The organism is Moraxella bovoculi 237, assembly GCF_000696305.2.
Classification (GTDB): domain Bacteria; phylum Pseudomonadota; class Gammaproteobacteria; order Pseudomonadales; family Moraxellaceae; genus Moraxella; species Moraxella bovoculi.
Genome location: NZ_AOMT01000011.1, coordinates 1 through 48,273, shown reverse-complemented (window position 1 = coordinate 48,273; position 48,273 = coordinate 1). Strand labels below are relative to the sequence as shown.

Genomic DNA, 48,273 nt, shown 5'->3' with positions numbered 1-48,273 from the left:
TCATTGAGAACGCTTTTTTTATTTGACTTAATTTAAGCCTTTAGACCTAGCACATCCTGCATGTCGTACAGTCCAGCAGGCTGACTGCTTGCCCATACGGCAGCACGGACAGCACCAGCTGCAAAGGTCATGCGGCTCATCGCCTTATGGGTGATCTCGATGATCTCGCCATCCATGATAAATCCAACCGTATGCTCGCCCACGATCTCGCCACCACGAATCGCATGCATGCCGATTTCGCCTGCGGTGCGCTTAGATTCACCTTGTCTTCCGTGTACGAGCGCTGTTTTTAGGCTTTGATTGCGGGCATCGGCGACAGATTTTGCCATCATAAGGGCGGTGCCTGATGGCGCATCAATCTTGTGCTTGTGGTGATGCTCGATGATCTCAACATCCGCATCCATACCAAGCACCTTGGCGGTGGTAGCAAGAAGATTTAGGCTCAAATTCACGCCAGTGGAGAAGTTGCCCGCATAGACGATCGGGATGAATTGACTGGCTTCTTTTAGCTTGGCTTCTTGATCTTCGGATAAGCCTGTTACACCCATCACCAGCGCAACTTTATTGATGACGCATTGCGCCAGCACTTCATCAAGCGCTTCTGGTAGACTAAAATCAATCAGCGCACCCAATTCTGCGACATCTAACGTCGATAATGCGATGCCATTTTTGTCAGAGCCGATAAATTCGCCTGCATCCACACCGATAAGGCTCGAGACACTACGCACGAATGCGCCTTTGAGGGTGGTATGTGGATTATCCAGCGTGGCTTGTAATAGCATTCTACCCATGCGACCTGATGCGCCCATGATACCGATGTTGATGCTGCTCATGATGATCCCTTATTACCAATTAAAAGTTTGTGAATTCACTTTGATTATACCCAAAAATTTCACAAATGAAAATGCAAAAAGCACGGCAATGATTTACCGTGCTTGTTTTGGGCGTGTTTGATTAATCAAAAAGGTCTTTTACGTCGTCTTTGATTTTGTCAAAAAAGCCTTTTTTCTTGGCAGAGGCTTGATTGTCTTTACCAAGGCTGGCTTGGAATCGACGCAGTAGCTCTTTTTGTTCGTGGGTCAGGTTGGTTGGTGTCTCAACGATGATGCGGCAGATCAGATCGCCTTGCATTCCGCCACGAACCGTGGTTACGCCTTTGCCACGCACGCGCAGCAGTTTGCCATTTTGAGTACCTTCAGAGACTTTAATCTTGAGGCGACCATCCAAAGTAGGCACTTCAACTTCATCGCCAATGGCAGCGGTGGCGATATCCACAGGAACATCCATGTGTAGATCGGCACCGTTACGTGTGAAGATCTCGTGCGGTTTGACATGGATTTCTACATACAGATCGCCATTTGGCATGCCTGCATCACCCGCTTCGCCTTTGCCTGATAGGCGCACGCGGTCGCCATCGTCCACACCGGCAGGGATGGAGACTTCTAGGGTTTGAGATTTTTGTTGTTTGCCTTCGCCGTGGCAGTCTGGGCAAGGGTTTTTGATGGTCTTGCCAGTGCCATGACAGTCTGGGCAAGTCTGCTGCATGACAAAGAAGCCTTGCTGCATGCGAACCTGACCTTGCCCATGACAAGTGCTACAGGTGGTGATGTCAGCGTCTGACTTCGCGCCTTTGCCGTTACAGGTGCTACAGCTGACTGATGAGCTAAATTGAATCTCTTTTTTGCAGCCTTTGACAGCCTCTTCTAGGCTTAGGCTTAGGCGATAAAGTAAGTCGGAACCCTTGCTGGCACGAGCGCGTGATGAGCGAGATCCACCAAAGAAGTCGCCAAATCCGCCACCAGAACCGCCGCCGAATGCCTGACCAAAGATGTCACCAAAGATATCGCCAAAGTCGCCATGGAAGCCACCAGCGCCGCCGAATCCGCCATTATTCATGCCTTGTTCAAAAGCATCATGCCCCATGCGATCATAGCTGGCGCGTTTTTGGGCGTCGGAGAGCACCTCATAAGCCATTGTCGCTTCTTTGAATTTCTCTTCAGCGCTTGGGTCGTCTGGATTTTTGTCAGGGTGGTACTTCATCGCCAAACGGCGGTAGGCTTTTTTGATTTCTTTTTCGTCAGCCGACTTGTCCACACCCAAAACGGTATAAAAATCTCTGCTCATATTAATTCCACAGTGTCAAAATAGTTTTGCCTTTTATGGTGGTTTTGCCTTATTTATCAAGTTAAAAGCGCCGAAAAATCGCAAATTTTTCTAAGGCTTTCACCAATTTATGGCAAAATAATGCATTCATTGTCATTTTGGATTTGTTTATGAAAACTGCCCTAAAAATAAGCCTTTTTCTGCTCGTTATTGTCTTGATCATCGCAGGCGTGTCACCGTATTATCGACTTTATCAGCTCAATCAGGCTTATGAGAGAGGTGATTATCTGCCCATTGTGCAGGCGGTGGATTTTGATACTCTGCGCAGCAATCTAAAGACACAGCTTTATACCAATGCGGATAACCTTGCTCAAGAAGTGCCAAAAGAGCTTGAATTTCTAGGAATTAATCAAGAAAAACTTAACAATATAGATAAGACTATGATCGATGGTAGTATTGACAATGTCATTACATACGATAATGCCATTCGTCTAAGCAAGGGCGAGATACAAGCAACTGATGCCAGCATTGCTGATTTGGTCGTATTGGGCGATGCGTGGCAGTCATTGGATGATAGCGAGCCAAACCAAGCGACAGATGTCGATCAGAATAATGATAAAAATCATCAGCTTGGCTACCGCGGCATCAACTGCTTTTCTGTAAAGACAAGCGTGCAAGGCAAGGATGTCGATGTTCGACTGTCTCGGCATGGGCTGACGCAGTGGAAGATAGATAATGTTATCCTACCTTAATGGCAAGTATGAATGGACGGTAAACCTTGAGTAATTTACCGCCCATTTTTTCTATTTAATATTTAGAAATTCTAAAAATTCTTCGCCATTAAAATCACCTTGGAACAGCTCGCCTTGATCGTTGAAGATGGCAGGTGTGGCAAATATCGCCAAAGACTGTGCGGCGAGCTGGTTGTGGGTAAGGTTATTCTCGTCGCCTTGGCAGGTTGCTCTGATGCGGATGCCACGCATGGCTGCAGAGAGTAGAGAGGCGCGTTTGGTATTGTCGCTTTCGCACCAAATTTGTCGCATCGGTTCTGGTGATTCATCATAGACAGGGTAGCCGATCGCCTTAATGGTGATTCCTTTATTATTGAACTCATTGATTTTACTATGGAAAATCTTGCAATACGGACAGTTGATGTCGGTGGCAATATAGACCACAGCGCGCTCGGTGCCTTTGGCGGGGTAGATGGCTAAGGTTTCTTGATCGAGCTGGCCTAGGGCATGGCGATTCTTGGCGTATTCAAAGTCAGTGTCTAGACCTGCAAACAGACCATCTTCGATGACTGAAATCTCCCCATTGATGAAATAACGTCCATCACTGCTCACCAAAAATGGCGTTCCACTGGCAGAAACGCCCCACAGCAAGCCATCAACATTCGTGTGGTAGAAGGCGGCTTGTTGATCGATGTTTTTTAGAACTGTCATGTTGGCAAGCAGATCAGCCTTATGAGCATTCGTGATGGGTGTGCCGGCTTTGGCCTTTGGGTGGTTGCCTGTGGCTGCTTTTGGGCTTGGATTGGGCTCGATGTTGCCTTGAATGACATAGTTTAGGTCATGTGTGATGAGTAGGGGCTCTTGACCTTGCCCAAGGCTAAGCAGCAACAAGGAGCTGATCGGGCTCGGCTGTATGCTCTCAACAGGAATGCTAAGACCAGCGCCGTTAAGGGTGGCGCGAATCTGCGCTTCGTTAATGTTGGCGTGCGCCGTACCCAAAGATAGAATAACGGCTAGACTTAAAGATTTTAGTAAAGTTTTCATATTTTTGGTTCTTTAAAATTAAATGATAGCAATCTTAAAATTGCTCGATTTCATCAGCTGTTAAGAATCGGCTCTCACCCATCTCAAGCCCATCAAGTGTAATGCTACCAATACTGGCTCGGTGGAGCTCTACGACTTTATTGCCAAAATAACCCATCATGCGCTTGACCTGATGGTATTTACCTTCGGTTAGTATCAGCACAGCATGAGTCTCATCGATGAATGATAGCTCAGCAGGGCGCGTCTTTTCAGTATCGCCTTCTAACAATATCCCGTTGGCAACTTGTTTGATTGCGTGGGCTTGTTCGTCTGCGTTCATCGAATTGGCTAGAGTGATTTCGTAGCGCTTGGGTTGATGGCGCTTGGGGCTGGTCACACGATGCAGCCATGCGCCATCATCGGACAGCAGCAACGCACCTGTGGTATCTACGTCCAGTCGTCCTGCGATGCGAAGGCTGCCAATCTCTGGCACAGCGATGAGATCGGTGACGATGGGGTATTCTTTGGCTTTTAGAGTGCATTCAAAGCCATCTGGCTTATATAGTAGGATGTAACGATTCCCCTCTGCCACGCTTAAAGGCTCTCCCGCCCACAGTACTTCATCATCGGCTTGTATGTGTACGCTACCGTCTTTGATGATCTCATTATTGACGGTGATTTCGCCTGCATGCAGGACTTTTTTGGCTTCTTTACGAGACAGTTCAGTGGCTTTGCTTAGGAATTTATCTAATCTCATGTGTTGTCTTCATTTAAAAATCATGGCGTTTAGTGTATCATATTTGGCTTATTATATGAAAAAATTTCACATGAGCTACCATACCCTAGCCGCGCCATGCGATGCGGCTTATGAAATCAAAAAAAGCGAATTTCTTGCTTTTGCCTATCCGATCAACATCAAAGAAGACGTGATGTTTCACGTGGAACAATTAAAATCACGCTATCCAGACGCGCGCCATCACTGTACGGCCTACATCATTGGCGATCCACATAATACCACGCGCGCAGGCTTTGATGATGATGGCGAGCCCAATGGCACCGCAGGCAGAACGATTCTAAATGTCTTACAGCACAAGGGCATTGGCAATGCGTTGGTGGTTGTAGTTCGTTATTTTGGCGGGATTAAGCTTGGGGCAGGTGGTCTGACCCGCGCCTATGCGACAGCCACGCAGATGGTCGTGGATAAGATGGATTTGGTGGAATTTATCCCAAAATCTGTGGTGAAAGTGAGCACGGACTTTGCTAACGAAGCCCAAATACGCTATCTGGTGGGACAGGCGAGCGGTGAGATATTATCAGCAGAATACTCTGATAATGTGACGATGTCGGTGCAGCTAGACAGTGAGAAGGTTCAGGCATTTAGCGAGAGTCTAGGCATCTATGGAGAGATGAGCGAATAAACACAAACGATAAAGCCCTAACATCAGTTAGGGCTTACCGTATGGGGGTTTTGCTACTTGCGCTATCCTTAAATTCTATCCATAATATCAGCGTTCATCCATGTTGGCATATCCATTCGCCGTATTCCTTGCTGATGGGTGTATTATGCCAAGTTCTAGCAGGGATGAAAATACGCCAACCTCTCAAATGTGTGTAAGACATTGACTACAAACTTGTACCTATCCCACATCTATGTAAAAATATTATTCCAAATAAGAATAAAGAAACCTCTATGCCCGATTCATGACAGTGTTAAAATACCCCAAAGATTAACCAACCCGAGGTTCTTATGAATTTTACCAAGCACAGCACCACCGCATTGGCATTAGGTGTGATGTTAGCACTCACAGGCTGCGGTAATAAATCCGCCACAGACACCGCCACCAAAACAGACAAAACCACGCTCACCATTAACAATGGCGCTGAGATCAGCTCCTTAGATCCGCATAAGACAGGCGGTGTACCGGAGTCGGGTGTGGCGCGTCAGCAGTTCGTGGGGCTCACGACAACCGATGCTGATGGTAAGCTCATCGCAGGCATTGCTGAGAGCTGGGAGACTAGTGATAATATCACGTGGATCTTCAAGCTGCGTGATGCGAAATGGTCAAATGGCGACGCCGTCACTACCCAAGACTTTGTTTATAGTTTTCAGCGTATGGTGAATCCAGAGACTGCTGCCAACTTCGCCAACTTCGTGGCAGATGCTAAGTTCTTGAATGCTGGCGATATCATCGAGGGTAAGCGTAAGCCTGCAGAGCTGGGTGTCAGAGCGTTGGATGACAAGACCTTACAAATCACGCTGTCTGAGGCGGTGCCATATTTACCGCAGATGCTTGCTTATACCGCAATGCGTCCTGTTCCCCAAAAAGTCGTAGAAGCGCTTGGCGATGCTTGGGCAAAACCTGAGAACATTGTGGTTAATGGCCCGTACATCATCAAAAATTGGCGCGTGGGCGAGAGAATGAATTTCGTTAAAAACCCTCATTATTATGATGCGGATAATGTCGCCATTGAGAATTTGGTGCTGTTACCGATCGACAGCGGCCCTACGGATTATGCGCGTTATCAGGCGGGCGAGATTGATGTGACTTATACCGATGTGCCAAGCGACATTCTGACATCTGTCAAGGGTGATGACGTGAAGACGTCGCCATCGTTCTGTTCGTATTATTATGAGATGAACGTGAATAAGCCGCCATTTAACGATGTTCGTGTTCGTCGTGCCATGACCTTGGCGCTAGACCGTGAGACCATCGCCGAGAAAGTCGCCGCCCGTGGCGAGACGCCTTCTTATCAGATGACCCCAACGGTGGTGTCGAATAACCCAAATTACACCCCAGAGTGGCAAAAACTTGATAAGGAAGCGCGCATCGCAGAAGCCAAGCGTCTGTTAAATGAAGCAGGCTATAATGAGCAAAACCCGCTAAAATTCGACCTGCTGTATAACACCAGTGAGAACCATAAAAAAGTCGCCGTCGCAGCACAGTCTTTATGGCAAGAGGCGTTAGGCTTTGCCAAAATTACCCTTGTCAATCAAGAATGGAAAGCATATCTGGCCAGCCGCCGTAATCACGAACATCAGATGGCGCGTGCGGCATGGTGCGGTGATTATGACGATCCCGCAGCGTTCTTAAACGTCATGCGTACAGAGGGTTCGGGTAACTATGGCGATTATTCTAGCCAAGAATATGACAACCTATTAAAGACGTCTTTGAACAAGTCAGACGATGCTGAGCGTGCCAAGGTATACCATCAGTTAGAGGCGATCTTGGACAAAGATGTACCGAACGTTTGGGTGTATTATCAAGTGAATGCTCGCGTGGTTAAGCCTTACGTGGCAGGCTATTCGACTAACGACGCCTTGGGCAATTGGCAAGCCAAATATTGGTCGATTAAATAATCGAACGATTCATAAAAAAGACTTGGTGTGCGCCAAGTCTTTTTTTTACCCGTCAGAGTAGAACTATTGACCTCAATATAAAAAGACCGCAATTAATGCGGTCTTTTTAGGTGGGAGGGTTGTTACTACTTAACTACTTGTTGCATCATCCTTAACTTCTATCCATAAGCCACAGCATTCATCCATGCTAGCGCATCCATTTGCCGTCTTCCTTGCTGCTTGGGTGTATTATGCCAAGTTCTAGCAGGGATGAAAATACGCCAACTTCTTAAAATACTGTAAGTTTTAGCTTACATGCTATAGCGAACGCACAACGTCAGCGAACAGCTCGTAGGAGTATTTTTGTTTGGCTTTGTCATGAATGTAGCTGACTGCCATTAGCTCATCTGCTTGAATGCGTGATTGCAGCTTTTCGATTTGTTCTTTGGCAGTGGCAGGCGAACCAATAATGCTGCACGCCATCATGCTTTTTGCCATGTTTAGAATGCGAGGTGGCACATGACTTTCGATGTCCGCAACAGGTGGCTTCATGCCGGAGCGATCGCCCGTTACTACATTCAAGAAGAACTGAAGACTTGTCGTGGAGAGCAGTTCGGCTTCATCATCACTGTCTGCGATGATGGCGTTGATGCCTGCGATGACCTGCGGGGCGTCGAGCACGGCAGATGGCTTAAAGTAGTTGCGATAAATGTCCAACGCCTGAGTCAAGAATCTCGGTGCAAAGTGAGAGGCGAATGCATAAGGTAAGCCCAATTCCGCCGCCAAATAGGCGCTCTCGGTGCTTGAGCCTAGGATATAAAGCGGCACATTAAGCCCCTTGGCAGGGTAGGCGCGAACCTTTTTGCCCTGATCATCATCGCCAAAATAAAATTGAAGCTCCTTAATGTCGTTAGCAAAGCTCATCGCGAAGTCATCTTGATGGCGACGAATCGCACGCGCGGTCTGAGGATCTGTACCCGGTGCACGACCAAGCCCTAGATCGATACGGTTCGGGTATAGGCTTGCCAGCGTGCCGTATTGCTCTGCGACGATGAATGGCGAATGGTTGGGTAGCATGACGCCGCCCGAGCCAACTCGGATCGTGTTTGTTTTATCAAGCACGCGCTGAATCAGCAGGCTGGTCGCTGAGCTTGCAAGATAGGGCATGTTGTGATGTTCGGCGATCCAGTAGCGTGAATAGCCTAGCTTCTCAGCGCGCTGCGCCAGATCAACCAAGTCGTCCACGGCGTCGGTAAAGGTCTCACCATCGCGAAATGGCGCTAGGTTTAGGATGGATACGTCAGTCATAATGGTTCTCTTATTTGTAAAATTTATAAATATCTATCAATATAGATATGATTGATAAAGGTTTTTTTCAAGGAAATATAAGCTTTGGGTAAATTTGGCTTGGCGATACTTTTGTTAATTTAGCTCATGTGTGATTTGGTGGATAAAATCACGCACGCCTTGAGCGCGATATCGATAGTAGGTCCATTTGCCTAGTCGTTTGCTCTCTATCAGCCCCGCATTCTGTAGATTGGCCAAATAGCTTGAGATGACCGACTGGGCCAGTCCTGACTTATCAGCGATCATGCCTACACAGATGCCGCCATCAAAACCTGTCTCAGCGCAGCGCAGTGCATCAGTACCGAAATGGATCGCAGGGTCTTTTAACCACAATAGAATCTGGTAACGGCAGTCGTTGCCAAGCACCTTAAAAATCTCAGTTGATTTCATATATAAAATAACCAAATCTAAACTTACATATCATTATATCTGTAATTTTAGATATGTCAAGTTATTAGCATCAGATAAGTTCGAGACTAAGCAGACAATCATGCTACAATGCACATCCATCCTTAGCCATGACAATTAAACCCAGCCATGTCAGATTTTGTTCCGCCGATGATTGCTGGCGTATCACCAAGCACGATTTATCTTGAGAAATTAGTCAGTCCGCCTGTCGATTTATTTACTTTTTTATGCCAAAAATTCCCCCATGTGGGCATTCTAGAATGGCGCAGACGCTTTGAGGATGGGTTGGTATTTTGGGAGAATGGCGAGACTACCACCATAGATGCGCCTTATGTACATGGGCGTTCGGTGTACTATTATCGATTTTTGGAGGATGAGGTTGTTGTGCCTTTTGCTCATGAGGTGCTTTATGAGAACGACAGATTCATGGTGGTGGACAAGCCGCATTTTTTGGCGGTGACGCCAGGCGGTGAGTACGTTCGTCAGACGCTGCTCACTCGGCTAAAGCAGCAGACCAATAATCCTGACCTCTCGCCCATTCATCGGTTGGATCGTGAGACGGCAGGGTTGATTCTGATCAGTAAAGATGTAAAGACTCGCGGCATCTATCAGTCGCTGTTCTCAGATAATGCCATTCATAAAATTTATCACGCCATCGCACCCTGCAATGCCGATATGACATTTCCTATGGATGTTCACTTACATCTAACGCGCGGCGAGCCATTTTATACGATGCGTGTCGATGTCAATACGCCGCCGAACTCGCACACACTCGTTCATCAGCTGGAGACCCAAGGCGACTGGGCAAAGTATGAGCTGCACCCCACGACAGGCAAGCTGCATCAGCTACGAGTACATCTAAACCATCTGGGCATGCCCATCAAGAACGACCCCTATTATCCGCAGGTTAAGCACAAAGCGCGTGGCGAGTTCGATGCACCGCTACAGCTGCTCGCCAAATCGCTGTCATTCATCGATCCTGTCACGGGCGAGCAGATTGATTTTCATTCAAGGCGAAAGCTTGATTTTTGATAGCGTGTGCCAGCTTTCGCGAATTGACAAATCAGGGCGAGAATGCTATTTTTGGTGAGATTATATCCGTTAAAGCCAATCGTTAGGCTTATCATCATTGAACAAGGAGTAAAAAATGAGCGAATTTGTAACCTGTGACCTGTTGGATGATAATGCGGATAAAGACATTCAGGTGGTCAGCCCAAGCATGGATGGGAAGTTTTTCCGTAGTTTTGGCGGCAAAAAAGCATTCGGCGGGCAGGCAGTTACGGTCAAGTGCTTCGAGGATAATTCACGTGTCAAAGAGCTACTTGCGACCGATGGTGATGGCAAGGTGCTTGTCGTAGATGGCGGTGCCTCGATGCGCTGTGCGCTGCTTGGTGACATGATCGCTGAGAGCGCGGTCAAATATGGTTGGGCAGGCGTGATCGTCTATGGCTGTGTGCGTGATGTCGATGCGTTGACCGAGCTGGATTTGGGTGTGCATGCGCTGGGCTGCATTCCCCAAAAATCCACCCGCAAAGGCATCGGTGAGACAGGCGTGATGCTAAATTTTGGCGGGGTTAGCATCAAAGATGGCGCATACGTCTATGCTGATAATAATGGCATCTTGGTATCAGATACTGCTTTGATCTGAATGCAGCTGCTATATAAAAGCGTCCTTGGCGGGCGTTTTTTTGTGCTGATATGACTGTTGGTTTGGCTTAGGGCAACTATTTTACATGAATTGAATGCGAGAAATCGACTATAATTAATGCAGCTTTTATGGTCTTAAAACTTACTCATATGTAAAGACTTTGCTTCCAATATTGCAAAAATGCTAGATTTATGGGCGATAAAAGTGGTATAGTAGAACAATTTTTAATTAAATTTTAAGCATTATCAATCATTATTTAACAATTTAGGAGTCTGTATGCGCTCGTTGGTGAATGCATACCTTAAAGCCGGATTGGTGCCGATGATCATCGCGGCGCTGATTTTAGGTGCGATTGTGGGCGCGCTGTTGCCGTCTGTAGGTATTTCTGTTGGTATTTTGGGTGCGATTTTTGTGGGCGCGCTAAAAGCAGTTGCCCCGATTTTGGTGTTTGTGCTGGTGATTGCGGCGGTGACGTCTTATCGTGGCGGTGGCGATCTTCGCATCAAGCCAGTTTTTATTCTATATCTATTTGGCACCTTTGCCGCGGCACTGACGGCCGTGGTGGCGAGCTTTACTTCCCCAACGGAGCTTGTACTGGTGGCAGCAGATAACATCGAACAGACACCGCCACAGGACCTAAAAGAAGTGCTGACCACGCTGCTCATGAATCTGGTGGCGAACCCTGTTAAGTCATTGGCAGAAGCCAATTACATGGGCATCTTGACGTGGGCGGTGCTAATTGGTCTGGCGCTTCGCCATGTGAGTGAGACCACACGCCAAGTCGCAACAGACCTAAGTGCTGCCATCACCAACGTGGTGAAGTGGGTGATTGCCTTTGCACCGATTGGTATCTTTGGTCTGGTGGCGGCGACCGTCGCTGAGACTGGTCTGGATGCACTTCTGGGCTACGGTCATCTACTAATGGTGTTGGTGGGCTGTATGCTGTTCATCGCGCTCGTGGTGAATCCTATTATCGTGCTTGCAGTTACTCGTAAAAACCCATACCCACTGGTATTGGCCTGTCTGCGTGAGTCGGGCGTGACGGCGTTCTTTACGCGTTCATCAGCAGCGAACATTCCTGTGAACATGAACCTTGCGCGTAAGCTGGGTCTGAATGAAGAGACTTATTCGATGACCATTCCGCTGGGCGCGACGATTAACATGGCGGGTGCGGCGATCACCATTAACGTGTTGACCCTGGCAGCGGCGCATACGTTGGGTCTGGATGTATCGTTCGGTTCGGCGTTATTGCTTGCCATCATTGGTAGCTTGGCAGCGTGTGGTGCATCAGGCGTGGCAGGCGGTTCGTTGCTACTGATTCCGATGGCGTGTAGCTTGTTCAGCATTCCTAATGACATCGCCATGCAGGTGGTGGCGATCGGCTTCATCATCGGTGTCGTACAAGATTCGGCGGAGACCGCGCTAAACTCATCAACTGACGTGCTATTTACCGCAGCAGTCGATCCAAAATACGCCTACAAGGGCTAATCTAAAAACCATCAAAAACCGATTTCTTAGGAAGTCGGTTTTTTATTGGCTGACGGTATTTGGTTGAATAATAAATACTTTGAAGTTCGATGTTATCTATTTGGTAGCTTCAATCAAATCATTGATATTTTTTAACTTTTTGCATATTCTCAATCTACAAACAGTAGAAATTAGTGGTGTCGTTAGACGGCTAAAATTATAACACAACACATCATAAAATGATATTTTTATCATATATCATATTCTCATAAAAAATATTGACGAGACAAATCGCCTTTCATAAAATCAACTGTACCAAAACAGCACCTAGCCACCACCAAACGGAGATTTTTATGTTGTTTCAAGACTTTACTCATCTATACCCCTTATCAAAAACCGTGCGTTTTGAATTAAAGCCCATTGACAGGACATTAGAACATATCCATGCCAAAAACTTTTTGAGCCAAGATGAGACCATGGCGGACATGCACCAAAAGGTGAAGGTGATACTCGACGATTATCATCGTGATTTTATCGCTGATATGATGGGCGAAGTTAAGCTAACTAAGCTGGCAGAATTTTATGATGTGTATTTAAAATTTAGAAAAAATCCCAAAGACGATGAATTGCAAAAACAGCTAAAGGACTTGCAAGCAGTTTTAAGAAAAGAGATTGTGAAGCCCATCGGTAATGGCGGAAAATACAAGGCGGGTTATGACCGCTTATTTGGGGCAAAGCTCTTTAAGGACGGCAAAGAGCTTGGTGATTTGGCGAAATTTGTCATCGCCCAAGAGGGTGAGTCATCGCCAAAGCTTGCTCACCTTGCCCATTTTGAGAAGTTTAGCACTTACTTTACTGGTTTTCATGATAACCGCAAAAACATGTACAGCGATGAGGATAAACACACCGCCATTGCCTATCGTCTGATACATGAAAACCTGCCACGTTTTATTGACAACCTACAAATACTGACAACCATCAAACAAAAGCACTCGGCGTTGTATGACCAGATTATAAATGAGCTGACTGCGAGTGGCTTGGATGTGTCGCTGGCAAGTCATCTGGACGGCTATCACAAGCTTTTAACCCAAGAGGGTATCACGGCTTATAATACCCTGCTTGGCGGTATCAGTGGCGAGGCAGGTTCTCCCAAGATACAAGGTATCAATGAGCTTATCAATAGTCATCACAACCAACATTGCCACAAATCCGAACGTATCGCCAAATTACGCCCCCTACACAAACAAATCCTAAGCGACGGCATGAGTGTGTCATTTTTGCCAAGCAAATTTGCCGATGATAGCGAGATGTGCCAAGCGGTCAATGAATTTTACCGCCATTATGCTGATGTTTTTGCCAAGGTGCAAAGCTTGTTTGATGGGTTTGATGACCATCAAAAGGACGGCATTTATGTTGAGCATAAAAATTTAAATGAGCTATCCAAGCAGGCATTTGGTGATTTTGCCTTGTTGGGTCGGGTGCTGGACGGCTATTATGTGGATGTGGTGAATCCAGAGTTTAATGAAAGATTTGCCAAAGCCAAAACCGACAATGCCAAAGCAAAACTGACAAAAGAAAAAGACAAATTCATCAAAGGCGTGCATTCTTTGGCAAGCCTTGAGCAGGCGATAGAGCATTATACTGCTAGGCATGATGATGAGTCTGTGCAGGCGGGCAAACTTGGACAGTATTTCAAACACGGTCTGGCAGGCGTGGATAATCCAATCCAAAAAATACACAACAACCACAGCACCATTAAGGGTTTTTTGGAGCGTGAACGTCCAGCAGGCGAGCGAGCATTGCCCAAAATTAAGTCAGGCAAAAACCCTGAAATGACGCAGTTAAGACAGCTAAAAGAGCTGCTAGACAACGCCCTAAACGTGGCGCATTTTGCCAAGTTATTAACGACCAAAACCACGCTAGACAACCAAGACGGCAATTTTTATGGTGAGTTTGGGGTGTTGTATGATGAGCTTGCCAAGATTCCCACGCTTTATAACAAAGTGCGTGATTATCTGTCGCAAAAGCCATTTAGCACCGAAAAATATAAATTAAACTTTGGCAATCCGACATTATTAAACGGGTGGGATTTGAATAAAGAAAAAGATAATTTTGGGGTTATCTTACAAAAAGACGGCTGTTATTATTTGGCGTTATTGGATAAAGCTCATAAAAAAGTATTTGATAATGCTCCAAATACAGGCAAAAGTATTTATCAAAAAATGATTTATAAGTATCTAGAGGTAAGAAAACAATTTCCCAAGGTGTTTTTTTCCAAAGAGGCTATTGCTATTAACTATCACCCTTCAAAAGAATTGGTGGAAATCAAGGATAAAGGCAGGCAACGTTCTGATGATGAAAGGTTAAAATTATATAGATTTATTCTTGAATGTTTAAAAATACATCCGAAATATGATAAAAAATTTGAGGGGGCTATTGGTGATATTCAGTTGTTTAAAAAGGATAAAAAAGGTAGAGAGGTTCCCATATCAGAGAAAGATTTGTTTGATAAGATAAATGGGATATTTAGTAGTAAACCAAAGTTAGAAATGGAAGATTTTTTTATTGGGGAATTCAAGCGATACAATCCAAGTCAGGATCTTGTAGATCAGTATAATATCTATAAAAAAATAGATTCGAATGACAATAGGAAAAAAGAAAATTTTTATAATAACCACCCAAAATTCAAGAAAGACCTAGTGCGTTATTATTACGAATCTATGTGCAAGCACGAAGAGTGGGAAGAATCGTTTGAATTTTCTAAAAAATTGCAAGATATTGGTTGTTATGTTGATGTAAATGAATTATTTACAGAGATTGAAACTCGTAGACTGAATTATAAAATCAGTTTTTGTAATATCAACGCCGATTATATTGACGAGTTGGTTGAACAAGGTCAGTTGTATTTATTCCAGATTTATAATAAAGATTTCTCGCCCAAGGCTCACGGTAAGCCCAATTTACATACTTTGTATTTTAAGGCGTTGTTTAGCGAAGATAACCTTGCCGATCCAATTTATAAATTAAATGGCGAGGCACAGATATTTTATCGTAAGGCGTCTTTGGATATGAATGAAACCACCATTCATCGTGCAGGCGAGGTATTAGAAAATAAAAATCCTGATAATCCAAAAAAGCGTCAATTTGTCTATGACATCATCAAAGATAAACGCTATACCCAAGATAAGTTTATGCTACATGTGCCTATTACCATGAATTTTGGTGTGCAGGGCATGACGATTAAAGAATTTAATAAAAAAGTTAATCAAAGCATACAACAATATGATGAGGTGAATGTCATAGGCATAGACCGTGGAGAGCGACATTTGCTATATCTGACCGTGATTAATAGCAAAGGTGAAATCTTAGAACAGTGTAGTCTCAATGACATCACTACCGCATCGGCAAATGGTACACAAATGACCACGCCTTATCATAAGATACTGGACAAGAGAGAAATAGAACGCCTAAATGCTCGTGTCGGTTGGGGTGAGATTGAGACCATAAAAGAGCTAAAATCGGGCTATCTAAGCCATGTGGTACATCAAATCAGCCAGCTTATGCTTAAATATAATGCCATTGTGGTGTTAGAGGATTTAAATTTTGGGTTTAAGCGCGGTCGCTTTAAGGTGGAAAAACAAATTTACCAAAACTTTGAAAACGCCTTAATCAAAAAGCTAAACCATTTGGTATTAAAAGATAAGGCAGATGATGAGATTGGCTCATACAAAAATGCCCTGCAACTGACCAATAATTTTACTGATCTAAAAAGCATTGGCAAACAAACAGGCTTTTTATTCTATGTGCCTGCATGGAATACCAGTAAAATAGACCCTGAAACGGGCTTTGTGGATTTGTTAAAACCGCGTTATGAAAATATCGCTCAGTCGCAAGCGTTTTTTGGTAAATTTGATAAGATTTGTTATAACGCAGATAAGGATTATTTTGAATTTCATATTGATTATGCCAAATTTACTGACAAAGCCAAAAACTCTCGCCAAATATGGACGATTTGCTCGCATGGCGATAAACGTTATGTGTATGACAAAACCGCCAATCAAAATAAAGGAGCGGCAAAGGGTATTAATGTTAATGATGAATTAAAATCGCTATTTGCTCGTCATCACATCAATGAAAAACAGCCAAATCTGGTTATGGATATTTGCCAAAATAACGACAAAGAATTTCATAAATCGCTGATGTATCTATTAAAGACATTGCTTGCATTACGATATAGTAACGCCAGTAGCGATGAAGATTTTATTTTATCGCCTGTGGCAAATGATGAGGGTGTGTTTTTTAATTCGGCATTGGCGGATGACACACAGCCACAAAATGCGGACGCCAATGGGGCATATCATATCGCATTAAAGGGCTTATGGCTATTAAATGAATTAAAAAACAGTGATGATTTGAATAAAGTCAAACTTGCCATTGACAATCAAACATGGCTAAACTTCGCTCAAAACCGCTAATCGCTAAAAGCTCAGTTTCGGCTGGGCTTTTTATTTGGGAGATGACATGGAATATCATACATTAAACATCAGTCAATTAAATGATTTTATTTTTTGTCCCTATTCTATTTATCTACATAACGTCTATCAGGCATTGGACGATGATACATATCATGATACGCCACAAGTCAAAGGCAAAATCGCTCATAAGGGCGTGGATAATGGCACATACAGCACCAAAAAGACTGTTATCACTGCCATGGCGGTGCATTCGGATAAATATGGCTTGACAGGTAAAATTGACCAATATTTTGCCGATAGCAAAAAACTCATCGAACGCAAACGCACGATTAAAACGATTTATGATGGTTATAAATTGCAGCTTTATGCCCAGTATTTTTGTTTGATAGAAATGGGGTTTGAAGTGGATTATTTGGGTTTTTATTCGATGACGGATAATAAAAGCCACGCCTTGGCTTTGCCTGATGACAAGATTATTGATTGGTTTGAAAATCATTTGTATAAGATACGCCATTATAATCCCATGACTGATGATATTTACATTAATGCCAATAAATGCACTCATTGTATTTATCAGCCTTTGTGTGATAAGACGGACTAAATAAGGAGAATCTATGCTGAGCATTTCGGACATCAAAGAAAAACAGATGATATTATTAAATAACTTGGAGGGCGGCTATCATCTTTGTATCTCGCAAGGCAATATCATCATCAAAAACAAAGACAGCGATGAGACATTAACCAAAATCACCCGCCATAAAGCCATGGCTTTGATGATTATTGGGTATTGTACGCTGACCAATGTGTTGATTGAATTTTGTCAAAAATATGGCATTGCCTTGATTTTATTAAATTCAAGATTAAGACCGATTTTATTTGTCAGCTCTTTTGGTGAGGCAAATTATCTATTAAGACAAAAGCAATATGCCATTGGCGATAATCAAGCCTTAAATTTTGCCAAACATTTCATAGAACAAAAAGCCAATAATTCCATCACTTTATTAAAAGGCATTCGTAAAAAAGACGATGAATTACGCCAAATGATAGAGACATTGGCTGATTATCAAAGGCAGATTGGTCAAACCAAACGTTTCGATGAATTAATGGGCATAGAGGGCAATATTGCCAAAAGTTATTTTAAATATCATTTTGGGCAATTAAAACATACTTCTTGGCAAGGCAGAAAACCACGCCTGAAAATAGACTCTGTTAATGTTGTTCTGGATATGGGTTATACGCTATTATTTAATTATATAGAGATAAATTTGAGATTATTTGGTTTTGATGTTTACAAAGGCATGCTTCATCAGCTTTGGTATAAAAGAAAATCTCTGGTATGTGATTTGGTTGAACCATTTCGCTGTATCGTGGATAAGCAGGTATTAACATCATTTAATCTTGGGCAATTTAAAACAGAGCATTTTAATCAAATAAAAATGCAATACCAATTAAAACCCGAACATCAGCGAACGTATAATGCCATTTTAATGCAGGCAATCATCGCCCATAAAGTGCCAATATTTGTGTATATCAGGGATTTTTATCGTGCCTATATGAAATATGCTGATAAAGATATGGCGTTTGATGAATTGGTTTTGATGTTGCCAAGCTTTGACATACAAGCAAATGGAGAAGATGTATGATAATCGTCAGTTATGATATCAGTGATAATAAAGTGCGTGGACGATTTGCCAAATTTTTAATGCAATATGGCGATAGATTGCAATATTCGGTGTACGAAATCCAAAACAGCGAACGCATTTTAAATATCATCACCGAAAAAATAAAAGCAGAATTTGAGCCTTTATTTACAGGGGCGGACAGTGTCATTATCTTTCGATTTACAGAACGTGAAGTATTAAGGTTTGGTCATGCCAAACATCGTAATGAGGATTTGTTGATTTTATAAAAAGTCTTGGAAAAAATGATGAGGTTTGTTATAATAAGAGTGCTAAAGCACGCTCAAATATTTACTTTGCAAACCTCAGTCTTAATGCGTGATTTATCATGTTTTGTCGGTAAAAATGATTATTTTTTGTGCAAAAAACCTGCTAATCTCTCAAAAAATCATTAAAAATACCCCAAAACGGGTCTAACGACCTTTTAAATTTCTACTGTTTGTAGATGCCCACGCTTCGCGCGTGGCGATTAATGTCTAACGACCTTTTAAATTTCTACTGTTTGTAGATGTTTAAAACGTTCAGAAACCGCCTTATTGTCTAACGACCTTTTAAATTTCTACTGTTTGTAGATATTAGGGGGGATAGGGTCTAGTTCACCGTCTAACGACCTTTTAAATTTCTACTGTTTGTAGATAAAGATTTAATTTCATAAGCATCCCGAAGTCTAACGACCTTTTAAATTTCTACTGTTTGTAGATAAATCAGTCATCTGGATTACCTCCACTTGTCTAACGACCTTTTAAATTTCTACTGTTTGTAGATTTTTACATTTGCGCTGTGCTACAATGGGTCTAACGACCTTTTAAATTTCTACTGTTTGTAGATTGAAATTAGTAGCTTTTAGACTGCTAAGTCTAACGACCTTTTAAATTTCTACTGTTTGTAGATGGAAAAGCAGTAATAATCTCTGATGCTGTGTCTAACGACCTTTTAAATTTCTACTGTTTGTAGATAGGCATTGCGCCTCCTGTTTAATAAAAGTCTAACGACCTTTTAAATTTCTACTGTTTGTAGATTACCGCCTTACGCTTGCATATAGATAAGTCTAACGACCTTTTAAATTTCTACTGTTTGTAGATGTAGTGGCACTGTCTTTTAAGCCCAAAGTCTAACGACCTTTTAAATTTCTACTGTTTGTAGATATTGCCTCCCCAACTCACGAAAACCCCTTATGTCTAACGACCTTTTAAATTTCTACTGTTTGTAGATAACGACAAACCCCCACAATGTGCGTTGTCTAACGACCTTTTAAATTTCTACTGTTTGTAGATGCTCGCCTTCGCCCACCCACGCCGATGTAGTCTAACGACCTTTTAAATTTCTACTGTTTGTAGATTTCATCTGATCAAGCTCAAGCCCATCGTCTAACGACCTTTTAAATTTCTACTGTTTGTAGATCAACGCTGTGGTTCTATGTGGTGCTGTGTCTAACGACCTTTTAAATTTCTACTGTTCTTCTAAGGTATGAGAATTTAAATGGCTGCGAAGATCAAAAGGCATTATTTCATTAAAATCCCAAAATCACAGATTTATTTTTCTAAAACACTTGTATCTTACGAATTATGATTTATAATATTAACTTATACATATATTACTAGGATTTATAATCGTGAGTACTACGCTGCGCCAGTTGCGCGCTTTTGTGTTGGTAGCTGAGCAGAACAGCTTCACCAAGGCCGCTGAGACATTATGCCTGACGCAATCGGCCTTAAGCGGTCTGATCAAGGAGCTTGAGCAGAATTTAGACGTTAAGCTGTTCGACCGCACCACACGAAAATTGCACCTATCCGATGCGGGCATGCGCTTATTGCCGCAGGCGCGCCGTGTGCTCAATGAGATGTCCGTGCTTAATGAAAAGGTCTCCAACCTAAAGTCCTTGCACCAAGGACACATTCGTCTGGCGGTCTCACAGCAGCTATCCGCATCGACGATGCCTAAGTTCATCGCTAAGTTCTGTGAGCTGCATCCGCACATTCAGGTCACGCTAACTGACTGCTCTGTGGATGATGTGGTGGAGCACATTGAGAATCTCGAGGCGGATCTGGGTGTGGCGCCTGAGCGTGTGCATTCTGATGACCTAAAGACCGATACACTATTTCGTTCACCGTTTTATCTAGTACTACCTAGCACGCACCCCTTCGCCAAAAAAGACGTGGTGCGCTGGGCGGATCTGTTGAACGAACGCCTGATTACCCTGAACGGACCTTTTATTAAGTCTTTGCAAAATGAGCTGCCTGCGAACATCTCGAACCGTATTTTCCACCCTGATTTTGAGATTAATTTCTTATCGACCGCGCTTGGCATGGTGCGCATGGGTCTGGGCGTGACGGTGTGTCTGCTGTATGCGGCAGAATGGGTAGAGCAGAACGGCTTGGTCATGCGCCCGATCGCAGAGCCTGTGGTGGAGCGTAATTTTTTACTTTATACCCACAAGAATCGTTCGCTGTCGCCTGCTGCGGTGGCATTTAAAGAATTTTTGATTGAGAATGCGCACGAATTTTTGGTGAGCAACCCAAAATAGATCGCATTTGACATATTTATCTGCACAAGGTGCGGATTTTCGGCTATACTGTCTTTGTTTTTAACGGCCTTTACTAACCTAAGGAAAATTGCCATGTTTAATCATGTTGAACACTATGCGGGCGACCCGATTTTAGGGTTGATGGATAAATTTGCGAACGACCCACGCACCGACATTAAGGTAAACTTGGGTGTGGGCGTGTACTACACCGAGGATGGAAGATTGCCTGTGCTTGAGTGTGTAAAAACGGCTGAAGCTCAGATCGCCAACCCACCACGCCCACGTGGTTACCTGCCGATGGATGGTCTGGCTGGCTACAAAAAAGCATGCCAAGATCTTTTGTTCAGCAAAGACAGCCAGATCGTCAAAGATGGACGTGTCGCCACCATCGCAACTTTAGGAGGCTCTGGTGCACTAAAAGTGGGTGCAGACTTCATTCATGAATGGTTCCCAAATGCCAAATGCTACGTGTCAAACCCAACATGGGCGAACCACATCGGTATCTTTGAAGGTGCTGGCATCGAAGTGGCAAAATACCCATATTATGATGCCCAGACGATCGGTGTAAAATTCGATGAAATGTGCGAATTCTTCAAAGGTCTGAACGAAAATGACGTGGTGCTACTGCACCCATGCTGCCACAACCCAACCGGTGTGGATCTGACCAATGATCAATGGGATGTGGTGCTTGATATTGTTAAAGACAAAAAACTCATCGCGTTCATGGACATCGCCTATCAAGGCTTTGGCGAAGGCATGGAAGGCGACGTGTACGCCATCCGCCGCGCTGTGGACATGGGCTTGCCGATCTTTGTATCAAACTCATTCTCAAAAAACCTATCGCTATACGGTGAGCGCGTTGGCGGTCTGTCGGTGGTTGCACCATCAAAAGAAGAAGCCGACCGCGTACAAGGTCAATTAAAATTCACCGTACGCCGCATCTATTCAAGCCCACCATCACACGGCAACAATGTCGTGGACATCGTGATGAACGATGAAGCGTTGTTCGAGCAGTGGGTTGGCGAAGTGTATGAGATGCGTGACCGTATCCGTGAAATGCGCCAAAAACTACAAGACACCCTAACCGCCAAGCTGCCAGAGCGTGACTTTAGCTACTTCACCAAGCAACGCGGCATGTTCAGCTTCACCGGTCTGACCGCTGAGCAAGTCGTGCGTCTGCGTGATGAATTCGCGGTGTACATGGTTGAAAATGGCCGCATGTGTATCGCTGGCCTGAACAACAAGAACGTTGAATATGTTGCCAATGCAATGGCGGAAGTTCTAAAATAAGTCTAAATTAGCTCAACAAAAAGCCGCTTATGATTAAGCGGTTTTTTATCGCTCATCGTTAATTTGCCATAGTGGCAATCAGCGATTAGCTTATTATCAAAATAAAGAAAACGCCCACATCATAAGGGCGTTTTCTTTGGATGGTTTATTGATTTTCTTGAGATTTTAGGAATTGTACCAGCATTGGTACAGGGCGACCTGTTGCGCCTTTATTTGCACCACTAAGCGATGCAGTGCCTGCGATGTCAAGGTGTGCCCATGCTTGACCTTCTTTGATGAAGTGCTGCAAGAAGCATGCTGCAGTGATAGAGCCGCCCTCGCGTCCACCGATGTTCTGCAGGTCGGCGAAGTTTGATTTTAGTTGGCTTGCGTATTCATCATCAAGCGGCATCTGCCACAGTAGGTCGCCTGTATTTTCGCCAGCTGATTCTAGGGCGAATAGCGTATCTTCATCGTTACTGTACACGGCTGAACGCACGCTACCTAGAGCGATGACGCACGCGCCTGTTAGGGTTGCTGCATCCACGATGGTGCGCGGCTTGTAGTTATCCTGAACATAGCACAAAGCGTCGCACAGCACCAAGCGACCTTCGGCATCGGTATTTAGGATCTCGACGCTCGTGCCGTCCATCGCATTTACGATGTCGCCTGGGCGGGTGGCTTTGCCTGATGGCATGTTCTCTGCGCAGGCGAGCACTGTTACTAGATCAATCTCAAGGCCTGCTTCGCATACTGCTTTAGTAGTGCCCAACATGGCAGCAGCGCCACCCATGTCGAACTTCATCTCGTCCATGCCAGCGCCAGGTTTTAGTGAGATGCCACCTGTATCGAAAGTAATGCCTTTACCGACCAAAGCGATCGGGTTGTCCAGCTTGGCTTTTTTGCTGCCTTTTTTGTTCTTGCCGTAGTATTCGATGACCACCAATTGACCTTCTGCGTCGGAGCCTTGGGATACTGACATAAAGCAGCCCATGCCCAGCTTGGTCATTTCTTTTTCGCCTAGGATGGTTACTTTGACTTTATCGCCGTATTCTTTGGCAAGCTTTTTGGCTTCTTTGGCAAGCGCCACTGGATTTAGATTGTTTGGTGCCTCATTTACCAAATCACGGGCGAAGCTTTGACCTGCGAATGTGGCTTTGGTCAGATCAAGTGCTGCCTGATAGTCGTCTTGGCTGTCTTTGTTGTTGATGAAGCTTAGGAAAGCCAATTTGTCGGCATCTGCTCTTTTGGCGAAATAACGATCGAAGCGATAACTGGCTGCCAATAAAGACAGCACAAATTGTGAGAAGTGTTTTTGGCAAATCACATCGCCCCAAACGATGGCGGCTGATTTATGGTTTTTGATGGTTTTGTAGGTTGCCGCGCCAAGCTTTTGGATGTTTTTGGCAAGTTTTTCTGATTTGCCTGCGCCAATGATAGTGATGCCTACGCCATCATCTGATAAGGCGTAATCGCTCACCACGTCACACAGCTCACCCTTGAACCCTGATTTTTTGATAAGGTTTTCTGCGCGGGCGGTGTGTTCGCTTTGGGTGTTGCCAAGAAGTTTGCCTTCATTGTTGGCGAAGAATACCAGCTGTGGTAGTGGGTTGGATTTGGTGGCTTTTTTTAGGGTAAGTTCTGAATGAACCGATAATTGAATTGACATGATCTTTCCTTGTGGGTTTTGTTGATGAATAAATAATGGTGTAAGCGGGTTACAACAAGATTAGTTTAGCATATTTGCCATGCTTAATATATAGTGCGCAATGACAAAAAACAAGCCAAAACTACCAAAATCGCCTAAACATTTTGTTTAAAAATTCATTTAAAAGAAGCTCAAAATCCTCGCATCATCGCTAATCTTCGCCATGTTTTTTTGATATAATGAGAGGTTAATTTTCCTGGTTTTGGATGACGTCTTGATTTTACGCCGCTATATGATACGCGAGGTTGCTACGACCACAGCCCTGGTACTTGGGTTCTTGGTGGTGATGCTGCTTGGCGGGCGTTTGATTCGCTATTTTGGCATGGCGGCAGAGGGTGGGCTGGATGTGGGCGTGCTATTTACGCTCATCGGATATAACCTGCCTTATTTTTTGGAGCTGATTTTTCCGCTGTCGTTTTTTATTGGGCTGATGCTTGTTTTTGGTCGGCTGTATGCTGATCATGAGATGGCGGCACTAAACGCCAGCGGCATCAGTCGGGGGCGCGTGTCGCGGCTGCTCATACCGCTTGTGTTGGTGGCTTTTTTGGCTCAAGGATTCATCACGCTTGTCGCCAAACCATGGGGTGTGGCGAAGGCAGCGAACATCTGGCAAGAGCAATCAGTCCTTGAGATCTTTGACATCATCACCCCAAGAAAATTCATCAGCAGTGGCGAATATCACCTCTATGTCGGTGAGATTGGCGAGAATCGTGAGTATCTACAGGACGTCATCGTCATCCAAATGGCAAAAAACCCTGACCCTAGAAACGCCGCCAGCATGAGTGACATCGCTCATCAAGATGACCAAGCGGACAATGCCCAAAAAGCACAAGAAATCGCCACCAGAATCCCCCAAGAACTCATCTTTGAAAAAGACACCATCATCTTTGCCAAGTCTGCAACCCAAGTGGACAGTGATGATGGGATGATACGACTTGACCTACATCAAGGACGGCGCTATGAAGTTGATGCCACCAGTAAGAAATACAGCCAGATTGGATTTGAGCGATATCGCATCAGTCTGGCAGCCAGCAGTAACGAAGACCTAAAACCCTTAAAGATCGAAGGTTGGCGGACTCAAGATTTGTTTGCAAACATGAATACGCCCAATCAAACTCCAAGTTCCCAAGAGATTCATGCTGAGCTTGGTTATCGATTCAGCTTGCCATGGCTGATCTTGATTGCAACGATTTTGGCAGCGCCACTGGCTCAGGTGAAGCCGCGCCAAGGCAGATGGTTAAAGCTTATTCCAGCGTTATTTATCTTCGTGGCGAATGTGCTGATTTTGATTTCCCTGAAGGAAAGCATCGCTAAGGGTAAGGTTGGAGATTGGGCGTATCCTGTGGTTCTTGCGGCGCTGTTTGCGGTGGCGATATACATCAATTATCATGAACGCATGATGGCAAAACTGCGTCTAAATCGTCAAGGAGGCGCGGCATGAAGTCACATATTTTAGCCAAATATGTCATCCGAGCGGCATTCTTGGCGATGCTTGGTGCGGTGCTTGGGTTGTGGTTGTTGCAGCTGATTTTTGCTTATTTAAATGAGCTTGAGGATCTAAACGATACTTATACGGTGATGGATGCGCTCAAATTCATCCTGTATCGTTCGCCGTATTTCTTAGTGCAGTTCATTCCAACCGGCGCGCTGCTTGGTGCGGTTGTGGGCTTGGGGCTATTGGCGGGCAACAGCGAGCTTGTGAGTATGCAGGCGTCGGGCGTGAGCAAATATCGCATCATCAGCTGGGCGATGATCCCTGCCAGCGTGTTCGTGGTGTTATCACTGGCAGTGAATCAATACGTACTACCCATCACCAACCAAAAAGCTGAAGCCATTAATACGCGCACCCCTGAGACCAAGCTCGTGTCCGTGAATGGCTACTGGTCGGTGAATGAGCATGATGGTGGGCAAGACATCGTCCATATCAGCTATGCCGACAGCGATGGGGTGCTTGGCGAGACCAAGCGTTATACGCTAGATCAAAGTAGCAACCTAACAGGGGCGATGCGCGCATCGTCAGGCGTGTATGATGCCAAGAGCAGTGATGATCGCTATTCGTGGCAGCTGTCAGACATCGATGTGGTAAATATTAATGCATCAGGCGTAATCCGCACCCATGAGAATGCCAAGATTCTGACACTACCCATTGCACCCACTGATGTGCATTTATTGACCCGTGAGCCTGAGGACATGTCGCTGACTGACCTGTATGCCCATGGTCAGCTCATGGATCATCAAGGTTCATCATCAGCACGTCACGAGTTAAAATTTTGGCAAAAGCTGCTATCACCTTTTGCGGTGCTGTCCTTGGTATTGGTGGCATCGTCATTCGTATTTGGATCGCTGCGCTCCCAAGGTCTAGGGCTTCGCATTGTGTTGGCGTTATTGACAGGGCTTTTGTTTAGTTATCTGACTGATCTGACTGGCTTTATTGCCTTGGCTGCTAATTGGTCGCCATTTGTCATGGCGATGTTACCCATCATCATCAGTGCGCTGGCAGGCGTCTATCTACTACAAAAACGGCAATAATAGAATAAATAAAAAGCAGGTAATAACCTGCTTTTTTTATGTGAAGCTGATTAATTAGCTCTCCGCACCGTCTGGAACGAACACATAGCCCACGCCCCATACGGTTTGGATGTAGCGTGCTTGAGATGGGTTATCTTCAATCAGGCGGCGCAGGCGAGAGACCTGCACATCAATCGAGCGCTCCATCGCACCCCATTCACGACCGCGGGCCAGATTCATGAGCTTGTCGCGAGTTAGCGGCTCTCTTGGGTGCTGTACTAATGCTTTTAACACGCTAAATTCACCCGTGGTTAGCGTGACGACATTACCATCGCGTTTCAAGGTGCGCGTTGATAGATCAAGTGTCCAAGGGCCAAATTCAACCACTTCTATCTGCTGTGATGGAGCGCCTGGAAGCTCACGGTTTTGGCGGCGTAGGACTGCTTTAATACGAGCCAACAACTCTTTTGGGTTAAATGGCTTAGGCAGATAGTCATCCGCTCCCGCTTCTAGGCCTGCGATGCGGTCAGCATCAGAACCTTTGGCGGTCAGCATGATGATAGGAATGTCAGAATTTTCGGTGCGTAGGCGCTTACAGATGCTGATACCATCTTCATCAGGCAGCATTAAATCAAGCACGATCAAAGAGAAGATCTCGCGCGCAATCAGCTTATCCATCTGCTTGCCATCATGCGCTACTCGCACGACGAAGCCATCATCTTCTAGAAATCTTTGTAATAAGGTGCGCAGACGTACGTCATCGTCCACAACCAAAATGCGATGGGCAATATTTTCGTTAGTTTCTGTCATGGTTTATCCTTAGGTGATTACCACTGATTATTATTGTTAGTGTACAACATTGCACAAAAAAATGTAACAAATTTTTGGCTACTTTGCAAAATTTTTCAACCTCTCATCCTTATCATACCATGCCCGCGCCATGAATAAAGCAAAATTTGCAAACGATAACAAATTTTAACTCAATTTCGCCGTTTGGATGAATTTTGCGGTTTTTATGGCTTGGCGACTATGGTAAAATGATAACTATTTTAAGTTCCCATTTTGGATTTTTAAAGAACAAGCCTATGACAGACATCGTCCAGACCCCGATCGATCATGCCGCCATCTATGACAAACTTGCCAAAGAGCACGGTGTAAAGCCAAGTCAAGTGGCGGCATTTGCTGAGCTATTTGGTGAGGGTGCGAGCGTGCCATTCATCGCCCGTTACCGTAAGGAGCAGACAGGCGGTCTGGATGATGCCTTGCTGCGCGCATTGGAAAAAGGCCTGGTGCTACAGCGTGATTTGGCAGCCAGACGCATTAAGATTATTGAGCTTTTGACCGCTCAGAATGCACTGACTGATGAGCTCGTTACTCGCATTGAGGCAGCGAATACTAAGCTTGAATTAGAAGAGATCTATCAGCCTTATCGTCCACGTCGTCGTTCGGTGGCTGCCCGCGCCAGACTGGCAGGACTTGAACCTATCGCACAAGACATCCTGGCGGGTGCAGCACCTAGCGAGGCTTTGGCAGGATTTAGCTGCCCTGAGACTCTGACTGATGAGACCGGCGAGACCTTTGAAGCTGACTTTAAAGACTTTGATAAGCAGCTAGCAGGCGTGCAGGCGATTATCTTAGATACTTGGGCGCAGTCTTTGGATCTGCTTGATGAAGTGCGACTTGGCTTTAATAAGGCGGCCAGCATTCGCTCGGAGCTTGTCGGTGAAGAAAAGCGAGAGGCAGGCGAGAAATTTAAAGATTATTTTGAGCACAGCGAACCATTTGCCAAGCTATCGAACCATCGTCTGCTTGCCATGCTGCGCGGTCGTCAGCAGAATGTGCTGGTGCTACACGTTGATGGCGAAGATGAGCCATTTGTCCAAAAAATCAAAAGCCACTTCGGTGTTGATCAGTCAGCGGTCAACGGCGAATTTTTGGCAGATACGGTCGATAAGCTTTGGCGTGCCAAGTGGCGCAGCCAAATCGAGCACCGCCTATTAACCGAGCGCCGTGTGGCCGCAGAGACCGATGCGATTGGTGTGTTCGCCGAGAATCTAAAGCATCTACTGATGACAGCACCAGCAGGGCGTAAGGTGATTTTGGGCGTGGATCCAGGCATCCGTCACGGTGTGAAGATGGCGGTGATCGATGCCACAGGCGATGTGCTCGCCACCGACACAGCTTATCCATTCGAGCCTTACAATAAAGTCGATGAAGCGCGCAAGATGATCGCAGGTCTGATCAGATCGCATGACGTGGAGCTGGTCGCCATTGGCAACGGCACCGCAAGCCGCGAGAGCGAAAGTTTGGTAAAATCTATCATCGATGATGACAAACTGTCCGCCAAAGCGTTGGTCATCTCTGAGGCAGGTGCGTCTGTATATTCGGCAAGCGAGATTGCAAGCAATGAGCTGCCTAATCTTGATGTGTCCGTTCGCGGCGCCGTATCGATCGCTCGCCGTCTTCAAGATCCGCTGTCTGAGTTGGTAAAAGTTGAGCCAAAGGCGATCGGTGTTGGGCAATATCAGCATGATGTTAACCAAACCGAACTAGAATCTAGCCTCGATAAGGTAACCGAGGACTGCGTGAACGCTGTGGGCGTGGACGTGAACACAGCAAGTCCTGCCATTTTGGCGCACATCGCAGGTCTAAATAAAAATGTTGCACAGCAGATTGTTGATTATCGTCGTACCAATGGCGCCTTCAAAAACCGTGAAGAGCTAAAAGCCGTACCGCGCCTGGGTGTGAAGACCTTTGAGCAGGCGGCAGGTTTCTTGCGCATCAAGGATGGCACGGAGCCATTGGATGCTACTGGCGTCCACCCAGAGAGTTATGGACTGGTGTATGAGATTTTACGTAAAGCGGATAAATCATTAACAGACGTACTAGGTAATGAGGCGGTCGCTAAATCGCTCAATGACAGCGCTGATAATTTTAGCCAACTTGCAACCGTCGTCGCTGAGCTTGCCAAGCCTGCACACGATCCACGCGGAGAATTTAAGACGGCGAAGTTCCGCGATGATGTCAATTCTATCAAGGATCTGACGGTGGGCATGGTGCTAGAAGGTGTGGTGACGAACGTGACTGCCTTTGGCTGCTTTGTCGATGTTGGCGTACATCAAGATGGTTTGGTTCACATCTCAGAGCTTTCCGATGGCTTCGTGGACAATCCTGCGGCTGTCGTTAAGCCTCAGGACATCGTCTGGGTGCGAGTAATCTCAGTTGATGAGGCTCGTGGCCGTATAGGTTTTAGTATGAAATCAGAAGCTGCCAAGGCGGACAAAAAAGCCGATAAGTCAAAAGAAAAAGAAGATCGCAAACCTCGCACATCAGACAAAAAAGTGGATAAGACCAAAGATCGGCGCAGCGAGCGTCGCCGTTCTGATAAATCAGACAAACCAAAAGCTCAAGACAATAAAGTCGGCAGTCTAGGCGCATTATTAAAGCAAGCAGGTCTATAACTGATAAGATAAAACCACAATAAGCCATCAGACGATTCTGGTGGCTTATTTTATAGGTCTTTAAAATTGATACTGGTGCCAGCTGCAAGCGGGCTTAACCAGAGTAGATATTTGGTGTCGCCGACCTGAATTGACAAATCAAAAAAAATCCCCCGAATTTCGGAGGATTTTTAGTAGATGGAAGATTATTTACGATCTTCGATCTTAACGAATTCACGGTGCTTCTCACCAGTGTAACGCTGACGAGGACGACCGATTTTGAATGCTTCTGAGTGCATTTCAGTCCAGTGTGCGATCCAGCCAGCAGTACGCGCTAGTGCGAAGATTACTGTGAACATAGACGTTGGGATGCCGATGGCTTTTAGGATGATGCCAGAGTAGAAGTCTACGTTTGGATATAGCTTACGATCGATGAAGTATTGATCAGACAGAGCGATTTTCTCTAGTTCCATCGCCAGTTGTAGCTTAGGATCGTTCACGCCTAGTGCGCCCAATACCTCGTCACAAGTTTCTTTCATCACTTTGGCACGTGGGTCAAAGTTCTTATAAACACGGTGACCAAAGCCCATTAGCTTAGCTTCTTTAGTCTTAACTTTTTCCATGAATGGCGCAACGTTTTCGATTGAGCCAATTTCATCTAGCATGGTAAGAACTGCTTCGTTCGCACCGCCGTGTGATGGTCCCCATAGAGCAGCGATACCTGATGCGATACACGCATATGGGTTAGCGCCGGTAGAACCAGCAAGACGCACGGTAGAAGTTGATGCGTTTTGTTCGTGGTCGGCGTGTAGAGTGAATATTTTGTCCATTGCTTTAACTAGCACAGGATTTGGCTTGTAATCTACATCGCCTGGGGTTGCGAACATCATGTATAGGAAGTTTTCAGCATAGCTGAAGTCTTTACGTGGATACAGGAACGGTTCGCCGATTGAGTATTTATAGCTCATCGCTGCCAAAGTTGGAACTTTAGCGATCAAGTCTACCGCAGTGTCATCACGGTGTGCTGCATCAGAGATGTCTAGGTGGTTGTGATAGAATGCAGATAGCGCACCAACCACACCGATCATGATTGCCATTGGGTGAGCGTCACGACGGAAGCCTTCGAAGAACTTACGCAGTTGATCGTGTACCGCCATGCGGTCATTGATGCGTGCGTAGAATTTTTCTTTTTGTTCAGTGGTCGGTAGGTCGCCGTATAGTAGCGCGTAGCAGACTTCTAGGTAGTCAGCGTTGCCTGCCAAATCATCGATGGCATAACCACGATGTAGTAGCTCGCCTTTGTCGCCGTCGATATAAGTTAGTGCTGATTCAACAGGTGCAGTTGCCATGAAGCCTGGATCATAAGTCCAAAATCCTGCTTTAGCCACGGCGCTCACGTCCAAAACTGGGCGACCAAGCGTGCTTTCTAGCACTGGCATTTCGTATTCTGTGCCGTCAACGACGAGTTTTACATTTGACATAATAGACCTCTTTTGGGTTGGTTGCGTCCTTGAACTGTATTCATACCGTGGGTGATTGACTATTTTCCTTCACAGACTGACCGGTCCTACAAATACAGAATATCAGACGGGCGTCATCGCATCTATGTTAAGCCTTTAAGCATGGACGCGACATCCTTGTTTAGCTTTATAAAGGTGCACAAACTTAAACAGCGCACACGATTTGGTTGCGATGATAATACAAAAACTTTCACCAACTTACAAGCCTAAATCAAGAAATATTTATCAAAAAATCATTTTAGCGTGATTTGATAAATAAGATTAAGCCGTCAGCGAAAACAGTTGTGCATTAAAACGCAACTATGATTGTAGGGATAATTCACGAACTTGACAAGCTATTTTGGGCTGATGACATTATTTGTAACAATATAAATGCGTACTTTGATAATTTGATAAGTTAAGGATTTGTATAAATATAAGTTTGTTGCTTTTATAACCATGATTTTGTTTAAGTTGAGCTTTGTGCATGTTTTACCCTGATATTGCGATTATTTTTTATTGGTTACAAAAAATTGCCCCTATTTTTACATAAAATGGGGAAATTTATTTGTAAAATTCTCCTAAGCGTTTTATAATTCCAATATTTACCAAACCGCTTTTATAAATGATAATCACTTGCACTGCAAGGCTTTGGGCGATATTGGCTGTTCTTATTTACCCAAACTAAAGAAACTCGTCTATAAAAGTTTATTTTTTGATGGTGTTCGCTGTGTTAGAGTGTCAAAAAATCTCAAAACGCAGATTTGTTTTGCTTTATTAAATACAATCATTAAAAAGTTTAATGGTAAAATCGAACTTTTTAGGGATTTAATAACCCAAAGTAAATGTGCGCCAGGGCAATTGACATACCCTTCAGCCAGCTCTCCTTGCCCTTTTCGGCGTAAATTAGATAAGGATGCCCGCTGTGAAAAGCAACCGACCGATTAACTTACCTCTAAGCCAAGTGATTGCGGTGAACTCAAAGTCGCCAATTGCCATGGCTTCTATTTTGCACCGTGTTTCTGGCATTGTGCTATTTTTACTTGTTCCTGTGATGTTGTGCATTCTGCAGACGTCACTGTCATCACCTGAAGGCTTTGCTTCTGTGTTTGACAATGTATTGCTTCGTTTCGTGGCTTGGATTTTTGTGGCGGCGACAGCATACCACTTCGTGATGGGTATCAAGCACTTGCTTGCTGACCTTGGCATGAATGAAGAATTTAAGTCTGGTAAGACTGCTGCTGTTATTAGCTTTGTGATTGCGGCGATCTTGATTGTGGCTTCGTTTGTATGGGTGATGTTCTAATGGCTAGAAATAATTCAGGTGTTAAAAGCGCAACAGGTCTTACCGGTTCAGGTTCGCGCGATTGGATTTTGCAGCGTATCAGCGCAGTAGTTTTGGCAGTTTATGCTGTTGTTGTGATCGGATTTTTCTTGTTCAATCAAGTAGATTACAACGCGTGGCATGGTTTTATGATGAGCCTGCCAATGAAGCTGTTTAGTCTTGTGGCGATTTTGTCATTGGTGTTTCATGCGTGGGTTGGTATGTGGACAGTATTTACCGACTATGTTAAATCATCAGGTCTGCGCATCGTACTGCAAGCGGCGGTTATCGTCGCTGTTTTGGTGTATCTGTTCTGGGGTGTGATGATTTTTTGGTAATTTACCATTCATCAACGTTTGACAAATTCATAAAATTCTAGGATTTAACATGGCATCAGCACAAGATAATACAATTAATAACATCCCCACGCTAAACTTTGACGCTGTCATCGTCGGTGGCGGTGGCTCTGGTATGCGTGCATCTTTGCAGCTTGTAGAAGGCGGCATGAAGGTGGCGGTACTGACTAAAGTTTTCCCAACTCGTTCGCACACTGTTGCTGCTCAAGGCGGTATTGGTGCATCTTTGGGTAACATGAGTAATGACAACTGGCACTTCCACTTCTATGACACCGTAAAAGGTTCTGACTGGTTGGGTGACCAAGACGCAATCGAATATATGTGCCGCGAGGCACCAAAGGTTGTATATGAGCTAGAGCACATGGGTATGCCATTCGACCGTAATGCAGACGGTACAATCTATCAGCGTCCATTCGGCGGTCACAGTGCTAACTACGGCGAAAAAGCTGTTCCACGTGCCTGTGCTGCAGCTGACCGTACAGGTCACGCGCTGCTGCACACACTATACCAAAAAAACCTTGAGAAAGGCACCCAATTCTTCGTTGAGTGGATCGCTCTTGACCTGATCAAAGATGCTGACGGTAACATCAATGGTGTGGTTGCGCTAGATCAAGAAACAGGCAACATCTCTGTATTCCAAGCTCAAACTACCGTACTAGCGACAGGTGGTGCAGGTCGTATCTTCCGCGCTTCTACCAATGCCTACATTAACACAGGTGATGGTCTGGGCATGGTTGTGCGTGCAGGCATCCCGCTACAAGATATGGAATTCTGGCAATTCCACCCAACAGGTGTGGCAGGCGCTGGCGTACTATTGACTGAAGGCTGTCGTGGTGAAGGTGCAATCCTTCGTAATAAGCACGGCGAAGCGTTCATGGAGCGTTATGCCCCAACTCTAAAAGACCTTGCGCCGCGTGACTTCGTATCACGTTCTATGGACCAAGAGATCAAAGAAGGTCGCGGCTGTGGTCCCAATGGCGACTACATTGTGATGGACATGACCCACTTAGGTCACGCCGAGATCATGAAGCGCCTGCCTTCTGTATTTGAGATCAGTCATAACTTTGCGAACGTTGACATCACCAAAGAGCCTGTTCCTGTTGTACCTACCATTCACTACATGATGGGCGGCATCCCAACCAACATCCACGGACAAGTAACTGTACCTGTTCTAGATGGTAACGTTGATGAACAAGGCCTATACACTGAAGGTCGCGTGATCAAAGGTCTGTATGCGATCGGTGAGTGTGCGTGTGTGTCTGTACACGGTGCGAACCGTCTAGGTACGAACTCACTACTTGACTTGGTGGTATTTGGCCGCGCAGCAGGTCAGCACATCCTTGATGAATTCGCGAAGTCTGACCGCGGTTACAAGCCGCTAGATCCACGCGTACTTGACTACACTCAAGGTCGTCTTGATAAGCTACAAAACTCAACCGAAGGCTACAATGCCCAAGAAGTTGCTGATGAGATCCGTTCTATCATGCAATCACACGCAGGCGTATTCCGTACCCAAGCGTTGATGGACGAAGGCGTAGAGAGAATTTTAGCTCTGGCACCAAAAGTTGAGCAAATCCACCTAAAAGACAAATCAGCTGTCTTCAACACCTCACGTATCGAAGCGCTAGAAGTGGCGAACTTGTATGAAGTTGCTAAGGCGACCATGCTATCAGCTGCTCTACGTCACGAGTGCCGTGGTGCGCACAGCGTACTAGATTATGAGCGTCCTGCTGATGACGACTATGCACCGCTGGGACGTAATGACCACGAATGGATGAAGCACACGCTTTGGTACTCTGAAGGTAACCGTGTGATTTATAAGCCAGTTCGCAAGAAGCCTCTAACTGTGGATTACTGTGAGCCACGCGTTCGTACGTTCTAATTTTTAACAATTAACAAAACGCTTGGGCAAAAGCCAAACTGCCAGACGCCCAAGCCAATTGCGGAGAAAGACAATGAGTCGAGGCAAGCGCATTGTAGAGATTTATCGCTACGACCCAGACAAAGACAACGCCCCATACATGCAGACTTACGAAATCGAACTTCTAGATTCTGATCGTATGCTTCTTGATGTTCTGCTACGTCTTAAAAAAATCGACGAGACCCTAACTTTCCGTCGCAGCTGCCGTGAGGGCATCTGTGGTTCTGATGGTATGAACATCAACGGTAAGAACGGTCTTGCATGTCTGATCAACATGAACACCTTACCAAATAAAATCGTCGTACGTCCACTACCTGGGCTACCAGTGATTAAAGATTTGGTGGTAGATATGAACCAATTCTACGCTCAGTATGAAAAAGTTCATCCGTTCTTGATCAACGATCAACCTGCACCACCAAAAGAGCGTTTACAATCACCAGAAGATCGTGAGAAACTAAACGGTCTATATGAATGTATTCTATGTGCATGCTGCTCAACCTCATGCCCATCATTCTGGTGGAATCCTGATAAGTTCCTGGGTCCATCGGCACTACTGAATGGCTATCGTTTCATCATTGACAGCCGTGACAGCGACACCCAAGCTCGTTTGGCACGTCTGGATGACCCATTTAGCCTGTTCCGTTGCCGTGGCATTATGAACTGTGTGTCTGTATGTCCTAAGGGTCTAAACCCAACTAAGGCAATCGGACACATCCGTAACATGCTGCTTGATGTGGCGGGCTGATCATCATTTGCCCAAAAGCCCTGCCATTTGGTGGGGTTTTTTGTTGCTGATAAAGTTATTGATGGCAAGAGGTGTAAAATGTACATTTGTCCAAACAACCTTGATAAATCAAAAAACAACTATAATACCACGCAAGTCAGCACAATCGTACTCTATCAAGTCTTGCTGACGGATAAGGCTTGTATTTTTATGTTAAGGAAAATCTCATGAAAAAAATTCTCAATCCTTGCACTGACTGCAACCACTGCCATTACTCCTGCTTTTGCAGAAGTAAACTCTTATGCCACACCAAGCGTTACACAATCTACCGTTTCACTTGATGTTATGGATACATCAGCCACCACTTCACAAGCGGATTTGTCTTTTGCGTTTGATGATGTAGAAAACTTACAAACTGTTGCCATGACAGATAAGTAGATGGCAGAGATGGAGGGGGCTTTTATACCCATTATTTTGAATGTGGGAGGTCGTTTTGTTACAAATCAACTAGCTAAACATTATATTAGTAATGCTGGTTTGGTTTATGGTACATATACTTGGGGTAAAAGCCAAGGTAATAGTAATAAAGGTAAGTAGTTGTACTGCTTGTTTGTTGAGTAGCTTGGTAAGACTTAATCTGCTTATTTGTTTAAAACAGGCAGGTTAAGTTTAATTATTTTTTCTTTGCATCATAGTTAATATAATTGGATTATTATGAATTTTATAAAAAAACAATTAAGTTGTGATAAAAATTGTATAAACAACTTAGAGCATCAGTCTAGATGTATTGATTGTGAAAAAAAGTTACAGATATTGGGATATTTTCTGTTAAGTTTGTTGATTGTGATTGTCTTGGTTGGTGCTTACTGGCAAAATACGGTTGTATCTTTATTTGGTTTTATAGCGATTTTATTGTATAAATTATTTTCTTATCAAATTGAGCGTTTATTTTATAGTTTGGTTGTTAAAAAGTTATCAAAAGATAAAAATCAAACAAACTAAATAAAAATTATAAAAAACACCTGACATATACAACTGTGTTTTTTGCTATCGTACACAATAACTACACTAAATATACTACATTAGTGTAGTTATTGACTATCAGTGCCATACTGATAGCTTTTCCTAATGTTAATAAAGAAAAGTTTTATGAAAAAAACTATCAATCCTAGCACTAAGTGCTACTATTATTAGCGCCCGTGTTTTTGCAGAAACAACTGTTTGTCTATACCAAGTACTGCCCTAAGTGTAGAATTATCTAGTCAAACGACTCAAGCAACCGACCTATCGTTTGCTTTTGAGGATATCCAAAACTTACAAGCAGTCGCAATGACTGATAGCGAGATGCAGGAGACGGAGGGGGCGGTTGCTCCTATCTATGCACTTGGTGTTTTGCAATGAATACAGGTAGGTTTATTGCAACACGCTATGTTTCTAGAAGTATTGCTGTAAATGCGGCACGCAAAGGTTGTAATCTCATGTGTTAGGTACATCACAACAGGCGAAAAGTTTGGCAAATTAGGCGTACGGCAAAAGCAATGTTACTCGACATGGACCGAGTGGACATCGAAAACATGTTGATTATTCTCATTATCAACCGACAATACGAAAAATAAATGGCATGGAAAATAAAGGACATATTTTTTTATGGCAATCAATATCGTAGATGATTTTGAATGGTTATTTATTGATGGTATTTTTGAGGCATAAAATGTTTTTTGAGATACAACCTTTTGAGAGTATGGAAAAGCACTCTTTTCGTCTGGCCAATCATTACCTATCAAAAGATGTAAAAAATAACAGTCTTACTGGCTGGGCTTGGGAATTGAGTGATTGTCAGACCATCATTGATGGAGAATTGCTTAATGATAGCCTGCCCAAAAAACAGCTCAAAGATATCTATAAGGACATACAAAGAGGAAAGATTATTGCCAAATACCAAAGATGTCTAAATCAAGATGGGGAATTATTTTTGCATGATGTTTTTGATAAGGTTGGTAGTTTTACATTTTCTATTTATGAGGAAGATAGCAGACCGTCTAATATTGCCAAAAAGATAAGCATAAAAGACTTAAGAGCGGGTTTTGTCATAGATACTGGTGTTGTCTTATTGGTGGCATAGGATGGGCAAGGTCCACTCTGCTTAATTGGTCAAAGCATATTATTTATGGAAATCCAAAATGAAAGTTAATAATTTATTATCTATTGTGCTTATTTTTCCACTCATCGCCCACGCCGACCTACCCCTCACAATAGAAGATATCTTGGCGGATAAAAGTCGCTGAACAATAAATACAGAAATAAAAGCAATGAATTTTAACCAGTAAAAAATCACAAGAAGTGTTTGACAAAGCAAAAGAATACTATAGTATCATTCAAATCAGAACAACTGTACTTTAACAAGCCTTGCTGATGGCTGGGACTTGTAATTTAAGGAAAAATATTGTGAAAAAATTTTCAATCCTAGCACTAAGTGCTACTATTATCACCGCCCCTGCTTTTGCAGAGACGACTGTTTATCAAGCCATACTAAGCACCACACCAAGTGTAGAATTATCTACTCAACCAACCCAGGAAGCCGATTTATCGTTTGCTTTTGATGATATAGAAAATTTGCAAGCCACCGATATGACACTTGCAGAGATGCAGGAGACGGAAGGAGCGGTTGCTCCATTGGTGGCAATAGGGGTGATTCATGGTGGGCGTTTTATAGCACAAAGATGGGTAACGCAGAGAGTTGCTGGTGCTGCTCTATCAAAAGGTGCGAATATCTACACGAGAAACTCTCAACAAGCCAAAGCAATTGCAAATCAAGCATGGGGACGGCAAAATATTATTCGGCATGGAAAAAAAGGAGCTGCACTCTAATTATTCGCATTACCAGCATACAAACCAAAAATACAGAGGTCATGCTTTTTTATGGAAAACGACATAGATAAATTAAGATAAAGAAGATGTTTTTTGAAATTGCCTGTGCAAGGTCTAATAATAAACATTGCCTTTTAAGGGAAGCAAGATTTTTTTTACAATGTGAAAAAAATAATCATCTTTATTATAGAAAAACGGTCAATAATGAAGATGGTATAATACAGAAATGTTTTATTATTGAAGACATGATTGTTACGCACTCATCGAATCCAAAACTTTTTAACAACTGCATAAAAATGGACTTAAGAAATAAATGTATTTATCCATCGATGTTTTTGTTATCAAACAGTATTATCAATATATTAAAAAAATTACAAGAAGATAAAACTTTTTTATCTTTTTCCTACTCTGAAGATTTTGCAAATATGCAAACTCATAAAATAGGCATGATAAATGAAAAAGCTATTTTTGTAGAGTTCAATAATTTATATATCGTTTGCGCATGAGCAAACTGGATGTCAACTTTGATATTGTAATCTGCCTAAATCATCAGCGACTATGCAGCTTGGAGCGATAAGTTGATTCACCAAGAAATGATTGATATCATGGATTGGTTTAAAAGTACAAGCGTAGTATCAAACCTCTTGACAAAGCAAAAGAATTACTAATATCATGCAAGTCAGCACAACTGTACTCTAACACCAAGTCTTGCTGACGGTTGAGACTTGTAATTTAAAGAAAAATATTATGAAAAAATTGTCAATCCTAGCAATTACTGATACTATCGCCACCGCCCCTGCATTTGCAGAAATAACTGTTTATCAAACTATACCAAGCACCACACCAAGCGTAGAGTTATCTACCCAATTTAATGAAGCAACCGATTTATCGTTTGCTTTTGATGACACCCAAAACTTACAAGCTGTTGCTATGACTGATAAGGAGATGGCAGAGACGGAAGGAGCATGGGTTCCTTATGCGGTTGGAGGGGCAATAGGCGGTATTAGCTATATATCGGGCTGTGCTTATACAAAGTGCACTGCGGCAGGTCTAGGTAAGTCTGTTGTTGGAGGTGCGTTGGTGCCTGTGCGTGGTGCTCAAGCCATATATGGCGCATCTAAAGTAGCATTTGCTGGGGGTACAATTAATGGTGTTGGAAACCGCAAAGGCTGGTGGTAACTTTGTTGAAGGGTAAAATCCTAAAGAAAGTTAGAAATTTGGTTAAGCACTTAACCAAATTTCACGCTTTTTTAGTTGTCTTAATTTTATTTTCTTATCGCCCCTGCGATGATGTTTTGGCTTCGAGTTTTTTATTGTCAATATTGTTTGTGTTTTTAATCGGCTCTTTTTTTATAAATGACTATTTTAAAAGCCCTATGTTTTTTACCATTCAGACGGAAAATTATATTGAAGATTTTCTACTGAATTATTCTTTGTTAATCGCTATTATCTTAACTCCGCTTGTTAGATTGGTAGTCTTTAATGATAATAATGTATTGTGCTAATCTTTTAGAATTTGATTCAAAGGTAGTGGTCCAAAAAGTATGCTGAACTAGGTTTTTCGTTGACCCTGAGCCTATCGAAGGGTAGGACAACCGTTAGGTTTCCCAAGCTCACCACGAACGGTTTTCCTTGTAGCATACTTTTTGGACCAGAGCTGAAAAGTAATTGTTTGTTATCTTATTTTAAACATATTGCCATATTTTTTATAAGATTATTGATTGACTTGTTAAGCTTAAATTAATTTTAGGATGTAGTCATGATTATTAAAATCAAACTGCTTAATGGTCATGTTGCAGACACATCGTTTTTGTAAATGGTCATTACTTGGCAAAAGACAAAAAAACAATGCTTTTGTTTGCATTGCTACGGATTTGCTAAAACATGAACTAAAATCCATTTTTGGCGATGTGCTTAATTTGACTTGGCATAAAGCGATAAAAGAAATAAAAAAAGGTACTGCATATTCTGAATATGCATTAAAGCAAGAAAGTGCGGCTTTGTTAAAAGATATCCATAGGTATTATGGAGCTTTTGAACTGACTTTTTTTGAAGAAAGCCCAAAAGATGCTTATTCATCAATCAAAAGAATTAAACATTGGGAATATTGATACCAATTATCCCATAAAGATAAATAGTGTAATTAGGATAGTTTGAGATGATATTATGAGATTGAAACTTTTATTGCTAACTTTAACCATATTGCCACTCATCACCCACGCCGACCTACCTCTTACGGTTGATGACATTTTGGCGGATAAAAACCGCTTTAAATTGGATACCGAACTTAGCTATTTTAATCAACAAAAAACATCGGCGGTGGCACAAGGCTTTAACAGCGTAGACTTAGGCGGTGGACGAACGGTTTATCTGCCCAATATTGGCGAGAGCAATACCAATACCGATAGCCTAATTGCATCTTTTGGAATGCGTTATGGTGTGAGTGATAGACTAGAAATGGGTATTAAGGCTAACGGTGTCTATCGCAATGACCGTCATCAAAATGGTGCGGATTTATCAAAGTCAAGCGATACAAGCCTAAATGATGTGAGCCTAGCCACCCAATACCAAATCATCAAAAACCATAAAACCTTGCCAGATGGCTTGATGTTTGGCGAATTATCGCTTTATGACAACACACAAGGGCTAAAAAGCAGAAGTGGTGCATCAGCACTCATTGGATTTTACCACTTATACGGTCAATGACCCCATCGTACTTAGTCTGACGGGGACTTATCAATATCAGGCAAATCGTGAGACCAATGCAAGTAATCGTGTGGATTTGGGCGATACAGCGATGTTAAACGGTATGGTAGGTTTTGCGGTCAATCCTGATATTACGCTGACAGGCGGTGTGAGTGTTCGCCACAAATGGGCGGACAAAAACGACTTTGGTAACATAGAAAACAACCAAACACAAACCTCTTTAAATCTTGGTTTGGCTTATGCACTAAGTGCAAGAAGTAACTTGACTGCCAATGTTCGCACACCAATTTCAGGAGCTAGCGGTAGTACGGTATCGGTCGGATTGACCACCAAGATTGGGGAGTTGCCACCGCCTTTATCTCAAAAATACCGCCAAGCCCAAAAACAAAATGCCAAATAAGGCTTTAATGGCTAAGATTGTAATCGTAATGAAAAAAGCTCTTTTATTTATAGTTGCTTTTAGCATAAATTTGGCTTATGCAGATTGGCATACACCCAAAACACTTAGCACAAAGACCGCTTACACCGATATTAAAAATAGCAAAGTTGCCAAGCAAGATGTGGACTATTCTTGTGGTGCATCATCGCTTTCTACCATTTTAACTTACTTTTATCAAACGCCTAAAACAGAACAGCAGATTTTGGACGATATGGCATTAGATGATGTGATGTCATCGTTTTTGGATTTGGCAAAGGTCAGTGAAAAATATGGTTTTACTTCTCGTGGTGTAATGATGGATTATGACACACTTACCAAGCTTAAAATTCCTGCCATTGTTTATGTCAATCACAAACGAAGCGACCATTTTAGTGTGGTGCGTGCCATTGATGAGTACAATGTCTATTTGGCGGATAGTAGCTGGGGCAATCGCACACTCACACGCCGTCAGTTTGAAAAGATGTGGCTTACCACCGACAATCAAAGTAAGGGTAAGGTTTTGTTAATCTTACCCACCACCGACACCCAAAAAAATCTTGCCGGTACCACTTTTACTGCTATCGTTGATACCCAAAAACTACTCAAACAAACCCCTGCGTTATTTTGGCGGTTCTTGTAACTTGGGCTGATTTTTGATGTTTTTGGTATTTTTAGAGTTTGTCATTACGCTTGTATTAGTATTTAAACCTAGCAAAATTTTTTTTGCTATACCGCAGTTTTTGGACAAGTTTTCTAAAAAATTTCCCTTATTCACATTTTAAAACTCTTTGCAACTTGTTATGTTTTGCCAAATGGCGTAAACTATGCACAGTATGGTATTTTTTTATAAATTCGACAGTTTGATTGGCTTTTTAAGTGATGATTTAAAAAACCAATCAAGAAAACACCATTGACTGAGAGTGTTAAATTATGACAAAAAGTAGCAAAGATACGGTGGCCTATCAAAGCACCGAACTCACCGCAGATGGTGCAGCGTATGTTGAGGCGTTGTACGAGGACTATTTGGCGGATAAGGCAAGTGTGAGCATCGAGTGGCAAAAATACTTTGCCGATTATGAGCAAGCAGGCGATGCCCCGCACAACGCGATCAAAGAGCAGTTCTTGCTACTTGCCCGCAACCAAACAAACGCCCGTCCTGGTCAAGCCCAAGGCGGCAGCACTGACTGCGACCCTAAACAAATGGCAGTTCAGCAGTTGATCTCTGCTTATCGTCGTCGTGGTCATCGCAAAGCTCAGCTTGACCCATTGGCACTACAGCAGCGTGCACCTGTTGAAGATTTGACCTTGGCTTATCATGGTCTGTCTGAAGCAGATCTTGACACGACTTTCCCAACCAGCGATCTTGCCATCGGTAAATCTGAAGCAACCCTACGCGAGATTATTGAGATTCTAGAGCGTGTGTATTGTGGCAGTATTGGCTATGAATACATGCATGTATTCACAGCGACCGAGAAACGTTGGTTCGAAAATTATATCGAATCAAACCACGGCCATATCCGCTTCGATAAAGACAAAAAACTAGAAATCTTTGACCGTCTAACCGCTGCCGAAGGTCTGGAAAAATACCTTGCGCGTAAATATACCGGCGTGAAGCGCTTCGGTCTAGAAGGGGGCGAGAGCTTCATTCCTGCTGTGCACGAGATGATTCAGCGTGTTGGCGGCTATGGCGCCAAAGAAGTCGTTATTGGCATGGCACACCGCGGTCGTCTGAACCTACTTGTGAACATCATGGGTAAGAACCCGTCTGTACTGTTTGATGAATTTGACGGTAAGATCCAGCCTACCGTTGGTTCTGGTGACGTAAAATACCACAACGGTTTTAGCTCGAACGTCGTTACCAAGGGTGGTGAGCTGCACTTGGCATTGGCGTATAACCCATCGCATCTAGAGATCGTCTCTCCGGTGATGCTGGGCTCAGTGCGTGCGCGTCAAGCTCGTCGTTCTGAAGGATACGGCTATGACATCGATAACAGCACGGTGATGCCAATTGTGGTGCACGGTGATGCTGCGTTTGCCGGTCAAGGTGTTAACCAAGAAACTTTCCAAATGTCACAAACTCGTGCCTACAAGACAGGCGGTACGCTGCATGTTGTGATTAATAACCAAGTTGGCTTCACCACATCACGCCCAGAAGACGCGCGTTCTACTGAGTACTGTACTGACGTAGCGAAGATGGTTCACGCACCTGTTATCCATGTTAATGGTGACGATCCTGAAGCGGTGGTATTTGCCTCTCAGCTATTGGTAGATTATCGCCAAGAATTCGGTCGTGACATCGTGCTTGACATCGTCTGCTATCGCCGTAACGGCCACAACGAATCAGACGAGCCGTCAGCCACTCAGCCATTGATGTATCAAATTATCAAAAAACTACCAACCACTCGCACCAGATATGCTGAGCAGTTGACAAAAGAAAACGTACTGACCAAAGAAGAGTCAGCACAAATCGAAGATAACTACCGCGTGGCACTTGACAACGGTCAAGACGTGGCCCAAGGTCTGGCGACAGAACCTGATACCAGCCTATTCGTTGACTGGACGCCTTATGTGGGTCACAAGCTAGAAGACGACTGGGAAACTGGCGTTGACATCGAGAAGCTAAAATCTTATGGTCAAGCCATGGCAAAAGTGCCAGAAGGCTTTGAACTACAGCGTCAGGTCGCCAAAGTTCTAGCACAACGTCTTGCCATGCAGACGGGCGAAGAGCCACTAAACTGGGGCGCTGCTGAGACATTGGCATATGCATCTTTGGTTGATGAAGGTCTGCTTGTACGTATCACAGGTGAAGACGTGGGTCGTGGTACATTCTCGCACCGTCATTCTGAACTTTATAACCAAAAAGACGGCAGCATGTACATCCCGCTCCAGCACATCCGCGAAGGTCAAGCACGTTTTGCTACCTATAACTCGCTACTGTCAGAAGAAGCAGTACTTGCCTTTGAATACGGCTATGCGACCACAGTGCCAAATGCACTGATCGTATGGGAAGCGCAGTTTGGCGATTTTGCTAACGGTGCTCAGGTTGTGATTGACCAGTTCATCGCAAGTGGTGAGACTAAGTGGCAGCGTCTGGCTGGCTTGACCATGCTATTGCCGCACGGCTTTGAAGGTCAAGGCCCTGAGCACTCATCAGCACGTCTAGAGCGTTATTTGCAACTGTGTGCTGAAGACAACATGCAAGTGATTACACCGACCACACCAGCACAGATCTTCCATGCGCTACGCCGTCAGGTTATCCGCCCTGCGCGTAAGCCATTGATCGTAATGTCACCTAAGTCATTGCTTCGTCACCCGCTTGCGACATCGACGCTTGATGAGCTTGCAAATGGTAAGTTTGAAACTGTACTGCCAGAGATCGATGCATTGGACAACAGCAAAGTAACTCGCCTTGTGCTATGTGGTGGCAAGGTATACTACGAGCTTCTGGATCAGCGCCGTAAACTGGGTCTAGATCACGTGGCGATCGTACGTATCGAGCAGCTATATCCGCTACCAGAAGCGCGCATCTTATCAGAGTTCGCGAAGTATCCAAGCCTAGCTGATGTCGTGTGGGCGCAAGAAGAGCCACTAAACCAAGGTGCTTGGTACTATCTATTGCCTGAGATGTATCGCATCATGGCGACTCAGTCAGCCAACTTGGCAACGCCTGCAACACGTCCTGCAGCGGCAGCACCTGCGACCGGCTCTCCGAAGATCCACAATGCTCAGCAGCAAGCCCTAATCGCTGATGCGCTAGGCGTGACAGTAGAACAATTGCAATAATTCATCAGCCAAACTGACCAAAGGTAGTCGGTTTGGCATTATTTATGATTTTTATATTAAAATTTGACATAAACGTAGGAGTTTATCATGGCTGAAATTAAAGCCCCAGTATTCCCAGAATCGGTACAAGATGGCACCATCGTAGAATGGCACGTTGCCGAAGGCGAGCAAGTATCACGTGACCAACTGCTTGCAGAAATCGAGACCGATAAAGTTGTTCTAGAAGTTGTTGCACCTGATGATGGCGTTGTAACCAGCATCGTAAAAGGCGTAGATGACACCGTACTATCTGCTGAAGTTATCGCGCAATTCGAAGCGGGTGCAACTGCTGAACCCAAAGCAGGTAATGCAGAAGAACTGTCAAAAGAAGAAGCTGATAAAGGCACCACCATTGATCCTGCAAGCGTTGCTGCACCAGTACAGCCAAAAGGCGCTGAAGGTGACTTTAAAGATCAAAGCCCAGCCGTTCGTAAAGCTGCCAAAGAAACTGGCGTAAACCCTGCTGATGTAGAAGGCAGTGGCCGTGGCGGTCGTGTGACTAAGTCTGACATGATTAACCCAACGCTAAAAACCACTTCTGGTAGCGTTATCGCGACAGCTGTTGGTGAGCGTGCTGAGACTCGCGTACCGATGACTCGTCTACGTAAGCGTATCGCTGAGCGTCTATTGTCTGCTACTCAAGAAACCGCAATGCTAACTACGTTCAATGAAGTGAACATGAAACCGTTGATGGACTTGCGTGCCAAATACAAAGACCAATTTGAAAAACGTCACGGCGTCAAATTGGGCTTCATGTCGCTGTTCGTTAAAGCAGCTACCGAAGCATTGAAGCGTTTCCCTGCGGTTAATGCGTCTATTGATGGCGATGACATTGTGTATCACGGCTACTATGACGTGGGCGTGGCGGTGTCAAGCGACCGTGGTCTGGTTGTACCTGTTCTACGTGACACTGACAGCATGGGTCTTGCCGACATCGAAGGCGGCATCCGTGACTATGCGGTTAAAGCGCGCGAAGGTAAATTGGCAATCGAAGAGATGACCGGTGGTACATTCACCATCACTAACGGTGGTGTGTTCGGTTCACTATTATCTACGCCAATCATCAACCCACCACAAACTGCCATTCTAGGCATGCACGCCATCAACGAACGCCCAATGGCGGTAAATGGCGAAGTGGTTATCTTACCAATGATGTACCTAGCTCTATCTTATGACCACCGTCTGATCGATGGTAAAGATGCGGTTCAATTCTTGGTAGCCATCAAAGAGTTGATTGAAGACCCAGCGCGTCTAATCCTAGATCTATAATAAAAACAATGCCTATCGCAAGGTAGGCATCTTTCATTAAAAAAGAGAGAATAATCATGAAAAATTCATACGACTTAGTTGTAATTGGTGGTGGACCTGGTGGCTATGAAGCTGCCATCCGCGCTGCTCAGCTCGGCTTTAGCACCGCTTGTATCGAAAAACGCATCCACAAAGGCGAACCTGCACTTGGTGGTACTTGCCTAAACGTGGGCTGCATCCCATCAAAAGCACTGCTTGACAGCTCGCACCGCTATGAGGCGACCCGCCACGAACTTGCCGAACACGGTATTACCACAGGTGATGTGGCGATCGACGTCGCTAAGATGCTAGAGCGCAAGGACAGCATCGTGAAAGGCTTGACCGCAGGTGTGGCAGGTCTATTAAAAGGCAATGGTGTGGACTGGCTACAAGGCGTGGGTACACTACTTGATGGTAAAGCTGCTGAAAAGCAAGTGAAATTCACTGCTCATGACGGCACTGAAACAACCATCACTGCTAAGTACGTTATCCTAGCGGCAGGCTCCGTGCCAATCGAAATCCCAGTTGCCAAGACTGACGGTGAGTACATCGTAGACTCAACTGGCGCGCTAGAGTTCAAAGAAGCACCAAAACGTCTTGGTGTGATTGGTGCTGGCGTGATTGGTCTTGAGCTTGGTTCAGTATGGCGTCGCTTGGGTTCTGAGGTGGTGGTATATGAAGCCATGCCAGAATTCCTAGCGGTCGCTGACAAAGACATCTCAAAAGAAGCCGCTAAGCTACTTAAGAAACAAGGTCTAGACATCCGTGTAGACACCAAAGTTACCAATGCTGAAGTAGTCAATGGCGAAGTAGTAGTTACTACTGACGTTAAAGGCGAGACTAAGACTGAGACTTTTGATAAGCTCATCGTCTGCGTGGGTCGCCGTGCATACAGCGAAGCACTACTGGCTGATGGCTGTGGCATTGAGCTGACCGAACGAGGTTTGGTGGCGGTTGATGATCAGTGCAAAACCAACCTAGATGGTGTGTATGCCATCGGTGATTTGGTGCGTGGACCGATGCTGGCTCATAAAGCGATGGAAGAGGGCATGATGGCGGTAGAACGCATTCATGGCGAAAAAGCCCAAGTAAACTACGATACCATCATCAGTGTGATTTATACGCATCCTGAGATTGCGTGGGTGGGCTTGACCGAAGAGCAAGCAAAAGCCCGTGGGCATGAAGTTAAAACTGGCTCGTTCAGCTTAGCTGCTAACGGTCGTGCGTTGGCACAAGGTGAGGGTCAAGGTCTCATTAAGGTCGTGGCAGATGCCAAGACTGATCGCCTACTAGGCATGCACATGGTGGGTGTGGGTGCAGGCGACATCGTTCATCAAGGCATGATTGCGCTTGAGTTTGTGTCTAGCGTTGAAGATTTGCAGCTGATGACCTTTGCACACCCAACCGTATCTGAAGCAGTGCATGAAGCGGCACTGTCTGCAGATGGTCGTGCGATTCACGCCATCCAACGCAAAAAACGCTGATTGACTTTCTCAATAAAAAACACCCATCATAGGGTGTTTTTTATGGCAATGTTTTAAGATGCTCAAATCGCTGGACGAAGTTTTGATTTCACTGCCAATCCCAAACGCATTTTAATAGGGTCTAAAAGGTAGTTTGGTATGTTATTTTGAGTTGGTTTGGGTACCAAAGTGCGTGAAATTAGATTTGATATAAAAAA

General features: G+C 44.3%; 41 protein-coding genes and 1 CRISPR repeat array. Of the genes, 32 read left to right on the top strand and 9 right to left on the bottom strand.

The window, feature by feature from the left end:
- Positions 1 to 32: 32 nt before the first annotated feature.
- On the bottom strand, positions 33 to 833 hold the full coding sequence (gene dapB, locus MBO_RS03420) for a 4-hydroxy-tetrahydrodipicolinate reductase (protein ID WP_036363708.1): 801 nt from the start codon (positions 831 to 833) through the stop codon (positions 33 to 35).
- A 121-nt stretch (positions 834 to 954) separates the two neighbouring features.
- Complete coding sequence (gene dnaJ, locus MBO_RS03415; protein WP_036363706.1) at positions 955 to 2,124, bottom strand: molecular chaperone DnaJ; 1,170 nt, start codon at positions 2,122 to 2,124, stop codon at positions 955 to 957.
- Positions 2,125 to 2,273: 149 nt separating this feature from the next.
- Here dnaJ and MBO_RS03410 point away from each other — a divergent pair, with 149 nt between their 5' ends.
- Positions 2,274 to 2,855, top strand: coding sequence for a DUF2939 domain-containing protein (locus MBO_RS03410; RefSeq protein ID WP_036363703.1), 582 nt, complete (start codon positions 2,274 to 2,276; stop codon positions 2,853 to 2,855).
- 51 nt (positions 2,856 to 2,906) lie between these two features.
- Here the strand turns inward: MBO_RS03410 and MBO_RS03405 are convergent, their stop codons facing one another.
- Together MBO_RS03405 and MBO_RS03400 are read right to left on the bottom strand one after the other, a co-directional pair.
- Positions 2,907 to 3,878, bottom strand: coding sequence for a DsbC family protein (locus MBO_RS03405; RefSeq protein ID WP_036363699.1), 972 nt, complete (start codon positions 3,876 to 3,878; stop codon positions 2,907 to 2,909).
- Positions 3,879 to 3,912: 34 nt separating this feature from the next.
- The gene (locus MBO_RS03400) at positions 3,913 to 4,614 is read right to left on the bottom strand and encodes a pseudouridine synthase (protein WP_036363696.1); all 702 of its coding nucleotides are present in this window, start codon (positions 4,612 to 4,614) and stop codon (positions 3,913 to 3,915) included.
- Between the two features lie 70 nt (positions 4,615 to 4,684).
- Here MBO_RS03400 and MBO_RS03395 point away from each other — a divergent pair, with 70 nt between their 5' ends.
- Both MBO_RS03395 and MBO_RS03390 read left to right on the top strand, forming a co-directional pair.
- Entirely contained in the window at positions 4,685 to 5,275 is a 591-nt protein-coding gene (locus MBO_RS03395; protein WP_036363724.1) for a YigZ family protein, read from the top strand.
- 329 nt (positions 5,276 to 5,604) lie between these two features.
- On the top strand, positions 5,605 to 7,215 hold the full coding sequence (locus tag MBO_RS03390; protein WP_036363692.1) for a peptide ABC transporter substrate-binding protein: 1,611 nt from the start codon (positions 5,605 to 5,607) through the stop codon (positions 7,213 to 7,215).
- Positions 7,216 to 7,512: 297 nt separating this feature from the next.
- On the opposite strand, the gene MBO_RS03385 is transcribed toward MBO_RS03390, so the two are convergent.
- On the bottom strand, positions 7,513 to 8,502 hold the full coding sequence (locus tag MBO_RS03385) for an LLM class flavin-dependent oxidoreductase (protein WP_036363689.1): 990 nt from the start codon (positions 8,500 to 8,502) through the stop codon (positions 7,513 to 7,515).
- Positions 8,503 to 8,616: 114 nt separating this feature from the next.
- Positions 8,617 to 8,931 carry an ArsR/SmtB family transcription factor gene (locus MBO_RS03380; RefSeq protein ID WP_036363687.1) on the bottom strand — a complete coding sequence of 105 codons (315 nt, stop codon included), beginning with the start codon at positions 8,929 to 8,931 and terminating at the stop codon, positions 8,617 to 8,619.
- 147 nt (positions 8,932 to 9,078) lie between these two features.
- On the opposite strand from MBO_RS03380, the gene MBO_RS03375 reads away from it, so the two are divergent.
- The 9 genes from MBO_RS03375 to MBO_RS03335 all read left to right on the top strand — a co-directional run bounded on the left by MBO_RS03375 (position 9,079) and on the right by MBO_RS03335 (position 22,032).
- Complete coding sequence (locus tag MBO_RS03375; RefSeq protein WP_036363684.1) at positions 9,079 to 9,981, top strand: pseudouridine synthase; 903 nt, start codon at positions 9,079 to 9,081, stop codon at positions 9,979 to 9,981.
- Between the two features lie 115 nt (positions 9,982 to 10,096).
- Entirely contained in the window at positions 10,097 to 10,597 is a 501-nt protein-coding gene (gene rraA, locus MBO_RS03370) for a ribonuclease E activity regulator RraA (protein WP_036363681.1), read from the top strand.
- Positions 10,598 to 10,873: 276 nt separating this feature from the next.
- Positions 10,874 to 12,085 (top strand): serine/threonine transporter SstT, encoded by a 1,212-nt coding sequence (gene sstT, locus MBO_RS03365; RefSeq protein WP_036363678.1) that lies wholly within the window; start codon positions 10,874 to 10,876, stop codon positions 12,083 to 12,085.
- Between the two features lie 332 nt (positions 12,086 to 12,417).
- The gene (gene cas12a / locus MBO_RS03360) at positions 12,418 to 16,539 is read left to right on the top strand and encodes a type V CRISPR-associated protein Cas12a/Cpf1 (protein ID WP_052585281.1); all 4,122 of its coding nucleotides are present in this window, start codon (positions 12,418 to 12,420) and stop codon (positions 16,537 to 16,539) included.
- 46 nt (positions 16,540 to 16,585) lie between these two features.
- On the top strand, positions 16,586 to 17,140 hold the full coding sequence (cas4, locus tag MBO_RS03355; RefSeq protein WP_080702177.1) for a type V CRISPR-associated protein Cas4: 555 nt from the start codon (positions 16,586 to 16,588) through the stop codon (positions 17,138 to 17,140).
- Positions 17,141 to 17,153: 13 nt separating this feature from the next.
- Positions 17,154 to 18,182 (top strand): type V CRISPR-associated endonuclease Cas1, encoded by a 1,029-nt coding sequence (gene cas1 / locus MBO_RS03350; protein ID WP_052585280.1) that lies wholly within the window; start codon positions 17,154 to 17,156, stop codon positions 18,180 to 18,182.
- Entirely contained in the window at positions 18,179 to 18,448 is a 270-nt protein-coding gene (cas2, locus tag MBO_RS03345; RefSeq protein ID WP_029104087.1) for a CRISPR-associated endonuclease Cas2, read from the top strand. Before cas1 ends, cas2 begins: the two co-directional genes overlap by 4 nt.
- Positions 18,449 to 18,629: 181 nt before the next feature.
- Positions 18,630 to 19,682: direct repeats of the CRISPR family, unit length 36 nt; unit sequence GTCTAACGACCTTTTAAATTTCTACTGTTTGTAGAT.
- A gap of 148 nt (positions 19,683 to 19,830) precedes the next feature.
- The gene (locus MBO_RS03340) at positions 19,831 to 20,742 is read left to right on the top strand and encodes a LysR family transcriptional regulator (protein WP_036363671.1); all 912 of its coding nucleotides are present in this window, start codon (positions 19,831 to 19,833) and stop codon (positions 20,740 to 20,742) included.
- A gap of 93 nt (positions 20,743 to 20,835) precedes the next feature.
- Positions 20,836 to 22,032 (top strand): amino acid aminotransferase, encoded by a 1,197-nt coding sequence (locus MBO_RS03335; protein WP_036363668.1) that lies wholly within the window; start codon positions 20,836 to 20,838, stop codon positions 22,030 to 22,032.
- Between the two features lie 145 nt (positions 22,033 to 22,177).
- Here MBO_RS03335 and MBO_RS03330 read toward each other — a convergent pair whose 3' ends face one another.
- Complete coding sequence (locus tag MBO_RS03330; protein ID WP_036363665.1) at positions 22,178 to 23,680, bottom strand: leucyl aminopeptidase; 1,503 nt, start codon at positions 23,678 to 23,680, stop codon at positions 22,178 to 22,180.
- Positions 23,681 to 23,933: 253 nt separating this feature from the next.
- Between MBO_RS03330 and MBO_RS03325 the strand changes: the two genes are divergently transcribed.
- Both MBO_RS03325 and lptG read left to right on the top strand, forming a co-directional pair.
- Positions 23,934 to 25,160 (top strand): LPS export ABC transporter permease LptF, encoded by a 1,227-nt coding sequence (locus MBO_RS03325; RefSeq protein ID WP_227712660.1) that lies wholly within the window; start codon positions 23,934 to 23,936, stop codon positions 25,158 to 25,160.
- Positions 25,157 to 26,248, top strand: coding sequence for an LPS export ABC transporter permease LptG (gene lptG / locus MBO_RS03320; protein ID WP_036363659.1), 1,092 nt, complete (start codon positions 25,157 to 25,159; stop codon positions 26,246 to 26,248). Before MBO_RS03325 ends, lptG begins: the two co-directional genes overlap by 4 nt.
- A 54-nt stretch (positions 26,249 to 26,302) precedes the next feature.
- On the opposite strand, the gene ompR is transcribed toward lptG, so the two are convergent.
- Positions 26,303 to 27,037, bottom strand: a complete 735-nt coding sequence (ompR, locus tag MBO_RS03315; RefSeq protein ID WP_036363656.1) for an osmolarity response regulator transcription factor OmpR — start codon at positions 27,035 to 27,037, stop codon at positions 26,303 to 26,305.
- Between the two features lie 275 nt (positions 27,038 to 27,312).
- On the opposite strand from ompR, the gene MBO_RS03310 reads away from it, so the two are divergent.
- Positions 27,313 to 29,688 (top strand): helix-hairpin-helix domain-containing protein, encoded by a 2,376-nt coding sequence (locus MBO_RS03310; protein WP_036363654.1) that lies wholly within the window; start codon positions 27,313 to 27,315, stop codon positions 29,686 to 29,688.
- A gap of 185 nt (positions 29,689 to 29,873) precedes the next feature.
- On the opposite strand, the gene gltA is transcribed toward MBO_RS03310, so the two are convergent.
- The gene (gltA, locus tag MBO_RS03305) at positions 29,874 to 31,148 is read right to left on the bottom strand and encodes a citrate synthase (protein ID WP_036363652.1); all 1,275 of its coding nucleotides are present in this window, start codon (positions 31,146 to 31,148) and stop codon (positions 29,874 to 29,876) included.
- A gap of 934 nt (positions 31,149 to 32,082) precedes the next feature.
- Between gltA and sdhC the strand changes: the two genes are divergently transcribed.
- The 17 genes from sdhC (at position 32,083) to lpdA (ending at position 48,076) form a co-directional block, all read left to right on the top strand.
- Positions 32,083 to 32,472, top strand: coding sequence for a succinate dehydrogenase, cytochrome b556 subunit (gene sdhC / locus MBO_RS03300; protein ID WP_080702176.1), 390 nt, complete (start codon positions 32,083 to 32,085; stop codon positions 32,470 to 32,472).
- Positions 32,472 to 32,828 (top strand): succinate dehydrogenase, hydrophobic membrane anchor protein, encoded by a 357-nt coding sequence (gene sdhD / locus MBO_RS03295; RefSeq protein ID WP_036363646.1) that lies wholly within the window; start codon positions 32,472 to 32,474, stop codon positions 32,826 to 32,828. Before sdhC ends, sdhD begins: the two co-directional genes overlap by 1 nt.
- Before the next feature lie 49 nt (positions 32,829 to 32,877).
- A complete protein-coding gene (sdhA, locus tag MBO_RS03290) occupies positions 32,878 to 34,728 on the top strand; it encodes a succinate dehydrogenase flavoprotein subunit (RefSeq protein WP_036363643.1) in 1,851 nt (616 codons plus the stop codon).
- A 73-nt stretch (positions 34,729 to 34,801) separates the two neighbouring features.
- A complete protein-coding gene (locus MBO_RS03285) occupies positions 34,802 to 35,512 on the top strand; it encodes a succinate dehydrogenase iron-sulfur subunit (RefSeq protein WP_036363641.1) in 711 nt (236 codons plus the stop codon).
- A 693-nt stretch (positions 35,513 to 36,205) separates the two neighbouring features.
- Positions 36,206 to 36,493, top strand: coding sequence for a hypothetical protein (locus tag MBO_RS03280; RefSeq protein ID WP_036363638.1), 288 nt, complete (start codon positions 36,206 to 36,208; stop codon positions 36,491 to 36,493).
- A gap of 219 nt (positions 36,494 to 36,712) precedes the next feature.
- Positions 36,713 to 36,892: a hypothetical protein gene (locus MBO_RS03275; RefSeq protein ID WP_046699519.1), complete on the top strand. Its 180-nt coding sequence runs from the start codon at positions 36,713 to 36,715 to the stop codon at positions 36,890 to 36,892.
- A 271-nt stretch (positions 36,893 to 37,163) separates the two neighbouring features.
- Complete coding sequence (locus MBO_RS03270; protein ID WP_160169658.1) at positions 37,164 to 37,613, top strand: hypothetical protein; 450 nt, start codon at positions 37,164 to 37,166, stop codon at positions 37,611 to 37,613.
- 323 nt (positions 37,614 to 37,936) lie between these two features.
- Positions 37,937 to 38,359 carry a hypothetical protein gene (locus MBO_RS03265; protein ID WP_152545094.1) on the top strand — a complete coding sequence of 141 codons (423 nt, stop codon included), beginning with the start codon at positions 37,937 to 37,939 and terminating at the stop codon, positions 38,357 to 38,359.
- Between the two features lie 86 nt (positions 38,360 to 38,445).
- Positions 38,446 to 38,865 carry a hypothetical protein gene (locus MBO_RS03260; RefSeq protein ID WP_036363632.1) on the top strand — a complete coding sequence of 140 codons (420 nt, stop codon included), beginning with the start codon at positions 38,446 to 38,448 and terminating at the stop codon, positions 38,863 to 38,865.
- A gap of 241 nt (positions 38,866 to 39,106) precedes the next feature.
- Positions 39,107 to 39,538 (top strand): hypothetical protein, encoded by a 432-nt coding sequence (locus MBO_RS03255; protein WP_036363629.1) that lies wholly within the window; start codon positions 39,107 to 39,109, stop codon positions 39,536 to 39,538.
- 611 nt (positions 39,539 to 40,149) lie between these two features.
- Entirely contained in the window at positions 40,150 to 40,470 is a 321-nt protein-coding gene (locus MBO_RS03250) for a hypothetical protein (protein WP_152545093.1), read from the top strand.
- A gap of 55 nt (positions 40,471 to 40,525) precedes the next feature.
- Entirely contained in the window at positions 40,526 to 41,065 is a 540-nt protein-coding gene (locus MBO_RS03245; RefSeq protein ID WP_036363621.1) for a hypothetical protein, read from the top strand.
- Positions 41,022 to 41,465, top strand: coding sequence for a hypothetical protein (locus MBO_RS03240; RefSeq protein ID WP_152545092.1), 444 nt, complete (start codon positions 41,022 to 41,024; stop codon positions 41,463 to 41,465). Before MBO_RS03245 ends, MBO_RS03240 begins: the two co-directional genes overlap by 44 nt.
- Positions 41,466 to 41,535: 70 nt before the next feature.
- Positions 41,536 to 42,123 carry a C39 family peptidase gene (locus MBO_RS03235; RefSeq protein WP_160169657.1) on the top strand — a complete coding sequence of 196 codons (588 nt, stop codon included), beginning with the start codon at positions 41,536 to 41,538 and terminating at the stop codon, positions 42,121 to 42,123.
- 290 nt (positions 42,124 to 42,413) lie between these two features.
- Positions 42,414 to 45,266 carry a 2-oxoglutarate dehydrogenase E1 component gene (locus MBO_RS03230; RefSeq protein ID WP_036363615.1) on the top strand — a complete coding sequence of 951 codons (2,853 nt, stop codon included), beginning with the start codon at positions 42,414 to 42,416 and terminating at the stop codon, positions 45,264 to 45,266.
- A gap of 87 nt (positions 45,267 to 45,353) precedes the next feature.
- Positions 45,354 to 46,574, top strand: coding sequence for a 2-oxoglutarate dehydrogenase complex dihydrolipoyllysine-residue succinyltransferase (gene odhB, locus MBO_RS03225; protein WP_036363613.1), 1,221 nt, complete (start codon positions 45,354 to 45,356; stop codon positions 46,572 to 46,574).
- A 56-nt stretch (positions 46,575 to 46,630) separates the two neighbouring features.
- The gene (gene lpdA, locus MBO_RS03220) at positions 46,631 to 48,076 is read left to right on the top strand and encodes a dihydrolipoyl dehydrogenase (RefSeq protein ID WP_036363610.1); all 1,446 of its coding nucleotides are present in this window, start codon (positions 46,631 to 46,633) and stop codon (positions 48,074 to 48,076) included.
- Positions 48,077 to 48,273 lie beyond the last annotated feature (197 nt).

Coding starts and splice junctions, on each gene's coding strand:
- dapB (WP_036363708.1), bottom strand. CDS start 833: ATGAGCAGCATCAACATCGGTATCATGGGCGCATCAGGTCGCATGGGT.
- dnaJ (WP_036363706.1), bottom strand. CDS start 2,124: ATGAGCAGAGATTTTTATACCGTTTTGGGTGTGGACAAGTCGGCTGAC.
- MBO_RS03410 (WP_036363703.1), top strand. CDS start 2,274: ATGAAAACTGCCCTAAAAATAAGCCTTTTTCTGCTCGTTATTGTCTTG.
- MBO_RS03405 (WP_036363699.1), bottom strand. CDS start 3,878: ATGAAAACTTTACTAAAATCTTTAAGTCTAGCCGTTATTCTATCTTTG.
- MBO_RS03400 (WP_036363696.1), bottom strand. CDS start 4,614: ATGAGATTAGATAAATTCCTAAGCAAAGCCACTGAACTGTCTCGTAAA.
- MBO_RS03395 (WP_036363724.1), top strand. CDS start 4,685: ATGAGCTACCATACCCTAGCCGCGCCATGCGATGCGGCTTATGAAATC.
- MBO_RS03390 (WP_036363692.1), top strand. CDS start 5,605: ATGAATTTTACCAAGCACAGCACCACCGCATTGGCATTAGGTGTGATG.
- MBO_RS03385 (WP_036363689.1), bottom strand. CDS start 8,502: ATGACTGACGTATCCATCCTAAACCTAGCGCCATTTCGCGATGGTGAG.
- MBO_RS03380 (WP_036363687.1), bottom strand. CDS start 8,931: ATGAAATCAACTGAGATTTTTAAGGTGCTTGGCAACGACTGCCGTTAC.
- MBO_RS03375 (WP_036363684.1), top strand. CDS start 9,079: ATGTCAGATTTTGTTCCGCCGATGATTGCTGGCGTATCACCAAGCACG.
- rraA (WP_036363681.1), top strand. CDS start 10,097: ATGAGCGAATTTGTAACCTGTGACCTGTTGGATGATAATGCGGATAAA.
- sstT (WP_036363678.1), top strand. CDS start 10,874: ATGCGCTCGTTGGTGAATGCATACCTTAAAGCCGGATTGGTGCCGATG.
- cas12a (WP_052585281.1), top strand. CDS start 12,418: ATGTTGTTTCAAGACTTTACTCATCTATACCCCTTATCAAAAACCGTG.
- cas4 (WP_080702177.1), top strand. CDS start 16,586: ATGGAATATCATACATTAAACATCAGTCAATTAAATGATTTTATTTTT.
- cas1 (WP_052585280.1), top strand. CDS start 17,154: ATGCTGAGCATTTCGGACATCAAAGAAAAACAGATGATATTATTAAAT.
- cas2 (WP_029104087.1), top strand. CDS start 18,179: ATGATAATCGTCAGTTATGATATCAGTGATAATAAAGTGCGTGGACGA.
- MBO_RS03335 (WP_036363668.1), top strand. CDS start 20,836: ATGTTTAATCATGTTGAACACTATGCGGGCGACCCGATTTTAGGGTTG.
- MBO_RS03330 (WP_036363665.1), bottom strand. CDS start 23,680: ATGTCAATTCAATTATCGGTTCATTCAGAACTTACCCTAAAAAAAGCC.
- lptG (WP_036363659.1), top strand. CDS start 25,157: ATGAAGTCACATATTTTAGCCAAATATGTCATCCGAGCGGCATTCTTG.
- ompR (WP_036363656.1), bottom strand. CDS start 27,037: ATGACAGAAACTAACGAAAATATTGCCCATCGCATTTTGGTTGTGGAC.
- MBO_RS03310 (WP_036363654.1), top strand. CDS start 27,313: ATGACAGACATCGTCCAGACCCCGATCGATCATGCCGCCATCTATGAC.
- gltA (WP_036363652.1), bottom strand. CDS start 31,148: ATGTCAAATGTAAAACTCGTCGTTGACGGCACAGAATACGAAATGCCA.
- sdhC (WP_080702176.1), top strand. CDS start 32,083: ATGCCCGCTGTGAAAAGCAACCGACCGATTAACTTACCTCTAAGCCAA.
- sdhD (WP_036363646.1), top strand. CDS start 32,472: ATGGCTAGAAATAATTCAGGTGTTAAAAGCGCAACAGGTCTTACCGGT.
- sdhA (WP_036363643.1), top strand. CDS start 32,878: ATGGCATCAGCACAAGATAATACAATTAATAACATCCCCACGCTAAAC.
- MBO_RS03285 (WP_036363641.1), top strand. CDS start 34,802: ATGAGTCGAGGCAAGCGCATTGTAGAGATTTATCGCTACGACCCAGAC.
- MBO_RS03280 (WP_036363638.1), top strand. CDS start 36,206: ATGAATTTTATAAAAAAACAATTAAGTTGTGATAAAAATTGTATAAAC.
- MBO_RS03260 (WP_036363632.1), top strand. CDS start 38,446: ATGTTTTTTGAAATTGCCTGTGCAAGGTCTAATAATAAACATTGCCTT.
- MBO_RS03255 (WP_036363629.1), top strand. CDS start 39,107: ATGAAAAAATTGTCAATCCTAGCAATTACTGATACTATCGCCACCGCC.
- MBO_RS03250 (WP_152545093.1), top strand. CDS start 40,150: ATGTTGCAGACACATCGTTTTTGTAAATGGTCATTACTTGGCAAAAGA.
- MBO_RS03245 (WP_036363621.1), top strand. CDS start 40,526: ATGAGATTGAAACTTTTATTGCTAACTTTAACCATATTGCCACTCATC.
- MBO_RS03230 (WP_036363615.1), top strand. CDS start 42,414: ATGACAAAAAGTAGCAAAGATACGGTGGCCTATCAAAGCACCGAACTC.
- odhB (WP_036363613.1), top strand. CDS start 45,354: ATGGCTGAAATTAAAGCCCCAGTATTCCCAGAATCGGTACAAGATGGC.
- lpdA (WP_036363610.1), top strand. CDS start 46,631: ATGAAAAATTCATACGACTTAGTTGTAATTGGTGGTGGACCTGGTGGC.